We start from the raw sequence: 44,668 nt of genomic DNA, 5'->3' as shown, positions 1-44,668 counted from the left end.
GATCAAGCCATATGCAGTATCTGTGGGAGCTGGCTTGCCGGCGATGGGCTGCAGCGCAGCCCCTTGCGTTATCGGATCAGGCAGGCTGCGGCGCCTTGAGGATATTCTGCAGCAACTGCACACTTTCAACCGCGTCATGACCCAGGCTGGTCAGGTAGCCGCCATCCGGTTGATCGGTCAGCCCCTTTTCATGCAGGCGCTGCGCAGCGGCGATCAGAGCGGGGGATGCAGTGCTGGTTATCTTGATGCCTTCCTGGCTGCTGTCGTGCTTGAACAGCGCGAGTACTTCCATTTCATCGATAAGATCGGGGGTAAAAGGCATGGTAACTCCTGACTTCCAGACGAGGATTACGGCACTTTCTACGGTGCCTGATCTTCGAGTGTAGCCGGGTTATTCGTACTCGCCTTGATCCATCTCAGGTGGCAGCTCGGGCAGCGCACGCAGGGCATTTTCATACCACTCGCCGTTGAAGGAGCGGTCTTCTGCCAGCATGTTGTCAATCTCGTAGGCCAGCACATGGGCCATCCGGTTGAGAATGTCTTCACGTTCCCAACCAACCAGGGTCAGCTTGTTGAAAGTGGCCTTGGCCGCCGGCGGCTCGCCGCTTTCGATCTGGTTTTCGATGGCTTGGGTCAGCGTTGCCTCGGCGAAGGCTTCGTCGTCGTCATTGTCGAGGTCGGTGGGCTCGCTCATTGGCGGTACTCCTGTGGTGGGATGCACAGTGTGCCACGCCTGTAGCGGCAATGCCCGGGCATTGACGAGGTGCATGACGCTGGTCAGGAACAGGCTTACGGTCTATAAAAGCCGAGCCAAACCCCTTACGGCCCGGAGGCTGTTACCTCATGCTCAAGCTTCATGGATTCTCGGTCAGCAACTACTACAACATGGTCAAGCTGGCGCTGCTGGAAAAAGGCCTCCCTTTTGAAGAGGTCACCTTCTACGGCGGCCAGGCGCCAAAGGCGCTGGAAGTGAGCCCGCGGGGCAAGGTGCCGGTGCTGGAAACCGAACACGGCTTTATCAGCGAAACCAGCGTGATCCTCGACTACATCGAGCAGACTCAGGGCGGCACGGCGCTGCTGCCGGCCGACCCGTTCCAGCAGGCCAAGGTACGCGAGTTGCTCAAGGAAATTGAACTGTACATCGAGCTGCCTGCCCGTACCTGCTACGCCGAGTCCTTCTTTGGCATGGCGGTAGAGCCACTGGTCAAGGATAAGGCACGTACCGACCTGCTGGCCGGCTTCGCCACGCTCAAGCGTAACGGGCGCTTTGCGCCGTATGTAGCGGGTGAGCAGCTGACGCTGGCAGACCTGATGTTCTGCTTCTCGGTCGATCTGGCTTATGCGGTGGGCAAGAAGGTGCTGAACATCGACCTGCTGGCGGACTTTCCGCAAGCCAAGGCGTTGCTGCAACTGATGGGTGAGAACCCGCACATGGCGCGGATCGTGGCAGACAAGGAGGCAGCGATGCCGGCCTTCATGGAGATGGTTCGCAGCGGGAAACGCTGAGGCTGGTGTTGAGCCCTTCGCGGGCACGCCCGCTCCCACTGTGGGAGCGGGCGTGCCCGCGAGCGAGGGCGAAGCCCTCGCCTTGAGGCTTAGCGAGACGCCAACAGGGCTTTGCCACGAACAACGGCAGCCCGCACCTGCGCCGGCGCCGTACCACCAATATGGTCACGCGCATTCACCGACCCTTCCAGGGTCAGTACGGCAAACACATCCTGCTCGATCTGGTCGCTGAACTGGCGCAGTTCGTCCAGGCTCATCTCGGCCAGGTCCTTGCCGGTGTCCACCCCATACTTTACGGCATGGCCAACGATTTCGTGGCAGTCGCGGAACGGCAGGCCACGGCGTACCAGGTAGTCGGCCAGGTCGGTAGCCGTGGAGAAGCCACGCAGCGCCGCTTCACGCATGATTGCGTGCTTGGGCTTGATCGCCGGGATCATGTCGGCAAAGGCACGCAGCGAGTCGCGCAGGGTATCGGCAGCGTCGAACAGCGGCTCCTTGTCTTCCTGGTTGTCCTTGTTGTAGGCCAGCGGCTGGCCTTTCATCAGGGTCAGCAGGCCGGTCAAGGCGCCGAACACGCGGCCGGTCTTGCCACGTACCAGCTCGGGTACATCCGGGTTCTTTTTCTGCGGCATGATCGAGCTGCCGGTGCAGAAGCGGTCCGGCAGGTCGATGAACTGGAACTGCGCGCTGGTCCACAGCACCAGCTCTTCGGAGAAGCGCGAGAGGTGCATCATCGCCACGCTGGCTGCGGCGCAGAATTCGATGGCGAAGTCGCGGTCCGAAACGCCGTCCAGCGAGTTGCCGCCCACGGCCTCGAAGCCCAGCAGCTTGCAGGTCAGTTCGCGGTCGATCGGGTAGGTGGTACCGGCCAGTGCGGCGCTGCCCAGCGGCATGCGGTTGGTGCGCTTGCGGCAATCGACCAGGCGCTCGTAGTCGCGGCTGAGCATTTCGAACCAGGCCAGCAGGTGGTGGCCGAAGGTGACCGGCTGCGCGGTCTGCAAGTGGGTGAAGCCCGGCATGATGGTTTCGGCTTCGCGCTCGGCCTGCTCCAGCAGGCCCTGCTGCAGGCGGGTGATTTCGGCCAGGATCAGGTCGATTTCATCGCGCAGCCACAGGCGGATATCGGTTGCCACCTGGTCGTTGCGGCTACGGCCGGTGTGCAGCTTCTTGCCGGTGATGCCGATGCGGTCGGTCAGGCGTGCCTCAATGTTCATGTGCACGTCTTCAAGGTCGACGCGCCAGTCGAAGTTGCCGGCCTCGATCTCGGCCTGGATGGTTTTCAGGCCATCGATGATGGTGTCGCGCTCGGCATCACTGAGCACGCCGACTTGCGCCAGCATGCTGGCATGGGCGATCGAACCCATGATGTCGTGGCGGTACAGGCGCTTGTCGAAATCGACCGAGGCGGTGAAGCGGGCGACGAAGGCGTCGACGGGCTCACTGAAGCGGCCGCCCCAGGACTGATTGGTCTTGTCGGTGCTCATGGATTCACTCATTGCAGGCGTGAACGAAAAAGTGGCGCCGATAATAACAGGGTTGGGACGGCTGCCGCAGGGCGCCGGTCGACAGAAATGCCCGGAAAATGGCAGTGAATCATTTGAAGGAATGAACGGCAGTGTTCCACGGACCGTCTACAGTTGGACAGAAGACTGGCAGTGAATCTGCCGGCCGAGTGAATCTTTGGCCATCGCACCGGTCTAGAGCGTGACCGCAGTGTCGCTCGAACCACACCTGTCTACGCTATACCTGTGCGAGACTCATTCAGGAATCCAGCGCAATTATGAATGTCCTGATCGTTGATGACGAACCCCAATACCGTGACCGCCTTAGCCGGCTGCTCGGCGAACTGGAGGGTTACACCGTGTTGGAGCCCAGCGCTACCAATGGGGATGAGGCCCTGACCCTGATCGACAGCCTCAAGCCCGACGTGGTGCTGTTGGACATCGACATGCCAGGCCTGGACGGCTTGCAGGTTGCGGCCCGCCTGTGCGAGCGCGAGGCGCCGCCGGCGGTGGTGTTTTGCACCGAGGAAGGCCAATACGGTGCCGAGGCATTCAAGGACAGTACCCTCAGCCATGTCGCCAAACCTGTTCACCCTCAGGCGCTGCGGGATGCACTGCGCAAGGCCGATAAACCCAACCGGGCGCAACTGGCGGCGCTGACGCGGCCAGCCAATGAAGGCGGGGGGCAGCGCAGTCACATCAGCGCCCGCACCCGCAAAGGTATCGAGCTGATTCCGTTGGACAACGTGGTCTACTTCATCGCCGACCACAAGTACGTGACCTTGCGCCACGACGGTGGGGAAGTACTGCTCGACGAACCGCTCAAGGCGCTGGAAGACGAGTTTGGCGACCGCTTTGTACGTATCCACCGCAACGCCCTGGTTGCCCGGGAACGCATCGAACGCCTTCAGCGTACGCCCCTGGGGCACTTCCAGCTTTTCCTCAAAGGCCTGAACGGCGACGATGCCCTTACCGTAAGCCGGCGTCATGTGGCCGGTGTGCGCAAGATGATGCAGGCCCTCTGAAACGCTGCCTGCATGGCAAGAGCAGGGCCCTTGCGCGCCGGCAGGTCAGCCCCACTGTCAGGGTGCAGTGCCACCGGCTGTGAGGAACGTGTGGGTGCAGGGCAGCCCTGAAGGGGCCCTTAGCTGATCCACATCTGCAAGCGATACCGGCGATGCTGTTATGATCCATGGCATTTCTCTGGATCGGGGCGTTTCATGTCCACTCGCGAAATCCGCATTGCCACCCGTAAAAGTGCCTTGGCCCTGTGGCAGGCCGAATACGTCAAAGCCCGCCTCGAGCAGGCCCACCCTGGTCTGCTGGTGACCCTGGTGCCCATGGTCAGCCGCGGGGACAAGCTGCTCGACGCGCCGCTGGCAAAAATCGGTGGCAAGGGGTTGTTCGTCAAGGAGCTGGAAACCGCCCTGCTGGACAACGAGGCCGACATCGCCGTGCATTCGATGAAGGATGTGCCCATGGACTTCCCCGAGGGGCTGGGCCTGTACTGCATCTGCGAGCGGGAAGACCCGCGCGACGCCTTTGTCTCCAACCATTTTGCCAGCCTTGAAGCGCTGCCTGCCGGCAGCGTGGTGGGCACCTCCAGCCTGCGCCGCCAGGCCCAACTGCTCGCGCGTCGCCCGGACCTGCAGATCCGCTTCCTGCGCGGCAACGTCAACACCCGCCTGGCCAAGCTCGATGCCGGCGAATACGACGCCATCATCCTCGCGGCCGCCGGCTTGATCCGCCTCGGTTTCGAAGACCGTATCACCGCCACCATCAGCGTTGACGACAGCCTGCCTGCCGGTGGCCAAGGGGCGGTAGGCATCGAGTGCCGTAGCGCCGACCACGCGATTCATGCCTTGCTGGCGCCGTTGCACCACCGTGACACGGCTGACCGGGTGGTGGCCGAGCGCGCCATGAACAAACGCCTGAATGGCGGCTGTCAGGTGCCGATCGCTTGCTACGCGGTGCTGGAAGGCGACCAACTGTGGTTGCGCGGCCTGGTCGGCCAACCGAGTGGTGGCACCCTGCTGGTGGCCGATGCCCGGGCCCCCCGGGCAATCGCCGAGGCCCTTGGTATAGAGGTCGCCGAACATCTGCTGGGGCAGGGCGCTCAGGCCATCCTCAAAGAGGTCTATGGTGAGGCCGGCCATCCGTGAGCCAATGGCGCCTGTTGCTGACCCGGCCTGCCGAGGACTGTGCGGCGCTGGCGCAAAGCCTGGCGGTAGCGGGGGTGGCCAGCCACTGCCTGCCGTTGCTGGAGATCGAACCCGTGCAAATCCAGGCGGTGCAGCGCGCGTTGCTGCAGGGCCTGAGTGGCTTCCAGGCGATCATCGTGGTCAGCAAGCCAGCTGCACGGCTGTTGCTGGAACAGTTGGCCAACGCCAGCCTGCAGCCGCCCGTTCAAGGCTGGTTCACCGTAGGCGAGGCCACTGCCGCGGTGTTGCAGCAGGCGGGTCTGAGGGTGAGTTGCCCGCCACGTGGCGACGACAGCGAAGCGCTGCTGATGCTGCCGGCACTGCGCCAGGCGGTTGCCGTGCCAACAGCGCGTGTGTTGATCGTTCGCGGCGTTGGAGGTCGCGAACTGCTGGCAGAGCGTCTTGCAGAGCAAGGTGCTAGTGTCGAATATCTGGAACTGTATCGTCGCTGCCTGCCGGTTTACCCCGCAGGCACGCTGATGCGCCGCATCGAAGCGGAACGCCTCAATGGCCTGGTGGTCAGCAGTGGGCAGGGTTTGGAACATTTGCAGCAACTGGCTGGCGCCGATTGGCCACACCTGGCCCGGTTGCCGTTGTTCGTGCCGAGCCCACGGGTAGCCGGGCAGGCCAGGGCCGCCGGGGCCCAACAGGTTGTGGATTGCCGTGGCGCCAGTGCCACGGCCTTGCTGGCAGCTGTGCAGTCTTGCGCTGCACCTGCCTCTTAAGGCGCTAAGCTGAACGCGATGCGCCCCCATGCAAAGGATGGATACGTGAGCGAGACTGTCTTGTCCAATAACGATCAGCCGTCGGCGCAAACGCCGGCGGATCCCGTTACCACCCCGCCTGCCAAGCGCTCCGGCAATGGCCTTGCTGCCCTGGCCTTGCTGCTCGGCGCGGCCGGGGTGGCGGTAGGTGGCTGGGGTGCCTGGCAGGTGCGTCAACTGCAAGGCAGCGAGTTCGACCAGGGCCAGCACATCGAGGCGCTTAACCAGCGCGCCGAGGCTTTGCAACAGCGTGAGCAGCAGATCAGTGCGCAACTGGCCAGCCTGCCAGCCGCCAGCGAACTGGAAGACCGCCGGCGGCTGGTAGCGCAGTTGCAGGGCGACCAGCAGCGCCTCAGCCAGCGGCTGGAAACCGTGCTCGGCGAAAGCCGCAAGGAGTGGCGCCTGGCAGAAGCCGAGCACCTGCTGCGCCTGGCTACCCTGCGCCTGTCGGCCTTGCAGGACATCACCAGCGCCAAGGCCCTGGTCGAAGGTGCCGACGAGATCCTGCGCGAGCAGAGCGACCCAGGTGCCTTTGCCGCCCGCGAGCAACTCAACCGCAGCCTGGCCACGCTCAACAGCACCCAGCAACCAGACCGCACGGGCCTGTTCCTGAAGCTGGCTGCGCAGCGTGAGCGGGTCCAGCAACTGAGCGCGCAGTCGCCGGAGTTCGACAGCAATGCCGATGCCCTCGGCGCTTTGACCGCCGATGGCGACGGTGTCAGCCGCCTGTCGCAGTGGTGGGCGGAAATCTCCAAGTATTTCCAGGTTGACTTCAATGCCGACGAAAACGTGCGCCCATTGCTGGCCGGGCAGCAACTCAACCAATTGCGCCTGGCATTGAGCCTGACCATCGAGCAGGCCCAGTGGGCAGCGCTCAATGGCGACGCGAAGGTCTATACCCAGGCGCTGGATGATGCCCGCAGCGTGCTGCTGGCCAACTTCAATGCCGACAACCCGCAGAGCAAGGCCATGCTCGACAGCCTGAATGCCTTGGCCGAGCAGCCAGTGTCGGTGGTCACCCCTGACCTCAGTGAAAGCCTGGCAGCCGTGCAGGCCTACATTCAGCGCCGCCATCTGCCGGCTGAGGCCGAGGGGGGCAAGCCATGAAGCGAGTCTACCTGCTGGCCGTACTGGCCATCGTGGTCGCTGCTGCGCTGGGTGTCGCCGTCGCCAAGCACAGCGGTTACGTGCTGGTTTCCTACGGTGGTTTCCGTTATCAATCGGGGCTGTGGGCGGCGTTGGTTGGGCTGCTGGCGGTCGTTCTGGTGCTGTGGTTGCTGCGCTACTTGGTGGGGCTGTTGCTGACCTCCAGCGGCGTGGTCAACCCTTGGTCACGGCGCAACCGCCGCCGGCGTATTCGCTTGGCAATCGAGCAAGGGCAGCTCGACCTGGCCGAGGGGCGCTGGGCCAGCGCCCAGCGCCATTTGCACCGTGCCGCCGAGGCCGAGCGCCATCCCCTGCTGTACTACCTCGGTGCAGCGCGTGCCGCCAACGAGCAAGGTCGCAGCCAAGACAGCGACAACTTGCTGGAGCGTGCCCTGGAGCGCCAGCCACAGGCAGAACTGGCCATTGCCTTGACCCATGCCCAACTGCAGATGGACCGGGGTGAAAGCGATGGGGCGCTGGAAACCCTGCTGGCCATGCAGGAGCGCCACCCGCACAACAGCCAGGTCCTGCGGCTGTTGCAGCGCCTGTACCTGGAGCGCGGCGACTGGTCCGCCCTGATTCGCCTGTTGCCCGACCTGCGCAAGGGCAAGGTATTACCGGCCACGGAGCTTGCTGCCCTGGAGCAGCGGGCATGGGGCCAGAATCTGAGCCTGGCCACAACCCGTGGCGAGGACGCGCAAAGTGCACGGCAGGCCCTGGAGCGTGCCTGGCAGCAACTGACGGCCGCCCAGCGCCAGGAGCCGCAACTGGTCTTGGCCTACGCTGAACAGCTACGCCAGGCAGGCGCTGAGAGCGATGCCGAACAGGCATTGCGCACGGCCCTCAAGCGGAACTACGAAAGCCATCTGGCTCGCCTGTATGGCCTGATGCGTGGCGATGACCCGGTGCGCCAGTTGCAAACCGCCGAAGGCTGGCTCAAAGACCACCCGCAAGATGCCAGCTTGTTGCTCACCCTCGGCCGCCTCAGCCTGCAGAACCGTCTGTGGGGCAAGGCGCGCGATTACCTCGAAAGCAGCCTGCGCATGGAGCGCAACCCCGAGGCCTGCGCCGAACTGGCGCGCCTGCTCGCCGGCCTGGGTGAGACGGAGCGCAGCAACCAACTGTTCCAGGAGGGCCTCGGCCTGCTCGACGAACGCCTGCTGGCGTTGCCGCTGCCAGAAGGCGTGCGCGCCTGACCTACCCCAAAGCCCGCGGCAACGCGCGGGCTTTTGGGGCTGGTGATTTATCTTCTGTTGCATGCTGAATCTGCATTGCCAGTCCTCAGTCGCCTCCTATCGAATAGACGGAAATTTCTTACACGTTTCAGCGACTTGTCGTTGCTGTAGCGCCTTGAAACAAAGCCTGTCTTTCCTCTACCGTTCCAGGCCACACTCTCATCCCGGGACCTTCACCACCCATGCTGCTGGCCCGTTTGCGCACCTTGTTTCTTCCTGCTTGCCTGGCCGCACTGGCAGTGCTGGCTGCGTCCTTCCAGTTGGATAACATGCTTGGGCTGGTGCCATGCCCGTTGCGCTTGAGCCAGCGGTTGCTGCTAGCCCTGTATGCCCTGCTGAGCCTGGCCAGCGTGCTGCAGGCACCGCGTGCACGAGGCCTGCGGCGATACGCGTGGGCGACGTTGGCCTGCTCGCTGGGCGGTGCGGTGCTGGCCGCGCGGCAGGTCTGGCTGCAGGGTGCTGAAAGGGTTGTCGATGCATGCCCGCTGCCGATCGGGCGTGTGTTCGAGCAGGGTTGGGTGGAGGCGGCCCGGCAACTGCTATTCGGCGGCCCGGAGTGCAGCGCGCTGAGCTGGAGTTTTCTCGACCTGACCCTCCCCGAGTGGAGCCTGTTGGCTTTCCTGCTGCTGGCGGCGCTGCCCGCGAGTTGCCTGCTGGCGTATCGTTTCCGCACGCTGGCAGGCGCTTGACCTGGCGCAAGGTTGGTTCATCAGAATGACCAATGGCCATGTAACACGGTATTAAACACTTGTATGAAGTTTGTCCACTGCGTACCTTGAAGGGCAACACGTGGGGGAATAATCTCGCAGCACGGATACTCAAAACACAACTGCTCGATGTCGTCCTGCTGATATCACCTTTTGCGCGCCTTCGCAGCGCGAGGTGCAGCGGCATTTACCCAGAAGGGAAGAGATCGCCATGCTCGATAGTTGTCAGAACGCTCAGGAACGCTGGGGTGGGGTTCACGCCCTTATTGATCGTTGGCTGAAGGAGCGCCATAGCTTGGTGAAGTCTTTCCGCGCGTTGCGCGACTACAAGCTGGCCTTCGCCGACAAGGATAAGAACGGGGATTTCTGTGGTCTGCTCGTGGACTACTGTTCGGCGTGGCACTTCGAGGTCTGCGAGCAGCTGGTCAGGGAAGCCAAGGATTTCGATGACGAGAAGGCACTGAAGCTGGCCGAAGAGATCAACCCACGCATCAATGACATCACGCAGTTCGCGTTGGCGTTCAACGACCATTGTGCGAAAGGTGAGTGCAAGGACACAGAGCGCTTTGCCGAAAAACTGGGCAAGCTCGGTGGCCTGCTGCACGAGCGCTTCGAACTGGAAGACTGCCTGATCGAAGTGCTGCACAACGCGCACAAGGAAGAGGGCGCGGTTCAGGCCTGAAGGTTGGCGTCAGTCGCCAACCCCCAGCAGTTCGATTTCGAACACCAAGGGGGTATAGGGTGGAATCAAGTCGCCTGCGCCCTCGGCCCCATAGGCTTGAGCGGATGGAATCACAAGGCGCCACTTGGCGCCAACGTGCATCTGCGGCAATGCTACCTGCCACCCTTCGATCACCGAACCCAGGCTGAACCACTGTGGCGTCTGGTTCTGGTCGAACACCGAACCATCTGGCAACCTGCCCACGTAGCGTACCTGCACTTTGCCGCCGGCTTTCGGCTGCGCGCCACTTCCTGCCTGCAGCTCGTTGTAAAGCACGCCCTCCGGCAATTCATGCACGCCAAAACGCCCCCGCTCATTGGCCATGAAGCGTTTTTCCGCGGCTTGCTGCTTCTGCGCCTGGTCATCGCTTTCCTGTGCATCATGCTGTTGCAGCACGGCCTGCATGCGTGCCTTGTCGAGCTTGAGCGGCTGCCCTTGGTAGGCTTGGCGCAAGCCATCGACCAAGGCATCCAGTTGCAGGCCAGGCATGTCCTGGCGCAGCCGCTCGCCCAGGCTGGCCCCAAGGCTGTAGGCGAGATCGTGTTCATCACTGTCGGCCAGGGCGAGGGGCGCCAGCAGGCATAAACCTAAAACAAGAAATCGAGGCATGGTCAGTTCCTGCGCCAATGAGCGTGGAAGTATGCCAGTGTTGAATATGTGTATTGGCTTTTTCGCGGCTTTGCGTGGGCGTGGCTTTGAGTCGCAACAGGGCAGCGGCGCGGCAAGGCTTTATCCAGCATCTACACTTACCCGCAGCTGCAAGCTTACAACGTTGCCCAGGCATGCAACGCGGCGTAACTATTACGGTCAACATGCCCTAGCGGCGGTAGCAGCAGAAGCATAGTATGAGCCGCACTCTCGTCAGCCAGGAGGTAAACCATGTCGGCCAAAAAGAAGCCAGTAAGTACGCCGTTACACCTGCTCCAGCAACTTTCGGGTAGCTTGCTCGAACATTTGGAAGAAGCCTGCTCGCAAGCGCTGGCTGATGCGGAAAAACTGTTGGCAAAGTTGGAAAAGCAGCGTGGCAAAGCGCAGGAAAAACTGCACAACGCTCGCTTGAAACTGCAAGGTGCAGCCAAGGCCGGTAAAGCCAAGGCACAGACCAAAGCGCAAAAAGCCAGCGCTGAACTTGAAGAACTGCTGGACTCCCTCAAGGAACGTCAAACCCAGACGCGCGCCTACATTCAGCAACTCAAACGCGATGCCCAAGACAGCATCAAGTTGGCCCAAGGTGTAGGCAAAGTGCGTGAAGCCGCGACCAAGGCCCTTGATCAGCGTGCAGCCAAAACGGCCAAGCCAGCAGCTAAAGCCTCCGCCGCCGCAAAACCTGCGTCCAAGCCAGCCGCCAAGGCCTCCGCCGCCGCAAAACCTGCGTCCAAGCCAGCCGCCAAGGCCACGGCCGCCGCAAAACCTGCGGCCAAGCCAGCTGCCAAGGCCACTGCCGCCGCAAAACCTGCGGCCAAGCCAGCCGCCAAGGCCACTGCCTCCGCAAAACCCGCAGCCAAGCCAGCCGCCAAGGCCACTGCCGCCGCAAAACCTGCGGCCAGGCCAGCCGCCAAGGCCACCGCCGCCGCAAAACCCGCAGCCAAGCCAGCCGCCAAAGCAACAGCCGCCGCTAAACCTGCGGCCAAGCCAGCAGCCAGAGCATCTGCTTCCACCAAACCTGCTACCAAGCCAGCTGCAGCCAAGTTGCCAGCACGTACCGCAGCGAAACCGGCTGCCAAGCCTGCCGCCAGCAAGCCAGCCGCTGCCAAACCGGCTACACCTGCCCCCAGCACTCCGGCCGCTGATGCCAACTCGGCCACTTCGGTAGCGCCATCGGCGCCGGCCAGCACGCCTGCTCAGGCACCGTCTTCGGCGTCCTGAAACGCTGCAGCTGCGGCACGTAGCTGCAGCAACGCGTCATGTTGTCGGCCCTGGTCCGGCACTAGCCGGGCCAGCCAGTCGCCCGTGGGCTCAGCAGAGTCCGCGGGCCACTGCTGGGCACGTTCTTGCAAGCGTTCCAGCAACGCGCTTTCTGCCTGTAATTCCAACTCTTTCACTTGCTCGCGCACAAGCGCCAGCCGGCTATCCAGCTGTGCTGCCGCGCGCCATTGCTGGCGCAGGTCGCGTAGCGGGGTGACCACTGTCCGTTGCCAGGGCTCGGCAATGTCTTGCAATGCCTGCACGCGCTGGTCCGTCACGGCAACCCCACGCGCCTGCAACCACGTGCCACACAGCAGCAGGCAGACATCGCCACCCAGTGTTTGCAGTTCAAGGCAGGCGGCTTCTACGCCAGGCCTGGCGTACAGGGCCAGGGCGTGATTCCACAGGTCGGTGTGCATGGTTCCACTCGCGCTATGGGCCGAGGAAGCTGGTAGACTCCGCGACCATCATGATCAGACTATCCAACCTCACTTTACAGCGTGGTCCGCAGCGCTTGCTAGAAGGCGCCGAGATGACCCTGCACGCCGGTCACAAGGCCGGTCTTATCGGCGCCAACGGTGCCGGCAAATCCAGCCTGTTCGCCTTGCTACGCGGTGAGCTGTCGCCCGATGCCGGCGACTGCCAGCTACCCGGCGACTGGCGCATTGCCCACATGCGCCAGGAGGTCGATACCCTCGATCGCATGGCCGTGGACTATGTGCTCGACGGTGACGTGCGCCTGCGCAAGGTCCAGGCCGAATTGGCAGCTGCCGAGCAAGCGCACGATGGCACCGCCCTGGCGCGCCTGCACAGTGAGCTGGAAAGCGCTGACGGCTACACCGCCGACGCTCGCGCCCGCAAGCTGCTGGCCGGCCTTGGCTTTACCAACGAGCAGATGGACCGCCGTGTCGGTGACTTCTCTGGCGGCTGGCGTATGCGCCTCAACCTGGCCCAGGCCCTGATGTGCCCGTCCGACCTGCTGCTGCTCGACGAGCCCACCAACCACCTGGACCTCGACGCCATTCTGTGGCTGGAAGACTGGCTCAAGGGCTACCCCGGTACGCTGCTGCTGATTTCCCACGATCGTGACTTCCTCGATGCTGTGGTCGACCATGTGCTGCATGTAGAGCAGCGCAAGCTGAACCTCTACAAGGGCGGCTATACCGCCTTCGAGCGCACCCGTGCCGAACGCCTGGCGCAACAGCAACAGGCCTACGAGAAGCAGCAGGCGCAGCGCGCGCACATGGAAAAGTACATCGCCCGCTTCAAGGCCCAGGCCACCAAGGCGCGCCAGGCGCAGAGCCGGATCAAGGCCCTGGAGCGCATGGAGGAGCTGTCGGCGGCGCACGTCGATTCGCCATTTGACTTCGTCTTCCGCGAGTCGCAGAAAATTTCCAGCCCGCTGTTGAGCATGTCCGAAGGCCGCCTGGGGTATGGCGACAAAGCCATCCTCGACAAGGTCAAGCTGCAACTCACCCCGGGCGCGCGTATCGGCCTGCTCGGCCCGAATGGCGCAGGCAAGTCGACGCTGATCAAGAACCTTGCCGGTGAGCTGGAGCCGTTGTCCGGCCGGCTGGTCCGCGGCGAGAACCTGGCCGTGGGTTATTTTGCCCAGCACCAGCTGGACTCGCTGGACGACAAGGCCAGCCCGCTGCTGCACTTGCAGCGCATTGCCCCCGCCGAACGCGAGCAGACCCTGCGCGACTTCCTGGGTGGCTTCGATTTCCATGGCGCCCGGTGCGATGAGCCGGTGGTGAACTTCTCCGGTGGCGAGAAGGCCCGGCTGGCACTGGCGCTGATCGCCTGGGAACGGCCGAACCTGCTGCTGCTCGACGAACCCACCAACCACCTCGACCTGGAAATGCGCCTGGCGCTGACCATGGCCTTGCAGGAGTTCGCCGGCGCCGTGGTAGTGGTATCCCACGACCGTCACCTGCTCAAGAGCACCACCGACGACTTCCTGCTGGTCGCTGACGGCAAGGTCGACACCTTCGACGGTGACCTGGACGACTACAGCCGTTGGCTGGTCGAGTATCGCCAGCGCAGCGCGCCGGCCAGTACTGCGCCGGTCAACCCGGACAAGACCGACAAGAAAGCCCAGCGCCAAGCCGCCGCGGCCTTGCGCCAGCAATTGGCCCCGCACAAGAAGGCCGCTGACAAGCTGGAAGCCGAGCTCAATCAGGTGCACGCGCAGTTGGCCGAAATCGAGACGGCGCTGGGCGACGCTGGGCTTTACGATGCGGCGCGCAAGGACCAATTGCGTGACCTGCTGGCGCGCCAGACCAAGCTCAAGCAACGCGAAGGGGAGCTGGAAGAGGGCTGGATGGAGGCACTGGAAACCCTCGAAAGCATGCAAGCCGAGCTTGAGGCGCTGTCCTGATGGAGGAGCTGCGTGGGTTGCTGCCTGGGCAGTGGATGGACACCTTCTGGCTGGGCTTGCAGATCCTCCTTATCCTGGCGGTGGCTTTTGTCTTGCAGCGCATCGTGGCCCGTGGCCTGAGCCGCCTGGGCCAGCGCTACCCCTTGCCACCGGAACTGCTCGTGCCCGTGCGCGGTGGCCTGCGCTGGTTGATCATGGGCAGCGCGCTGCTGTTCGTGCTGGAGCGCCTGGGGGTTTCGGCAACGGTGCTGTGGACGGCCCTGTCCGGTTTCGTGGCGGTGGCGGCGGTGGCGTTCTTCGCCATGTGGAGCGTACTGTCCAACCTGCTGTGCGCGGTGCTGATCTTCACCGTCGGGCCGTTTCGTATTGGTGATGTGGTCGAGCTGGTCGACACCCTCGACAAACCGGGCGTAAAGGGGCGGGTAATCGCCATCAACCTGCTGTTCACTACCCTGCTGGAAGTGCCCGAGGCAGGCGGGGCATTGGTGCAGGTGCCGAACAGCCAGTTCTTCCAGAAGTCGGTGCGGCGCTGGCGCGGGGCCGAAGTGCAGGCCATGCACAAGGACGTGTTGCTCGAGGCGGACTGACACAGCCCGCACAAGCACGCTGAATTCTGCAAAATGTGCTGGTCATATTTTCACCAACACCTTAGCTTAATCTTTTGCAACATTAGTGCGAGCGAGGTGTGTGATGTCGATGGAAGTATGGTTGGGCTTTTTTGCCGCCTGCTGGGTGATCAGCCTTTCCCCTGGCGCCGGGGCGATTGCCTCGATGTCCAGTGGCCTGCAATACGGCTTCTGGCGCGGTTACTGGAATGCCCTGGGCCTGCAGCTGGGCCTGATTTTGCAGATCGCCATTATCGCCGCCGGCGTGGGCGCCGTGTTGGCCGCCTCGGCCACGGCGTTCCAGTTCATCAAGTGGTTTGGCGTCGCTTACCTCGTTTACCTGGCGTACAAGCAATGGCGAGCGCTGCCGATGGACATGACCGATGAGTCGGGCGTTCGCCCCATCGGCAGGCCGTTGAGCCTGATGTTCCGCGGTTTTCTGGTCAACGTCAGCAACCCCAAGGCGCTGGTGTTCATGCTTGCGGTGCTGCCGCAGTTCATCAACCCGCATGCACCGCTGCTGCCGCAGTATGTGGCAATCACCCTGACCATGGTCAGTGTCGACCTGTTGGTAATGGCGGGCTACACCGGTTTGGCCGCGCGGGTATTGCGCCTGCTGCGTACGCCCAAGCAGCAGAAGCGCTTGAACCGCACGTTTGCCGGGTTGTTCATTGGTGCAGCGACGTTCCTGGCAACCTTGCGCCGTGCACCCATCTGACAGGCGCGCTGGGATAAATGCAGGTTCGATCGAGTCTTGTCCGTCGGGGTGCTGTCTATCAGGGGGCGGATGATCACAATCATCTGGTTCACATGAGCATGGAGCAAAACCTGCAGCTGGTGCTCTCAACCCATGCCGGGCCGGCATCTTCCATGCGCGCCCCGGCACCGAGGAGGAAATATGGACAAGCCGATTCATCCTTTGTCGGAGATCTTCAAACAGTTGGGGCTGTCTGACGACCCGGTCGAAATCGACCGCTTCATCACGACACACTCACCGCTCGCGGACGGTGTGAAACTGGTCGATGCGCCTTTCTGGAGCGATTCGCAGCGCGCGTTCCTGAAAGAAAAGTACATCGCCGATGACGACTGGATCCCGATGATCGACCAACTCAACGAGGCGCTTCACCCCCAGAAAAAATAAAGCGCCGAGCGGCACCTGACGAGTGAATGGCCGTTGCTATGCTCAGGAAAACAATCGGGGGATAGCGCGATGAAAGATCCCTACGTATCAGGTTTCTGGTGCTCCGTTTCCATCCTGGGCATTCTGACGGCCAGTTACTTCTACGGCATCAGGCAGGCGCATCAACTGAACCAAGCGGTGCAGTTCCTCTACGCCGCCGCCGCGGTCACCGTGGCGGTCGCCGTGGTAGCGCTGGCCTGGATCGCCTGGCAACAGTTGCATCTGAACAAGCGCGAGGTGATCCAGGGGCGCACGTTGCTGACCATCTGGAACACCAAAGTTGCGCTACGCCGCGTGGAAACGGTCTTCGATCGTTATTTCTGGGGCAGCTACTGGCATTCGGGTCGTACTTTCGAAGAGGTCATGGGCGAACTCAAAGGGACCCCGCTGGAGCAAAGCCTTGATGCGCTGAAGCGCCAGTGCCGGGTGCTCGACCGCGAGATCCACGACCACCATCATCATTGGCTGGCCAACGCCCGCGACCTGTCCAGCGTGGCCCAGGCCATGGCCCGGGAGCGCTACCAGCTGGACCTGGGCGAACCCACGCAAAGCGGCCATGGCAATACCGCTGTGCTCAATCGCGACCTCGAAGTGCTGGTCTACACCTGGTCGGCGCGCCTGCGCAGTTTTGACCACCAACTGGACGAACTGGAGCGCGGCTACCACTGAAAGCGCTTATTCGCCGCGTATGTATTGCTCCAGCTGCTTGATCAGGCTGGCTTGCTCGGCAATGGTTTCCTTCACCAGGTCGCCGATCGACAACAGCCCTAGCAGCTCGCCATTGCTCACGACCGGCAAGTGGCGCAGGTGGCGGTCGGTCATCAGGTTCATGCAGTACTCGAGGTTCTGCCTGGGCTCGACCGTGACCACCGGCGCACTCATGATTTCCCGTACCGGGGTGGCGGCAGAAGAGCGGCCCTTGAGCACCAGTTTGCGTGCATAGTCGCGCTCACTGACGATACCCACCACCTGCTTGCCCTCGACTACCGGCAGTGCACCGATGTTTTTCTCCGCCAGCATTTTCAGGGCGTCGAGCACCGAGTCATCCGGGCCGATGGTGTACACGGTCTGGTGCTGGGACTTGGTCTTGAGGATTTGTTCGACGGTCTTCATACGGGCCTCTGCGGGTGGAAAAGCGCTGTCTCGGTGTAACTAAAGCATCCGGTACGGCGCTCTGCACGGCAATGCAGGAAACGGCATGGAGTCGATTGAAAAACGTCATCGGTGTTCGCCTTTGCGGGCCTCTTCGCGGCTAAAGCCGCTCCCACAGGTGTGTCATTGGCCTCAGAGCCTGTGATGCACCCTATGGGAGCGGCTTTACCGGTGCAGCCGATCAAAGCTTCGGCATTTGCCCGATCCGCGCGACCATTTCGCTGACGATCTGCAGGTCCAGCATGAACTGCTCTACCGTCTTGAACTCGTTGTCGTTGTGCCCGGTGTACTTCACGTCTGGCATGGCCAGGCCGAACTGCACGCCGTTGGGCAGGTCGTGTACCGACGTGGCACCCGCCGAGGTGCCGAACTCATGCTTCATGCCCAGGTTCTCGCTGGCCACCGCGAGCAGAGCCTTCACCCACTCGCCCTCGGGGTTGCGATACATCGGTTCGTCCAGGCTATAGTCGAAGGCCACCGAGGTGCGGCTCTGCCGGGTCCATTTGTCCAGTCTGGTGGCCAGTTCGTCCTTGATCGTGGCAAGCGGCTTGCCCTTGGGAATGCGCAGGTTCACCGCCAGTTTCAAGCCTTTGTCGTCCACCCCTACGTAGGTCAACGACGCGGTCAGCGGGCCCATGAACGGGTCTTTGAAGGCCACGCCCAGCTTGTTGCCCAGGTAGTCCAGGCCCCAGTTGTCCGCAGCGTAGCGGGCGGCGTCGGTGAATTGGTTGTGCTTGAGCGGTACCTGCTGGGCCAGGCCAGCAAGGAAGTCGAGCATGCGCGCAACCGGGTTTACCCCGGACTCCGGCTCCGAGGAATGCGCGGAAACCCCGGTTACTGTCAGCACCACCTGCTTGCCGTCGGCCTTGGCGTCGATGCTGAAGTCACCACCGTGCTGCTTTACATACGCGCCGCCGGCCTGCTGCAGTTGTTGGGCGAGTGCTGCCGGGTTGTCGGTGGCCAGGGTTGCGACCGAGGTGGTGGGGATCTGGTTGGTGGCCAGCCCGCCGGTCAGGTTGATGACCTCAGCACCTTCACCCGTGGCCGGGCGCTTGCTGAAGCTGGCCATGATCGTACCGTAGCCTTTTTCGGCAATGACCACCGGGTAGCCGCCATCCAGCGCCAGGTTGTAATCAGGCGTGGGGTTGCGCTCGAAGTAATAGGGGATCGCATCCCCACTGGTTTCTTCCGTCGTGTCGATCAGCAGCTTGAATTGGCGGGCCAGTGGCAGGTTCTCGTCCTTCGCCACTTTCAGTGCGTACATCGCGACAACGATACCGTTTTTGTCGTCTTCGGTGCCGCGGCCATACATGCGGTCGCCAACCAGGGTGACCTTGAACGGGTCCAGGCGGGTGCCGTCGGCCAGCTTCCAGTTGTCCGGATTGACCGGCACCACATCGGCGTGGGCATGGATGCCGATCACTTCCTTGCCGCTGCCGAGCGAAATTTCGTAAACCCGGTTATCGATGTTGCGGAACGCCAGGCCGAAACTGTCGGCCAGTGCTTTGACCTTGTCGGCGATTTTCAGGAACGCCGGGTTTTCGTACTGCGGCGTACCTTCGACGTTGTAGGTTGGAATAGCCACCAGTTCGCGCAGGGTTTCAGTGGCTGCCTTGCCGTACTTGATGCGGGTATACAGGCCAAGCAGGCGGTTGATCTCGTCCTGTTGCCCGGCGGCCAGCGGTTTGCCGGCCAGGTAGGCCTGCAGTGTCGCCTCAAGGTTATCGGCCTTGGCCAGGTCACTGCCTTTGAGCTTGCCGAGGAACTGCTTGAAGTCACGCGGGTCGCTGCCGTCGAAGGTTTTGACGATTGCCGCGGCCTGTTGCTGAGTGAGGTTGGCCTGGGCCGGTTGGGTGAACAGGCCGATGCTGGCCAGCAGCAGGGTAGTGGCGGTGAGTTTTTTCAGGTGCATGGTTGCGCGCATTCCTTCGCCATGGATTGTTATGGGGCACCCGTTCGAGGCAACGGGAGGACGCCCACGCTAACACCAATGGCCAGTGGCACGGGAGTGCCAGAAACGCGACATGTCGCACAAATGAAAAAGCCCCGGGCACAGGCCCAGGGCTTTTCGATATGGCGCACTCGGCGGGATTCGAACCCACGACCCCTGCCTTCGGAGGGCAGTACTCTATCCAGCTGAGCTACGAGTGCAACGCGCACGCATGATACCCATCTGCGCCGGTCGCGTCCATCGCCTTGATCTGTAGCCTTTTTTCCCGGTGGCCTGTCCGGCCGGTTCGCTGCTGATATCAGTGGGGACCTTGTGGGAGCGGGCGTGCCCGCGAAAGGGCCGGTTGCCAGTACGTAAATGATGAATTTTCCGCCCGGCTGTTCAACCATTCGTTCTTTTTTTCGAACAGCCTATTGTCCAACACCCCAGCAGCCGCTTAGCATTCGTTTGAGATTTCAAACGCTCGATGCCCTGCCTTGGGCGCTTTTCAACAATCAACAATTCGGGAAGCCGACATGCAGCTCAAAGACGCTCAGTTGTTCCGCCAGCAAGCCTACATCAACGGTGAGTGGCTGGATGCGGACAATGGCCAGACCATCAAGGTGACCAACCCGGCCACCGGTGAAGTCATCGGTACCGTGCCTAAGATGGGCACCGCGGAAACCCGCCGCGCCATCGAAGCTGCCGACAAGGCCCTGCCGGCCTGGCGTGCCCTGACCGCCAAAGAGCGCTCGACCAAGCTGCGTCGCTGGTTCGAACTGATGATCGAGAACCAGGACGACCTGGCTCGCCTGATGACCACCGAACAAGGCAAGCCGCTGGCGGAAGCCAAGGGCGAGATCGCCTATGCCGCCTCGTTCATCGAGTGGTTCGCCGAAGAAGCCAAGCGTGTTTATGGCGACACTATTCCTGGCCACCAGCCAGACAAGCGTCTGATCGTCATCAAACAGCCAATCGGCGTAACTGCGGCGATCACCCCGTGGAACTTCCCGGCTGCCATGATCACCCGTAAAGCCGGCCCGGCCCTGGCCGCTGGCTGCACCATGGTGCTCAAGCCTGCTTCGCAAACCCCGTACTCCGCCCTGGCCCTGGTCGAACTGGCCCACCGTGCCGGTATCCCGGCTGGCGTGCTGAGCGTGGTTACTGGCAGCGCTGGTGAAGTTGGCGGCGAACTGACCGGCAACTCCCTGGTACGCAAGCTGTCCTTCACCGGCTCGACCGAAATCGGTCGCCAGCTGATGGAAGAATGCGCCAAGGACATCAAGAAGGTTTCCCTGGAGCTGGGTGGCAACGCCCCGTTCATCGTGTTCGACGACGCCGACCTGGACAAGGCGGTCGAGGGCGCGATCATCTCCAAGTACCGTAACAACGGCCAGACCTGTGTCTGCGCCAACCGTATCTACGTGCAGGACGGCGTCTACGACGCGTTCGCCGAGAAGCTGGCGGCTGCGGTGGCCAAGCTGAAGATCGGTAACGGTCTGGAAGATGGCACCACCACTGGCCCGCTGATCGACGGCAAGGCTGTCGCCAAGGTTCAGGAGCACATCGAAGACGCCGTTTCCAAAGGCGCCAAGGTACTGTCCGGCGGCAAGCTGATCGAAGGCAACTTCTTCGAGCCGACCATCCTGGTTGATGTACCGAAAACTGCTGCTGTCGCCAAGGAAGAGACCTTCGGCCCACTGGCGCCGCTGTTCCGCTTCCAGGACGAAGCCGAAGTCATCGCCATGTCCAACGACACCGAATTCGGCTTGGCTTCGTACTTCTACGCCCGCGACATGAGCCGTGTGTTCCGAGTTGCCGAAGCCCTGGAGTACGGCATGGTGGGTATTAACACCGGCCTGATTTCCAACGAAGTGGCGCCATTCGGTGGCATCAAGGCTTCTGGCCTGGGCCGCGAAGGTTCCAAGTACGGTATCGAGGACTACCTCGAAATCAAATACCTGTGCATCAGCGTTTGATCGCACGGTAACGGCTTTACCTCTGCCAGCGGGGCGCGAGAGCGACGTCTCGCTGGCCTTTTTTACATTGCAGTACCTGGTGGCCAGGGCGCTTGTGGCAGTCGATCAACGAATACTGTTCGGGAGCACTCCCAGCCACCCCCGAATAAAAGCGCCATTACTGTCGGCGCAATGAGGGCATTATGAGCAAGACCAACGAATCCTTGATGCAACGTCGTGTAGCTGCCGTCCCGCGTGGCGTTGGCCAGATTCACCCGATCTTCGTCGACAGCGCGAAGAACTCGACCGTGATCGACGTTGAAGGCCGCGAACTGATCGACTTCGCCGGCGGCATCGCAGTGCTGAACACCGGCCACCTGCACCCGAAAGTGGTTGCAGCCGTGCAAGAGCAGCTGACCAAGGTCAGCCACACCTGCTTCCAGGTGCTGGCCTACGAGCCATACGTCGAGCTGTGCGAAAAGATCAACAAGCTGGTCCCAGGCGACTTCGACAAGAAGACCCTGCTGGTCACCACCGGCTCCGAAGCCGTTGAAAACGCCGTGAAGATCGCCCGTGCCGCCACTGGCCGTGCCGGCGTTATCGCCTTCACCGGCGGCTACCACGGCCGCACCATGATGACCCTGGGCCTGACCGGCAAGGTCGTGCCGTACTCCGCAGGCATGGGCCTGATGCCAGGCGGCATCTTCCGCGCCCTGTTCCCGAGCGAGCTGCACGGTGTGAGCGTTGACGACGCCATCGCCTCGGTCGAGCGCATCTTCAAGAACGACGCCGAGCCACGCGACATCGCTGCAATCATCCTGGAGCCTGTACAAGGCGAAGGCGGCTTCCTGCCAGCGCCTAAAGAGCTGATGAAGCGCCTGCGCGCCCTGTGCGACCAGCACGGTATCCTGCTGATCGCCGACGAAGTTCAGACCGGCGCTGGCCGCACCGGCACCTTCTTCGCCATGGAGCAGATGGGCGTTGCGCCTGACCTGACCACCTTTGCCAAGTCCATCGCCGGCGGCTTCCCGCTGGCCGGTGTATGCGGCAAGGCCGAGTACATGGACGCTATCGCTCCGGGCGGCCTGGGCGGCACCTACGCCGGCTCGCCGATCGCTTGCGCCGCAGCCCTGGCCGTGATCGAAGTGTTCGAAGAAGAGAAACTGCTGGACCGCAGCAAGGCAGTGGGTGAGCGCCTGACCACCGGCCTGCGTGAAATCCAGAAGAAGCACCCGATCATCGGCGACGTTCGTGGTCTGGGTTCGATGATTGCCGTCGAAGTCTTCCAGAAAGGCACCCACACCCCTGACGCTGCGGCTGTTGGCCAGGTTGTGGCCAAAGCCCGCGAAAAAGGCCTGATCCTGCTGTCTTGCGGCACCTACGGCAACGTTCTGCGGATCCTGGTTCCGCTGACCGCTGAAGACGCGCTGCTGGACAAAGGCCTGGCCATCATCGAAGAGTGCTTCGCTGAACTTGCCTGATGTGATGCGCTTCAGAAAAAACCCGCCTCGGCGGGTTTTTTTATGCCCGGTGATGCGTCGGCAGCTATGGTTGTTGGATGATGCGCCCAGCACGTTGTAAAAGGCTGAGGCAAGGTTTTACAGGAGTAGTTGGATGAACGCTGCAGAGCCCACCCCACCGAGCGTACTGATCGTCGAAGGCGACCCATGGGTACGCGACATGCTCAGTGAGATGCTGCTGAGCGTTCGCTGCGATGCCCGCCTTCAGGTCTGCGCCGACGGCTCGCAAGCGCTCAGCGCCCTGGCCGCCAAGCCGGACCTGATCATTGCAGCACGTGAGCTGGCTGGCATCGACGGCCTCGACCTGCTGCGCAAGGTACGCGCCAAAGGGTCGGGGTTGCCGTTCATCCTCATGAGCAACCGCAGCGACAGTGCGAGTGTGCGTGAAGCCCTGCCGCTGCACCCCACGGCGTACCTGAGCAAGCCCCTGAACCTGGGTAACCTGCGCAAGCGCCTGGAACAATTGCTGCTGGGCGTGGGCGAAGAAGTTGCCTGCCCGGTGCCGCCCTTGCAGGCCGGTGCCAGCCTGCGCGCTTACCTCGAACAGCGCCGGGCTACTGCCGATGGCGGGCCGCTGCTGGCCGATTTGCAGGTGGCGATCAAGCGAGCACTGAACCCTGAGGGCCTTAACCTGAAGGTGCTGGAGGAAGAGGTCTGCCGTGACCCGCAGGTGACGGCGGTGCTGATAGCGGCCGCCAACAGCGCGGCGCTGCACCGTGAAGCACCGGTGCAAACCCTGCTGCAAGCCTTGAACAAGCTGGGCAGCACACAAAGCATGAACCTGATTCTGGGCATGACCCTCAAGCGCAGCGCCCGCCTCAGCGAGCCCTTGCTGGCGCAGCATGCGGCGCATTACTGGGCGTTGTCCCTGCACACCGCTGAATATGGCCGTACGCTGGCGCGCCTGCTGGCGCTGGACGAAGGGCTTTGCTATTGCGCAGGGTTGCTGCATTGCCTGGGCGACCTGGCGGTGCTGCGCTGCCTGCAGGAATGGCGACTGGCAGGTGGCGAGCTGGACGAGGACAAGGTCCAGTTGTCGCTCAACGAGTTCGGTGCCGCATTTGGCTCGGCCCTGCGCACCCGTTGGCGCTTGCCGTTGGCTTTACGCGAGCTGATCGCGGCGATCTACCAACTTGGTGGCGGGGTGTATTCGCGCGAAATTCTGGCCATGAACCTGGCCGGGCAGTTGGCACGGCTACCGGCTGAGCAGGGGCTGGCGAAGATTGCCAGTGGCAAGACAGCGCGTTTGCTGAAGATGGGCTTGCCGGAGCTGAGCCGGTTGCGCAAGGTGGAGCACCCCGAACCCAGTTCGCAGCCCGCGGCTGAAGGCCCGATACAAGCCGACAATGTGCCTTGAGCCGGGCAGGCTTCAGGGGGATCAACCGCGCACGATCTGGTTCTTGCCCTGCCGCTTGGCCTGGTACATCGCCGCATCGGCGCGGGCATACAGGCTGTCCAGGGCCACATCTTCATCGGTCAACCCGGTAAGCCCCTGGCTCACCGTTACCCCGTAAGTCTGCGCCCCATGGCTGAAGCTCAAACGCTGAATCTGCCGCTGCAGCCGCTCGGCAATCTGCCCGGCCAGCTCGGCACTGCACCCTGGGAACACCGCCGCGAACTCTTCGCCGCCAATACGCCCAAACAGGTCGCCACGGCGCAGCACGGCCTTGCCGCTGTCAGCGATGTGCTGCAGCACCTGGTCGCCTTCCTGGTGGCCATAGCTGTCGTTGATCTGTTTGAAGTCGTCGATGTCCAGTAGCAGGAAGGCCAATGGCGTGCCGTTTTCCCGGGCGCTGTCAAATGCCGCCTGGGCGCATTCGAAGAAGTGCCGGCGGTTGCTGCTTTGGGTCAGCACGTCGGTGGTGGCCAGGCGCTGTAACTCGCCTTCCAGCTGCTTTTTCTCGGTGATGTCTTCGGCAATGCCGACGATGATCACGCGGTCGCCGTCATGCTGCTGGTTGATGTAGCACTTGTCGCTCAACCAGCGCACTTGCCCGTCGGCATTGATGATACGGTACTCGCGGTCCTCGACCGCGCCTTTGAGCAGCACCTGGGCCAGGCTGCGCTCGGCGTATTCCAGGTCGTCGGGGTAGATGCTGTCGCGCCACTCGTTGAAGTCGGCCAGTACCAGGCTGGCCGGGCGGCCGAAGATGCGCTCGTAGGCGGGGCTTACGTACAGCACTTCGCGTGTTTCCCAATCGAAGGCCCAGAGCACCGCGTTGACACTTTCGAGCAACGAGCTGAACAGCTGTTCGCGTTCGCTCAGGCGGGCGACTTCACCTTGCGCATGAAGGAGCGCCAGTAAAGTGCGGGCGGCTCCCGGTGGTACCGGGCCTGGCGATGTCATTGGAATATTCTTGGCCATGTGCACGTAGCGAGTCTCGACGTGAAAGCGTGCGGCCAGCATCCTGCCCGCCACGCGGGCGATGTGCGGGGTTTGAGTGGGGGCGAGGTGGGGAAGTTCCAGCTGGCACGCCCCATGCTGGGGCGTGCCGATCAACGGCGATCAGGCGCCGATCGGGCGCAGGGAATAGGTTTTCAGCTGTGCCGCGAAGTCGCGCAGGGCTTGAATACCACTGGTTTCGGCTTCGTGTACCCAGTCCTTGATGGCGGCCAGCATGTCATGGCCGTTGGCGCTGGTGCGGGCCCAGATCTGCTGCAAGGCCAGGCGCTTTTCGTAGATGGTCTTCAGGGCCTGGCTGTGCGCAAGCATCGATTCGATGCGCACATGATGGCGGTCTTCGAGCAGGCTGGTTTCACGGGATAGCAGGCGCTTGGCACGGCGGAAGTGGTGGCGCACCGAGGCGTCGACACGCGCCAGTTCCAGCTTTACCAGTGGGGCGATCACCAATTTGCGGTACTGGGCCATGATCTGGAAGCGGTTGTTGAGGATCGCCATGGCGGTGTCCATGTCCAGGCTACCTTTGCCTTCCACCCGATGGGCAATCGGCGCCACACGCTGCACCTTGGCCAGGCGCAGCAGGCAGAACAGACGGATCCACGCCCAGCCCATGTCGAACTCCCAGCGCTTGACCGACAGCTTGGCCGAATTGGGGTAGGTGTGGTGATTGTTGTGCAGCTCTTCACCGCCGATCACGATGCCCCACGGCACCAGGTTGGTGGCCGCGTCACGGCATTCGAAGTTGCGGTAGCCGAACGCGTGGCCCAGGCCGTTGACGACACCGGCAGCCCAGAACGGGATCCACATCATCTGGACCGCCCAGATGGTGATACCGAGGGTGCCGAACAGCAGCAGGTCGATCACGGCCATCAACGCGATGCCGCCCAGTTTGTAACGCGAGTAAAGGTTGCGCTCGATCCAGTCATCAGGGCAGTTCTTGCCGTAGATGCGCAGGGTGTCTGGGTTGCGGGCCTCTTCACGATACAGCTCGGCGCCTTTGCGCAACACCGTGCTCAGGCCTTTGTGCACGGGGCTGTGCGGGTCGTCGGGTGTTTCGCACTTGGCGTGGTGCTTACGGTGGACCGCCGTCCACTCTCGGGTGTTCTGCGCCGTGGTCAGCCACAGCCAGAAACGGAAGAAATGCTTGAGCGCGCCGTTGAGCTCAAGGGCTCGGTGCGCAGAGTAGCGATGCAGGTAGACCGTGACGCTGACAATGGTCACGTGGGTCATCAACAGGGTGATGCCGACCAGTTGCCAGGCCGACAAGTCGAGCAGGCCGTTGTACCACATAGATGTAAATGCCCTCGAAATGCGGGGGGAAGGGTCGATTATCCCTTGGTGGGGAAATAAAACCAGTCAACTGTTCAGACAGGAGGTCACGACATGTTTCAGCCTTTATAATGCCCCTTTCTTTTCAATGGGCTACCCCACCCGACATGTCTGTTTCCGTTCGCGACGCCTTGCGCATGGCCGCGCTTTATGTGGTGCTCTCGATCCTCTGGCTGGTGCTGGCCGAGGTAATGCTGCAGAGCATGACCGACGACCCCCTGGCATCGACCGTGGGGCGGCAGATCAACGTGGTGGTCTGGGTGCTGTGCAGTGCCTTGCTGATTTATGTGTCGCGGGTGCGCCTGCTCAATTTCATCGGCCATGGCGCGCGGTTGCGCTGCGAAGACCGAGAACGTCTGCGCATGGCCGCCGCCGTCTTCGACAGTACCCTCGAAGGGGTACTGGTGACGGACCGCCAGGGCTTGATCGTGCACGTCAACCGCGCCTTCATGCGCATTACCGGTTACCAGCAGCACGAGGTCATCGGCCAGCGCCCGAGCAAATTCAAGTCGGGCCGCCATGGCCAGGCCTTCTACCAGCAGGTTTACGCCACCCTGGCTGAAAAGGGCGAGTGGAGCGGCGAAATCTGGAACCGGCGCAAAAGCGGCGAAATCTACCCGCAGTGGCAGACCATCTCCGCTATCCGCGATGATGAGGGGGAGCTGAGCCATTACGTGGCCGTGTTCAGTGACATCAGCGCGATCAAGCATTCGGAGCAGGAGTTGGCCTACCTGGCCCACCACGACCCGCTGACCGGCCTGCCCAACCGCTTGCTGTTCAACGACCGCGTCGAGCAGGCCCTGGCCGCAGCGCAGGCCAACAAGCGTGGGTGCGCCCTGCTGCTGCTGGACCTGGACCACTTCCAGAGCATCAACGATGGCCTTGGCCACACCATCGGTGACCAGTTGCTGAGGCTGGTGGGGGAGCGCCTGGGCAAGATACTGGGCAGCGGTGTGACTTTGGCTCGCCTGGGCGGCGACGAGTTCGGCGTGCTCGCCGAAGGCTGCCAGCAAGTCGGCCAGGCAGGCAAACTGGCGCAGGGCATCATCGAGCGCATGCGCGAGCCGTTCCTGTTCGATGGCCATCGGCTGTTCATCAGTGTCAGTGCCGGTATCAGCCTGTTCCCCAGCGATGCCTTGTGTGCCGAGCAGTTGCTGCGCAACGCCGATTCGGCGTTGTACAAGGCCAAGGGTAATGGGCGTGCGTGTTATGCGCTATACACCGAAGAGCTGACGGCCCACGCCCAGCACCGGGTCGAGACGGCCGGCGAGTTGCGTCGGGCGCTGGAGCATGACGAACTGCGGGTGTTCTTCCAGCCGGTACAGGACCTGGCGACCGGCAGCCTGGTCGGGGTCGAGGCGTTGGTGCGCTGGCAGCATCCGCAGCGCGGCCTGGTGCCGCCGATCGAGTTCATCCCGATCGCCGAGCGTACTGGCCTGATTGCCGAGATCGACGCCTGGGTGCTGCGCCAGGCCTGCTGGCAAATGGTCCAGTGGCAAGCGCAAGGCCGGCAATTGGCGTTCGTGGCGGTGAACATCTCCAGCCGGCTGTTTGGCCAGCACGAGTTGTACCGCCAAGTGGCCGACGTCCTGCACGACACCGGCCTGGCCCCCGCCTTGCTGGAGCTGGAAGTGACCGAAAGCGCTGTGATGGAAGACCCGGAGGTGGCGCTGGAGCAACTTCACCGCTTGCGTGAGCTTGGCGTGACCCTGGCCATTGATGACTTCGGCACCGGCTACTCTTCGCTGCTGCGGCTCAAGCGTTTGCCCGTTCAGAAGCTGAAAATCGACCAGGGCTTCGTTGCTGGCTTGCCGCTGGATGAGGATGACATCGCGATCGTGCGGGTGATTATCGCCCTGGCCCGCAGCATGGGCATGCAGGTGCATGCCGAGGGTATCGAGCAGGCAGAGCAGGCCGCCTTCCTGCTGCAGGAGCAGTGCCAGCTGGGGCAGGGGTACTGGTTCGGGCGGCCGGTGCCGGCTGCGGATTTGCGCTGGGGTTAAGGGCCTCTTCGCGGGTTGAGCCGCGAAGAACTCAACGCTTGTTCAAGCCTTTCGCCAATCGGTCGCCACCCAGCTGGATCAACGCCACCAGCGCCACAAGCATGGCGATCACGGTCAGCATGATCTGGCTGTCGAAGCGCTGGTAGCCATACCGGTAGGCGATGTCGCCTAGCCCTCCGGCACCGATCGCCCCGGCCATGGCCGAGGAGTTGATCAGGGTCACCAAGGTGATGGTGAAACCGCCGACAATGCCTGGCAACGCTTCGGGCAACAACACATGCCAGACAATGTGCCAGCGCCGGCAACCCATGGCCTGCGCGGCTTCCACCAAGCCATGGTCGACTTCGCGCAGGCTGACCTCGGCGATCCGGGCAAAGAACGGCGTGGCGGCGATGGTCAGCGGGACAACCGCAGCCCACACACCATAGGTCGTACCCACCACCAGCCGGGTGAACGGGATCAGCGCGACCATCAGGATCAGGAACGGGATCGAGCGGAACAGGTTGACGAAGGCGCCCAGTACCCGGTTCAGCAAAGCTGCCTCGAATATGCCGCCCTTGCCGCTGGTGACCAGCAGCAGCGCTAGGGGTACCCCCAGCAGCAGGGCGATAAGCGACGACACGCCAACCATCAGCAGGGTATCGAGCAAGCCTTCCAGCAGACGATCAAACCACATGGCCCAGCACCTCCACGTTGTCCGCCCAACGGCGGGCGCGTTGCAGCAATTGTTGGGTATCGTGCGGTGCATGCTGCACCGACAGTATCAACTGGCCCAAGGCGTGCTCGCCAATGGTCGCCACGCCGCCCTGCAGCAGGCGCACGCGACCGCCCAGGTCGTGGAACAGGGCAGACAGTTCAGGCTCGCCAAGCATACTCAGTTGCAATACCACGGCGCAGTCACGGCTTGTGGGGTGGGGCTGCAGGCTGGCTTGCAGCGCCGCAGGCAGCCGCGCCTGCAGCGGCGCAAGCAGGGTTCGGGTGACCTCGTGGTGAGGGGCGCCGAAGACACGCCAGACTTCGCCCTGCTCGACCACCTCGCCGCGGTCCAGCACCACCACCCGGTGGCAGATATCACGGATGACCGCCATCTCGTGGGTAATCAGCACGATGGTCAGGCCCAGGCGCCGGTTGATATCGCGCAGCAGTTCCAGGATCGAGGCCGTGGTCTCCGGGTCCAGCGCGGAGGTGGCTTCGTCGCACAGCAGGATCTCGGGGTCATGCACCAGTGCCCGGGCAATGCCCACGCGCTGTTTCTGCCCGCCTGACAACTGCGCTGGGTACACGTGGTGTTTCTCCTGCAGGCCGACCAGCGCCAGCAGCTCCCGGACCTTGCGCTGGCGCTCGCCCTTGGCCACGCCCGCCACCTTCAAGGGCAGCTCGACGTTCTGCCACACCGTCTTCGCCGACAGCAGGTTGAAATGCTGGAATATCATGCCGATACGCCGGCGCAGCGCCACCAGCTGGTCGTCATCGAACGCCGCGATGTCGACCTGGTCGATCAGTACCCGGCCGTGACTAGGGCGTTCCAGGCGGTTGATGGTGCGTAGCAACGAAGATTTGCCGGCGCCGCTGCGGCCGATGATGCCGAACACTTCGCCCTGGCGAATGTTCAGGTCAATGCCGTGCAAGGCGGGTTGCGCCTGCCCAGGGTAGGTCTTGCCCAGGCCGATGAAGCGTACATGGGCTTGATTGATTTCCGGGTGCAGGGCGTGCTCCCTGGCCGTTGACGCTAGTGGTTGGGGGGTGGGCGCCTTGAATGCGCTGGCCTGGCTCATGTCAGCCTTCCCAACCGGCCTGGTACAGCTTGCCGTGAGCCTTGTCCAACGCTGCGCGTACGGCAGGCGAATGTTGGTAGATGTCGACGAACTGTGCCAGGCGTGGGTCGTTTTTGCTCTGCGGGCGAATCACGAATTGAATCACGTACTCCTTGTTTTCCAGGCCGTCGAACAGTAGCGCTGAACTGGCATCGAAGCTGTTGGCCAGGCGAATGTATGCCGGGTACCCCTGCACCAGGTCGGCGTCGTCATAGGCACGCACCAACTGCACGGCTTCGACCTGCAGGATCTTCAGCTTTTTCGGGTTGGCGACAATGTCGTCCTCGGTGGCTTTGTAGCCAACCCCAGGCTTGAGCGTGATCAACCCGGCCTTGGCCAGCAGTTGCAGGCCGCGGCCACTGTTGATCGGGTCGTTGGCGATGGCCACGCTCGCCCCCTCAGGCAGGTCGGCGAAGCTTTTGTACTTTTTCGCGTACAACCCCACGTTGTTGATGATCCCCGGTGCATAGGGCACCAGGTCGAAGCCCGCAGCCGCCTTGGCATTCTCCAGGAACGGGATGTGCTGGAAGTAGTTTACGTCGATGTCGCCGCTGTTGAGGCTGACATTGGGCGCGATCCAGTCGCTGAACTCGATCAGCTTCACCTCCAGGCCTTGCTTGTGGGCTTCTTCCACGGCGGCTTCCAGCGGGATCGCAAAGGCCGAGGTAGTGCCGATCTTCAGGGGTTCGGCGGCCTGGGCAGCGGCGCACAGGCCGAGGGACAGGGCGATGGCCACGACGGGCCGGAACAGTTTTTCAAGCATGGTGCAGGGCTCCAGTCGGTGCAGGGGTAGGAGTGCGGGTAAAGCGGTAAGCCGAACCAGGGTGGTCGGCGGGCAAGTGCGGGTGGTCGGCCTGGAACAGTTTCTGGCGCAGGGTGCCCTCGGCGTACGCGGTCTTGTAGCGGCCGCGTTGTTGCAGTCGAGGAACGACCAGGTCGATGAAGTCCTCAAAGCTCTCCGGGGTGACGGTGCGGGTCAGGTTGAAGCCGTCCAGGCCGGTCTCGTCGAGCCAGGCGATCAACTGTTCGGCGACCTGCTCGGGGTCGCCGACCACCTTCACGTAGCGCCCGCCCAGCGCGTGCTGTTGCAACAGGCGCCGGCGGGTCCAGGCGTTGCCCTGCAACTGGCGCGTGGCTGACTGAATGGCGTTGCCCTGGCTGAAGGGGATCGGCTCGTCCAGTGCATAGGCCGCGAAGTCAATGCCGGTCGAGGCCGCAAAATGTGCGACTCCGGCCTCGGCGCTGGCGTGCTGCAGATACTCGGCATGCTTGGCCTGGGCCTGTTGCTCGGTCGCCGCGACGATCACCGTGATGCCCATGAAGACCTTGACCGCCTGCGGGTCGCGCCCGGCAGCCGAGGCAGCCGCGCGTACCTGCTCGACCTGGGCGCGGGCCGCGGTCTTGTCCTGAGCGCTGATGAACACACATTCGGCATGTTGCCCGGCGAAGCCCAGGCCGCGTTGCGAACTGCCTGCCTGGAACAGTACCGGGGTGCGTTGCGGCGAGGGTTCGCACAGGTGGTAGCCCTCGACCTTGTAGAACTCGCCCTGGTGCTGCACCTTGCGCACCTTGTCGGGGCGGGCATAAATGCGCTGCTCGCGGTCAGCGACCACCGCGTCGTCGGCCCAGCTGCCCTCCAGCAGCTTGTACAGCACCTGCAGGTACTCGTCAGCCTGGTCGTAGCGGCGGTCATGTTCGGGTTGCTGTGCCAGGCCCATGGCCCGGGCGGCACTGTCGAGGTAACCGGTGACGATGTTCCAGCCAACCCGGCCCTGGCTCAGGTGGTCCAGGGTGGATAGGCGCCGGGCGAACAGGTACGGCGCCTCGTAGGTCAGGTTGGCGGTAAGGCCGAAACCCAGGTGGCGAGTGACGGCGGCCATGGCCGAAACCAGCAGCAAGGGGTCATTGACCGGCAACTGGATGGCCTCCTTGAGGGTGACGTCCAGCGATTGCCCATAGATATCGTAGGTGCCGACGATATCAGCGATGAACAGCCCATCGAACAGGCCGCGCTCCAGCAGGCGTGCGAGCTGGGTCCAGTACTCCAGGCTGGTGTACTGGGTCGAAGTGTCCCGTGGGTGGGTCCACAGGCCGTGGTTGATGTGCCCTACGCAGTTCATGTTGAAGGCATTGAGCAGGATTTGCTTGGCCATCAGAGGGTCCCCCGGCGTGGCGGGTTGACGTCGTTGAGGTAGTAATTGCCGATGGCGTGGTATTTCCAGCGGACCGGGTCGTGCAAGGTGTGCACGCGGGCGTTGCGCCAATGGCGGTCGAGGTTGTGCTCGGCCAGCGTCGCTTGGCTCCCACTCAGTTCGAACAGGGCAGTGCCGGCGGCAAGCGCGATTTCCGTGCTGATGGCACGCGCTTCGGCCACGGCGATAGACGCTGCGGCGACGGTGTCGGCGGTGCTGTCGTTGCGGGCGCGGTCGAGGTATTCGCCAGCGCGTTCCAGCAGGGCTTCGGCCGCGTGCAGGCGGATTGCCAGGTGGCCGAAGCTTTTCAACGTCAGTGGGTCAGCGCTTGCCTTGTCCAGGCCTGCGTCGACCCATGGTCGGCTGCGGGTGCGCACGAAGTGCAGGGCATCCTCGTAGGCGGCGCGGGCGATGCCGGTGTCGATGGCGGCGTGAAGAAGCTGCGCCAGCGGGCCGACCGGGGTGGGGCGCTCGAAGGCGCTCTGGAAAGGCACCACGTCCGCTGCGCTGACAAAAACGTTGTCCAACAGGACCGAGCCGCTGCCGGTGGTGCGTTGTCCGAAGCCGCTCCAGTCGTCGATCACCTGTACGCCCTGGCTATCGGCTGGCACGAACACCAGGTGCTGCACGCCCTGTTCATCGACCACCGACGTAGGGATACGCTGGGCGTAGATGGCGCCAGTCGCGTAGAACTTGCGGCCGTTGATGCGAAAGCCGTCCCCGTCACGGCTCAGGCGGGTGGTGCGTTCGTTGGCGGTCTTGGTACCCAGCTCGGCCAGGGCATTGCCGAAACGGCGGCCGGCCAGCACTTCGCCATACAGCCGCTTCTGTTGTTCGGGGCTGCCGTTTACCCGCAGTACTTCCAGGCTGTAGAAATGATTCTGTGGGATCTGCCCCAGCGAGCCGTCGGCCTGGGCGATGCGGGCGATGACCTTGGCCAGGGTGACGTTGGACACGCCAGCGCCGCCGAAGGCCTTGGGCACACTGATGGCCCACAGGCCGGAGCGGGTGAACAGGTCCAGTTCGCTGTGCGGCAGCCGGCGTTCGCGGTCGCGCAGGGCGCTGTCGCGGCGCAGTTGTTGGGCGATTTCGTCGGCGACATGCAGGGCTTGGGTGTCGCTGGTGATGATTCTGATGGTCATGGGTTTCTCCGGGCCTTGGGAGCGCAATGCGGCCCATCGCGACACAGGGCCGCTCCTGCAGGGATACGCGGTTCCATGCCGGTCCGCGCCACGGGTAGGAGCGGCCTTGTGTCGCGATGGGCTGCAAAGCAGCCCCCAAGGCCATTGAATTCAGATCCAGGAATGCCGCGCGGGCAAGGTCCCGTTAAGGTGGTAAGCCCCAACCGCGTGGTACTTCCAGCGCACCGGGTCATGCAGCGTGTGCACCCGGGCATTGCGCCAGTGGCGGTCGAGGTTGAATTCGGCAAGGGTGGCGCGGCTGCCAGCCAGCTCGAACAGCTTTTCGCTGGCCTGCAAGGCAATTTCAGTGGTCAGCACCTTGGCTTCGGCCACCGCAATGGACGCGCGCGCAGCGCTCGCGGCATCGACTGGCGCGGCGCTGACCTCGTCAAGCACCTGCGCGGCCTTGCGTAGCAACGCTTGCGCCGCATGCAGTTCAAGCTTCAGGTGCCCGACGTCAGCGATCACGTAAAGATCGTCGCTGGCGCGCTCGACATTGGCGTCGACCCAAGGCCGCGACTTCTCGCGAACGAACTTGATCGCATCTTCGATGGCCGCTTCAGCGATACCTGCATCGATTGCTGCCTGGATCAACTGCGAGACCGCGCCCTGGGTATTGGGTATATCGCGCTGGCGCCAGTTGTCGATCACCAGCGCCGCCTCCACCGGCACCTGGTCCAGCAGCACCGTGCCGCTGGCGGTGGTGCGCTGGCCAAACCCGGACCAGTCATCGACGATGCGCAGCCCCGGGCTGCCTCTACGTACGAACGCCAGGCGCTGACGGCCGTCGTCGTCCAAGGCTTTGACCGCCACCCAATGGGCGAACAGGGCGCCGGTGGAATAGAACTTCTCGCCACTGATGCGATAACCGTCGCCGTTGCGGGTGATACGCGCGGTGAGCGTGAGGGTGTCCTTGGTGCCGCGCTCGGGCCCGGCATTGCCGATGCGCCAGCCTTCGAGCACGCTGCGGAAAACAAACGCCTGTTGCGCTTCGCTTGCCGTCAGGCGCAGCAGTTGCAAGATGCCGAACTGGTTCTGCGGGATCTGCCCCAGGGCCGGGTCGGCGGCGCTGATCAGGCGGAACACTTCGGCGATGGTGGCGAACGAAACATCGGGGCCACCGTGGGCCTTGGGCACGCTGATGCTACCCAGCCCGCTGCGGGTGAACAGCTCGACCTCGGCCCATGGCAGCTTGCGTTGCTGGTCGCGGCGGGCGGCATGCTCGCGGGCGACCTCGGCCAGTTCGCGTGCCGCTTGCAAGGCTTCGGCGTCGTTGCGCAACACCTTGGCTGGCAGCAACGGGGGAGCGCTGTCGAGATCGCTGTGTAATAGGGTGTTGGGTTGGCTGGACATCAGTACCGCTCCTTGGCTGTACTCAATGCCCTGGCGTTACGCACTGGGGAAATTGTGATGCTGACCATTCCTGACCTCGCGAAAAGTAAAGCCGCTACAGCTGGTCGCGGCGAACGTGTGCTGGTCCGGTGGTCCGGTTGATATACCCTAAAGCTTTATAAAAATTTAATGAACTAACACTTTGGAATATATATAGAAGAAGAGATTTCGCTGGCTACGCCGACCTCTTCGCGGATGAACCCGCTCCTGCACGGCCATCGTTAACCCTGTGGGAGCGGGCGAGCCCGCGAAGGGCCCAGAGCAGGCCTACTCGGAAGCAGCAGTCCCAAGGAACTTGCGCAAGAACTGCCGGGTACGCTCTTCCTTCGGCGCCGCAAACAGCGCTTTGGCCTCGCCTTGCTCCACGATCACGCCTTTGTCGAAGAAGATCACCCGGTTAGCCACGTCCCGGGCAAAGCTCATTTCGTGCGTGACGATGACCATGGTGCGCCTTTCTTCGGCCAGGCCGCGAATGGTCGCCAGCACTTCACCCACCAGTTCCGGGTCCAGCGCCGAGGTCGGCTCGTCGAACAGAATCACCTCGGGCTCCATGGCCAAGGCGCGGGCAATGGCCACCCGCTGCTGCTGGCCACCGGACAGGCGCCGCGGGTAGGCATCTTCCTTGCCCGCCAGGCCAACCTTGGCCAGCAAGCGGCGGCCCAGTTCGACAGCCTGTTCGCGCGGGGTCTTCTTGACGATCACCGGCCCTTCGATCACGTTTTCCAAGGCTGTGCGGTGCGGAAACAGGTTGAAATTCTGGAACACAAACCCCGCCTGCTGGCGCAACCGGCGGATTGCACTTTGCTGCCCCCCCAGCGGGCGGTTGGCATCGATGCTGATGGCGCCGATCTGGATCTGCCCGGCGTCGGGCGTTTCCAGCAGGTTAAGGCAGCGCAGGAAGGTGGTCTTGCCCGAGCCGCTGGGGCCGATGATGGCCACCACCTCGCCGGGCTGTACGGTCAGGTCAATGCCGTTGAGCACGGTCTGGCCCTTGAACCGCTTGGTCAGGCCTTTGACTTCAATCATGCTCAATGCTCCTGGTCATGCTGGTTGACCCGCGCTTCCATACGGTTCTGGAAGTGCGCGAGGATGCTGCACAGCACCCAGTAGATAACCGCCACCGCCACGTACATGGTGAACACTTCAAAGGTGCGCGCAGTAATCAGCTGGGCCTGGCGGAACAGCTCGGGTACCTGGATGGTGGCTGCCAGGGCGGTGTCCTTGACCAGCGAAATGAAACTGTTGCCCAGCGGTGGCAGGGCGGTGCGCAGGGCCTGGGGCAAGATCGCCCGGCGCATGGCCTGCACCCGGGTCATGCCGATGCTGGCCGCGGCTTCCCATTGGCCACGGTCAATCGATGAAATCGCCGCGCGCAGGATTTCGCAGATATAAGCCGCCATGTTCAGCGACAGGCCAATCAGCGAGGCCGGAATCGGGTCGAGTTCGATCCCGATCTGCGGCATGCCGAAATAGATTACGAACAGTTGCACCAGCAGCGGCGTGCCGCGAAAGAACGACACATAGATCCGGGCCAGCCAGTTGAGCGGCAATACCTTCGACAGCCGCATCAGCGCCAGGGCAAAGCCCAGCACCAGGCCGAAGAACATGCCGCCCACGCTGAGCAGTACGGTGTAACCCGCGCCCTTGAGCAGGAAGGGCGCGGAGTCGGCGACGAGTTGCAGGCTTTCGGCGATCATTTAGTGACATCGGCACCAAAATATTTTTCCGACAGCTTGGCCAGCGTGCCGTCAGCCTTGAGCTTGTCGATGGCCTTGTTGATGGCCGCCAACAGTTCAGGCTCGCCCTTGCGTAGGGCCACGCCGCTTTCCAGGCGCGAGAAGGCAGGGCCGGCCAGTTCGGTGTCCTTGGCTTTTTGCGCGTATTCCAGCGCCGCCAGGCGGTCGATCAGGATGGCGTCGATGCGGCCGTTGCGCAGGTCGGCGAATTTGCTTGGGTCGTCTTCATAAGTGCGCACGTCCGCTTTCGGTACGTCCTGCTTCACCCACTGCTCGTAGTTGGTGCCCAGACCCACGCCGACCTTCTTGCCGGCCAGATCCTGCGCACTGTTGATATTCAGCTGCTCGGCCTTCTTCTTGAGGATCAGCGCCTGGATGCCGGAGATGGTGTAAGGCTCGGAGAAGTCATACTTCTTCTTGCGTTCTTCCGAGATGGTCACCTGGTTGACCACGATGTCCAGCCGTTTGGACTCCAGCGCGGCCAGAATACCGTCCCACTTGGTTGGCTGGATCTTGGCCTTGACCCCCAGCTCTTTGGCCAGCAGTTCGGAGAGCTCGACTTCGAAACCGGTCAGCTTGCCGTTTTCATCCTGAAAGCTGAACGGCGGGTAGGTGCCTTCGAGGCCGACGTTGATCACGCCTTTTTCCTGAATGGTTTTCAGCTCTTCGCCGGCGAAGGCCTGGCCGAGCAGACCAGCACCCAGCAGAAGGGCCAGGCTGGCATTGAGTAGCGGTTTGGCGAACTTCGACATGGCAGAGCCCCGCGCTTGTTGTGTAGTGAGAGGGTGGCGACTATAGGGTTGGCTTTTTAGGCCTGGAAATAATAAAAAATTATGTTGTTATTTCCATTTTGTTTAGTGTCAGAGCGTGATTGCTTTGAGGGTAGGCGAGGTTGCCTGCGCCGTCACCGCAGGGTGTGTCCGACATGGCGAAGGATGGAATAAAGCGTAGTTTTTTCCAAGCGGCGGATTTGCCGTAGAGTGGATTGCACGCAGGTACGCCCGGCCCTTTCGCGGGCATGGCGAAACAACCCGATGGCCTATACGGCAGGAGAAAAACCGTGAGCGAACAACCATCATCCGGGCGCTGGCAGTTGCAGAGCATCGTAACCGGCCTGCGCGGCGCGCGTGAGCAGTGGCGCACCCGCAATGGCCGCAGCAGCGGCGAGCAGGGTGGCCGCGAGCTGCCGTCGCGCGAGGCGATGCGGCAGATTCTCGAGCAACTCTGTGGTGCGCTGTTCCCTATGCGCCTGGGCCCGGTCGACCTGCGCGAAGAAAGTGAAGATTTCTACGTGGGCCACACCCTCGATGCTGCCCTGACCGCCTTGCTGGCCCAGGCCCGCCTGGAGCTGCGTTACGCCGCCCGGCAAAGCAAGGCCGAACTGGCCGGTGTGGATGCTCACGCGCTGGGCCTGGTACAGGATTTCGCGGCAGCCTTGCCAGCGCTGCGGGTGTTGCTCGACACCGATGTGCTGGCTGCCTACCACGGCGACCCGGCGGCCCGTAGCGTCGATGAGGTACTGCTGTGCTACCCGGGCATCCTGGCGATCATCCACCACCGCCTGGCGCACCATCTGTACCGGGCAGGCCTGCCACTGCTGGCGCGCATCAGTTCGGAACTGGCGCATTCAGCCACTGGTATCGACATTCACCCTGGCGCGCAGATCGGGCCGAGTTTTTTCATCGACCACGGTACGGGGGTGGTCATCGGCGAAACTGCGATCATCGGCGAGCGCGTGCGTATCTACCAGGCTGTGACTCTTGGCGCCAAGCGTTTCCCAAGCGACGAGTCGGGCACCTTGCACAAAGGCCTGCCACGCCACCCAATCGTCGAAGACGATGTGGTGATCTATGCCGGCGCCACGGTACTGGGGCGCATCACCATCGGTAAGGGCTCGACCATTGGCGGCAACGTGTGGCTGACCCGCAGTGTGCCAGCCGACAGCAACATCACCCAGGCCAACTTGCAGCTGGATTGCCAGGACAAGCATTGACCTGAAATTTGCCTGGCGTGCACCGGCACTTTTCAAGGTGAAACGGGCTCCTACAAGGACCGCACAGCGAGCGACCGATGTGCGCGCCAGGCGCGGGTTCACCCGCGAAAAGGCCGGGCCAGAAGCGCGCCAGTCGGCGCCCCAATTCGCATTGAACACCGATCCATGTTTAACTTGAACGCTTGTTCAATGAAAAACGCTGGTCCGCTGCCGGTGTTCAACAGGAGGATTCCTTTGCTGAACCCGTTCATTCCGAACCTCACGTCTTTTGACGAGGTGCCTGCCCCATGAGTGCACCGACCCCATCCCTTTCCAACAGCAAGATCCGCATGAACCCGCCGGTGTTCTACTTTGCGGCAAGCTTCATCCTTATCTTCGGCCTGGTGGTCATCTCCAACCCGCAAACCGCAGGCGACTGGTTGCTGGCGGCGCAGAACTGGGCGGCCAATACGGTCGGCTGGTACTACATGTTGGCAATGACGCTGTACCTGGTCTTCGTGGTGGTCACCGCCTTGTCCGGCTACGGCAAGATCAAGCTCGGTGCCGACCACGACGAGCCCGAGTTCAGTTACCTGTCATGGGCCGGCATGCTGTTTGCGGCTGGCATCAGCATTACGTTGTTCTTCTTCTGTGTGTCCGAACCGCTGACCCATATGCTGCAGCCGCCCCAAGGCGAAGCGGGCACTGCCGAGGCCGGGCGCCAGGCCATGCAGATCCTGTTCCTGCACTGGGGGTTGCATGGTTGGGGCGTGTTCGCCTTCGTCGGCATGGCGCTGGCCTACTTCGCCTACCGCCATAACCTGCCGTTGGCGTTGCGTTCGGCGCTGTACCCGCTGATCGGCAAGCGCATCAACGGGCCGATCGGTTATGCGGTGGACGGCTTCGGTATCATCGCCACCGTGTTCGGCCTGGGCGCCGACATGGGCTTTGGCGTGCTGCACCTGAACGCCGGCCTGGATTACCTGTTCGGCATCAGCCACAGCCAGTGGGTGCAGGTGATCCTCATCACCCTGATGATGGGCGCGGCAGTGGCCGTAGCCGTTGCCGGGGTAGAGAAGGGCGTGCGGGTAATGAGCGACATCAACCTGTTCCTGGCCTGCGCACTGCTGCTGTTCGTGCTGTTCGCCGGGCCTACCCAGCACCTGTTCAACACCCTCATCCAGAACCTTGGCGATTACCTGGGCGCCTTGCCGCGCAAGAGTTTCGACGTGTATGCCTACGGTGAGAACCGCGACTGGCTGGGTGGCTGGACAGTGTTCTACTGGGCCTGGTGGATTGCCTGGGCGCCGTTCGTGGGCTTGTTCATTGCGCGCATTTCCCGCGGCCGTACCATCCGCGAGTTCGTCTTTGGCGTGCTGCTGATTCCGCTGGGCTTCACCCTGGCGTGGATGTCGATCTTCGGCAACAGTGCCCTGGACCAGGTCATTAACCACGGCATGACCGCGCTGGGCCAGTCGGCTTTGGACAACCCGTCCATGAGCCTGTACCTGCTGCTGGAAACCTACCCCTGGAGCAAGGTGGTGATCGCCACCACGGTGTTCATCAGTTTCGTGTTCTTCGTCACCTCGGCCGACTCTGGCACCGTGGTGCTGTCGACCTTGTCGGCCACCGGTGGGGATGCCGATGAGGACGGGCCGAACTGGCTGCGCATTTTCTGGGGCGCGATGACCGCGCTGGTCACCAGTGCGCTGCTGTTCGCGGGCAGCATCGATTCGCTGAAGTCGGCGGTGGTACTGACCTCGCTGCCCTTCTCGTTGATCTTGCTGTGCATGATGTGGGGGTTGCACAAGGCCTTCTACCTGGAGTCGCAACGGCAGATCGCGCAAATGCACTCGCTGGCACCGTTCGCCCAGTCACGCCGCGGCCGTGGCGGCTGGCGTCAACGTTTGAGCCAGGCGGTGCACTTCCCGTCGCGTGACGAGGTGTACCGCTTCATGGACGATGTGGTGCGCCCGGCGATTGCCGATGTGCGTGAGGTGTTCGAGCAAAAAGGCCTGGTGCTGATTACCCAGGATGACCCAAGCCACGACAACGTCAGCCTGAAAGTGGGGCATGGTGAAGAACAGCCGTTCATTTACCAGGTGCAGATGCGTGGCTACTTCACGCCATCGTTCGCCCTGGGTGGGCTGGGCACGCAGGAGTTGAAGAACCGCCGCTACTACCGGGCGGAGGTGTACCTGAGCGAAGGCAGCCAGAACTACGACCTGGTTGGCTACAGCAAGGAGCAGATCATCAACGACATCCTCGACCAGTACGAGCGGCACATGCAGTTCCTGCATCTGGTCCGCTGACCAGGCGTTCCTGCTCTGGCCTCTTCGCGGGCACGCCCGCTCCCACAGGTACATCACCGGTTTCGAAACCGGTGCCGGACCTGTGGGGTCAGGCGTTCCTGCTCTGGCCTTTTCGCGGGCACGCCCGCTCCCACAGGTACATCACAGGTTTCGAAACCGGTGCCGGACCTGTGGGGTCAGGCGTTCCTGTTCTGGCCTTTTCGCGGGCACGCCCGCTCCCACAGGCACATCACAGGTTTCGAAACCGGTGCCGGACCTGTGGGAGCGGGCTTGCCCGCGAAGAGGCCGGTACAGGCAACAACTAAAAGGGCACATCCCCGAGGATCGTCGCCCGATGCATCACCCGCCGATTGGGCCGGTAGTCATCCACGGCAAAATGCTGGGTCACGCGGTTGTCCCAGAACGCCACGTCATTCTCCTGCCAGCGCCAGCGAATGCTGAACTCCGGCCGTGTGGCATGGGCGAACAGCAGCTTCAGCAACGCCTCGCTCTCCAGCTCGCTCAGCTCATTGATGCGCGTGGTAAACCCCTCATTGACGAACAACGCCTTGCGCCCGCTCACCGGATGCGTACGCACCACCGGGTGCGACAAGGGTGGATTGTTGCGCCGCGTGGCTTCCCAGCGCGCCAGGTCTTCAGCGGTGGTGCCAAAGCGTTCCAGCGGGAACGACTTGGTGAAGTCGTGAGTGGCGGTCAGCCCGTCGAGCATGCCCCGCAGCGGCGCCGACAAGGCTTCAAAGGCAGCGATGCCGCTGGCCCACAAGGTATCGCCACCGTAGGCCGGCAACTGCTTGGCACTGAGCACCGCACCCAGTGCCGGGGTTGGCAGGAAGGTCACGTCGGTGTGCCACACGGCGTTGTCGCGCACATCAGTGACCGCCGTGTCGAGCACCAGCACCTGCGGGGTGTCCGGCACATTGGGGTAGATCGGGTGAATGTGAAGGTCGCCGAAGCGGGCGGCAAAGCGCGCCTGTTGTTCCGGGTTGATCGGCTGGTCGCGGAAGAACAGCACCTGGTGCTGCAGCAGCGCCTGTTCAATGGCGTCGCGTTGTGCTGCGGTGATGTCGCGGCTGATGTCCACGCCGCTGATCTGGGCGCCGAGCGCCGGGCTGAGGGGAGTGATGGTCAGGCTCATGTCAGTCTCTTCAATCAGGCGCCAGTGTGCTGGCGTGGACAATGGGGTTCAGTGGCTTTGCCCGTGCCAGGGCACCAGCTTGCGTTGCAGGGCGCGCAGGCTCATTTCCAGTGCGAAGGCGATCAAGGCGATCAGCAGGATGCCCAGCACTACTACGTCGGTAACCAGAAACTGCGCCGCCGACTGCACCATGAAGCCCAGGCCACTGGTGGCGGCAATCAGCTCGGCGGCTACCAGCGTCGACCAGCCAACCCCCAGGCCGATGCGGATCCCGGTGAGGATGTCGGGTAGCGCGCTTGGCAGGATCACGTGCCGGATCAGCTGAGCCTTGCTTGCGCCCAGCGACTGCGCTGCACGCAACTTGGCCGGGTCGACGGTACGTACACCGGTGGCGGTGGCAATGGCGATCGGCGCAAAGATCGCCAGGAAGATCAGCAATACCTTCGACAGCTCGCCGATGCCGCACCAGATGACAATCAAGGGCAGGTAGGCCAGCGGCGGTATCGGCCGGTAAAACTCGATCAGCGGGTCGAGGATGCCGCGTGCCACGCGGTTGTAGCCGATGGCGATGCCCACCGGGATGGCGGTCAGCGCGGCGGCCAGCAGGGCCACGCCGATGCGCCCCAGGCTGGCGCCCAGGTGCTGCCACAGGCTGGCATCCATGTAACCCTGGGTCAGCAAGGTCCAGCCCTTGGCCAGGATGTCGCCGGGCGAGGGCAGGAACAGCGGCTCGACCCAGCCGGCGGCAGTCACCAGCCACCACGCCAGCAAAAGGCTGGCGAGGGTCAGGGTGCTGATCCAGCGGGTGGAACGTGGCTGGCGCAGCTTGATGGCTGGCCTGGGTTGGGCGTTGTGTTTGCCGGTTACCGGCAGGTCCAGGCTGCTCATGCGCGCTCCTGCAGGCTTTGGCGTTGGGAAAACACCCGCGCCAGTACGTGCTCGCGGGTTTCGATGAAGGCCGGGTCGGACTTGATCGCCCGGGCCGATTCGCCAGCGGCATAACGCTGGCCGAAGTCCAGTTGCAGGCGTTCCACCACGCGCCCCGGGTTGGGCGCCAGCAGTACCAGTTCGCTGGCCAGGAATACCGCTTCTTCGATGTCGTGGGTAATCAGGAACACCGGCTTGGCGGTGCGTTGCCATACCTGCAGCAGCAACGCCTGCATCTGCTCGCGGGTGAAGGCATCGAGGGCGCCGAACGGTTCGTCCATCAATAGCACCCGTGGGTCGGCTGCCAGCGCCCGGGCCAGGCCCACGCGTTGCTTCTGGCCGCCGGACAACTGCCAGATGCGCCGCTCGCCGAAGCCGGCGAGGTCGACCAGGGCCAGCATCTCGCGGGCTTTGGCTTCACGCTCGGCGCGCGGTACGCCGGCCAGCTCCAGGCCGAATGCGACGTTGCCCAGCACGTTCTGCCAGGGCAGCAGCGCGTCGTCCTGGAACACCACACCGCGCTCGGCTCCAGGCCCTTGCACCGGTACACCGTCGAGGGTGATGCGGCCGCCACTGGGGGTAACGAAGCCGGCGATCAGGTTGAGCAGCGAGGTTTTGCCGCTGCCGGATGGCCCCAGGGCCACCAGCAGTTGGCGCGGCCCCAGGCTCAGGTTGATGTCGGCCAGCACCGGGGTGGCGGCACCGGGGTACTGTGCGCTGATGCGCTCCAGTTCGAGCAAGGCCATGGCGGGCTCCGGTTCAGTTTGGAAGGAACTTGGCGCTGACGTACGGCGAGTAGTCCGGCAGTACGGCGTCAACCTTGCCTTGCTGCTTGAGGAAGTTGGCCGTGTCGGTCAGTGCCTGGGTGGTGGGTGCGCCCAGTGCGCTGGCCTGGTCGGCGGCCAGTGGGTAGACGTTGCCCTCCAGCAGCACCGGAATGTCGCTGGCCTTGGCGCCGGACAGCTTCACCAGTTTGTCCACGTTGCCTTTTTCCGCCAGCCAGGCTTGCGGGTCTTTGCGGTATTCGGCGTAGGCATCGAGGGTGACCTTGGCGAAAGCCTTGACCACGTCGGGGTGCTTCTCGGCGAAGTCCTTGCGCACGATCCAGGCATCGAAGGTGGGTGCGCCTTTTGCGGCCAGCTCGCCCGAGGTGATCAGCACCTTGCCGTTTTCCTTGGCCACGCCCAGGGCCGGGTCCCAGACGTAGGTGGCGTCGATGTCGCCGCGTTTCCAGGCGGCAATGATCGCAGGGGGCGCGAGGTTGAGTATCTGCACCTTGGAGGGGTCGATGTTCCAGGTCTTCAGGGCTGCCAGCAAGCTGTAGTGGCCAGTTGAAACGAATGGCACGGCGACTTTCTTGCCGACCAGGTCTTGTGGCGTCTTGATGCTGTCGCGGGCGACCAGAGCCTCGCCTGCGCCAATCTGCGTTGCAATCAGAAACGTCTCGACCGGCAGCTTGCGGGTGGCGGCGGCGGCCAGCGGGCTGGAGCCCAAGTAGCCGATCTGCACGTCACCGCTGGCTACTGCGGTGATCACATCGGCGCCGTTATCGAACTTGCGCCAGTCAATGCTGGCCTTGCTGGCTTTTTCGTAGTCGCCATCTACCTGCGCCACCTTGGCGGGGTCGACAGTGGTCTGGTAGGCAACGGTCAGGTCGGCCGCCTGGGCCAGCCAGCTGGCGCTGGCGAGGGTCAGGGCGGCGAACAGTCGCAGCGGGGCATGCGGGATCATGGTGAACCTCTCGTCAGGCAAACTGGGGTATGCGAGAAGGCTAAATGATCTAAAAAATTTAAAATAAATAACTTTTTCGCATTAGCTTAGGAGGTAAAGCTGTAGGAGCGGCCTTGTGTCGCGATGGGGCG

General features: G+C 63.0%; 42 protein-coding genes and 1 tRNA gene. 20 read left to right on the top strand and 23 right to left on the bottom strand.

Annotated elements, in window-relative coordinates:
• Positions 1 to 76: 76 nt before the first annotated feature.
• Both ACF8SD_RS08640 and ACF8SD_RS08635 read right to left on the bottom strand, forming a co-directional pair.
• Positions 77 to 322, bottom strand: a complete 246-nt coding sequence (locus ACF8SD_RS08640) for a TIGR02647 family protein (protein WP_003255900.1) — start codon at positions 320 to 322, stop codon at positions 77 to 79.
• Between the two features lie 69 nt (positions 323 to 391).
• Positions 392 to 694, bottom strand: coding sequence for a hypothetical protein (locus ACF8SD_RS08635; RefSeq protein WP_392484410.1), 303 nt, complete (start codon positions 692 to 694; stop codon positions 392 to 394).
• A gap of 149 nt (positions 695 to 843) precedes the next feature.
• On the opposite strand from ACF8SD_RS08635, the gene ACF8SD_RS08630 reads away from it, so the two are divergent.
• Positions 844 to 1,506, top strand: coding sequence for a glutathione S-transferase (locus tag ACF8SD_RS08630; RefSeq protein ID WP_392484411.1), 663 nt, complete (start codon positions 844 to 846; stop codon positions 1,504 to 1,506).
• An 89-nt stretch (positions 1,507 to 1,595) separates the two neighbouring features.
• Here the strand turns inward: ACF8SD_RS08630 and argH are convergent, their stop codons facing one another.
• The gene (argH, locus tag ACF8SD_RS08625) at positions 1,596 to 2,990 is read right to left on the bottom strand and encodes an argininosuccinate lyase (RefSeq protein ID WP_173887170.1); all 1,395 of its coding nucleotides are present in this window, start codon (positions 2,988 to 2,990) and stop codon (positions 1,596 to 1,598) included.
• A gap of 296 nt (positions 2,991 to 3,286) precedes the next feature.
• Between argH and ACF8SD_RS08620 the strand changes: the two genes are divergently transcribed.
• From ACF8SD_RS08620 to rsd, 7 genes are all read left to right on the top strand, one after another.
• Positions 3,287 to 4,033, top strand: a complete 747-nt coding sequence (locus ACF8SD_RS08620; RefSeq protein ID WP_173887171.1) for a LytTR family DNA-binding domain-containing protein — start codon at positions 3,287 to 3,289, stop codon at positions 4,031 to 4,033.
• A gap of 195 nt (positions 4,034 to 4,228) precedes the next feature.
• Positions 4,229 to 5,170, top strand: a complete 942-nt coding sequence (gene hemC / locus ACF8SD_RS08615) for a hydroxymethylbilane synthase (protein WP_392484412.1) — start codon at positions 4,229 to 4,231, stop codon at positions 5,168 to 5,170.
• Positions 5,167 to 5,934 carry a uroporphyrinogen-III synthase gene (locus ACF8SD_RS08610; RefSeq protein WP_392484413.1) on the top strand — a complete coding sequence of 256 codons (768 nt, stop codon included), beginning with the start codon at positions 5,167 to 5,169 and terminating at the stop codon, positions 5,932 to 5,934. The genes hemC and ACF8SD_RS08610 overlap by 4 nt, the downstream gene beginning before the upstream one ends.
• A gap of 45 nt (positions 5,935 to 5,979) precedes the next feature.
• A complete protein-coding gene (locus tag ACF8SD_RS08605; RefSeq protein WP_173887177.1) occupies positions 5,980 to 7,080 on the top strand; it encodes a uroporphyrinogen-III C-methyltransferase in 1,101 nt (366 codons plus the stop codon).
• The gene (locus ACF8SD_RS08600; RefSeq protein ID WP_392484414.1) at positions 7,077 to 8,315 is read left to right on the top strand and encodes a heme biosynthesis HemY N-terminal domain-containing protein; all 1,239 of its coding nucleotides are present in this window, start codon (positions 7,077 to 7,079) and stop codon (positions 8,313 to 8,315) included. The genes ACF8SD_RS08605 and ACF8SD_RS08600 overlap by 4 nt, the downstream gene beginning before the upstream one ends.
• A gap of 221 nt (positions 8,316 to 8,536) precedes the next feature.
• The gene (locus tag ACF8SD_RS08595) at positions 8,537 to 9,043 is read left to right on the top strand and encodes a disulfide bond formation protein B (protein WP_173887180.1); all 507 of its coding nucleotides are present in this window, start codon (positions 8,537 to 8,539) and stop codon (positions 9,041 to 9,043) included.
• Positions 9,044 to 9,272: 229 nt separating this feature from the next.
• The gene (gene rsd / locus ACF8SD_RS08590) at positions 9,273 to 9,743 is read left to right on the top strand and encodes a sigma D regulator (protein ID WP_173887181.1); all 471 of its coding nucleotides are present in this window, start codon (positions 9,273 to 9,275) and stop codon (positions 9,741 to 9,743) included.
• Between the two features lie 9 nt (positions 9,744 to 9,752).
• On the opposite strand, the gene ACF8SD_RS08585 is transcribed toward rsd, so the two are convergent.
• Positions 9,753 to 10,391, bottom strand: coding sequence for an FKBP-type peptidyl-prolyl cis-trans isomerase (locus ACF8SD_RS08585; RefSeq protein ID WP_392484415.1), 639 nt, complete (start codon positions 10,389 to 10,391; stop codon positions 9,753 to 9,755).
• Between the two features lie 270 nt (positions 10,392 to 10,661).
• Between ACF8SD_RS08585 and ACF8SD_RS08580 the strand changes: the two genes are divergently transcribed.
• Positions 10,662 to 11,648: an AlgP family protein gene (locus ACF8SD_RS08580; RefSeq protein WP_392484416.1), complete on the top strand. Its 987-nt coding sequence runs from the start codon at positions 10,662 to 10,664 to the stop codon at positions 11,646 to 11,648.
• On the opposite strand, the gene ACF8SD_RS08575 is transcribed toward ACF8SD_RS08580, so the two are convergent.
• Positions 11,624 to 12,106 carry a TIGR02444 family protein gene (locus ACF8SD_RS08575; RefSeq protein ID WP_173887186.1) on the bottom strand — a complete coding sequence of 161 codons (483 nt, stop codon included), beginning with the start codon at positions 12,104 to 12,106 and terminating at the stop codon, positions 11,624 to 11,626. The two genes, ACF8SD_RS08580 and ACF8SD_RS08575, sit on opposite strands and share 25 nt — an antisense overlap.
• Before the next feature lie 50 nt (positions 12,107 to 12,156).
• On the opposite strand from ACF8SD_RS08575, the gene ACF8SD_RS08570 reads away from it, so the two are divergent.
• From ACF8SD_RS08570 to ACF8SD_RS08550, 5 genes are all read left to right on the top strand, one after another.
• Positions 12,157 to 14,067: an ATP-binding cassette domain-containing protein gene (locus ACF8SD_RS08570; RefSeq protein WP_173887188.1), complete on the top strand. Its 1,911-nt coding sequence runs from the start codon at positions 12,157 to 12,159 to the stop codon at positions 14,065 to 14,067.
• A complete protein-coding gene (locus tag ACF8SD_RS08565) occupies positions 14,067 to 14,654 on the top strand; it encodes a mechanosensitive ion channel family protein (protein WP_182369191.1) in 588 nt (195 codons plus the stop codon). The genes ACF8SD_RS08570 and ACF8SD_RS08565 overlap by 1 nt, the downstream gene beginning before the upstream one ends.
• Before the next feature lie 103 nt (positions 14,655 to 14,757).
• Positions 14,758 to 15,390, top strand: coding sequence for a LysE family transporter (locus ACF8SD_RS08560; protein ID WP_173887192.1), 633 nt, complete (start codon positions 14,758 to 14,760; stop codon positions 15,388 to 15,390).
• Positions 15,391 to 15,570: 180 nt separating this feature from the next.
• Positions 15,571 to 15,813 carry a DUF2789 domain-containing protein gene (locus ACF8SD_RS08555; RefSeq protein ID WP_392484417.1) on the top strand — a complete coding sequence of 81 codons (243 nt, stop codon included), beginning with the start codon at positions 15,571 to 15,573 and terminating at the stop codon, positions 15,811 to 15,813.
• Between the two features lie 69 nt (positions 15,814 to 15,882).
• A complete protein-coding gene (locus tag ACF8SD_RS08550) occupies positions 15,883 to 16,521 on the top strand; it encodes an NADH:ubiquinone oxidoreductase subunit N (protein WP_173887195.1) in 639 nt (212 codons plus the stop codon).
• A 6-nt stretch (positions 16,522 to 16,527) separates the two neighbouring features.
• Here ACF8SD_RS08550 and ACF8SD_RS08545 read toward each other — a convergent pair whose 3' ends face one another.
• The 3 genes from ACF8SD_RS08545 to ACF8SD_RS08535 all read right to left on the bottom strand — a co-directional run bounded on the left by ACF8SD_RS08545 (position 16,528) and on the right by ACF8SD_RS08535 (position 19,155).
• Positions 16,528 to 16,965 carry a CBS domain-containing protein gene (locus ACF8SD_RS08545; protein WP_009682213.1) on the bottom strand — a complete coding sequence of 146 codons (438 nt, stop codon included), beginning with the start codon at positions 16,963 to 16,965 and terminating at the stop codon, positions 16,528 to 16,530.
• A gap of 220 nt (positions 16,966 to 17,185) precedes the next feature.
• Entirely contained in the window at positions 17,186 to 18,916 is a 1,731-nt protein-coding gene (locus ACF8SD_RS08540; protein ID WP_392484418.1) for a dipeptidase, read from the bottom strand.
• A 162-nt stretch (positions 18,917 to 19,078) separates the two neighbouring features.
• Positions 19,079 to 19,155: transfer RNA gene (locus ACF8SD_RS08535), tRNA-Arg, on the bottom strand.
• Between the two features lie 315 nt (positions 19,156 to 19,470).
• Between ACF8SD_RS08535 and gabD the strand changes: the two genes are divergently transcribed.
• The 3 genes from gabD (at position 19,471) to ACF8SD_RS08520 (ending at position 23,769) form a co-directional block, all read left to right on the top strand.
• Positions 19,471 to 20,913, top strand: coding sequence for an NADP-dependent succinate-semialdehyde dehydrogenase (gene gabD / locus ACF8SD_RS08530; protein ID WP_009682215.1), 1,443 nt, complete (start codon positions 19,471 to 19,473; stop codon positions 20,911 to 20,913).
• A 182-nt stretch (positions 20,914 to 21,095) separates the two neighbouring features.
• A complete protein-coding gene (gene gabT, locus ACF8SD_RS08525) occupies positions 21,096 to 22,373 on the top strand; it encodes a 4-aminobutyrate--2-oxoglutarate transaminase (protein WP_029884784.1) in 1,278 nt (425 codons plus the stop codon).
• Positions 22,374 to 22,506: 133 nt separating this feature from the next.
• On the top strand, positions 22,507 to 23,769 hold the full coding sequence (locus ACF8SD_RS08520; protein ID WP_173887221.1) for a response regulator: 1,263 nt from the start codon (positions 22,507 to 22,509) through the stop codon (positions 23,767 to 23,769).
• A 21-nt stretch (positions 23,770 to 23,790) separates the two neighbouring features.
• Here the strand turns inward: ACF8SD_RS08520 and ACF8SD_RS08515 are convergent, their stop codons facing one another.
• On the bottom strand, positions 23,791 to 24,819 hold the full coding sequence (locus ACF8SD_RS08515) for a GGDEF domain-containing protein (protein WP_392484419.1): 1,029 nt from the start codon (positions 24,817 to 24,819) through the stop codon (positions 23,791 to 23,793).
• 99 nt (positions 24,820 to 24,918) lie between these two features.
• Positions 24,919 to 26,103, bottom strand: coding sequence for a delta-9 fatty acid desaturase DesA (gene desA, locus ACF8SD_RS08510; RefSeq protein ID WP_110678935.1), 1,185 nt, complete (start codon positions 26,101 to 26,103; stop codon positions 24,919 to 24,921).
• Between the two features lie 146 nt (positions 26,104 to 26,249).
• Between desA and dibA the strand changes: the two genes are divergently transcribed.
• The gene (gene dibA / locus ACF8SD_RS08505; protein WP_392484420.1) at positions 26,250 to 28,145 is read left to right on the top strand and encodes a phosphodiesterase DibA; all 1,896 of its coding nucleotides are present in this window, start codon (positions 26,250 to 26,252) and stop codon (positions 28,143 to 28,145) included.
• 31 nt (positions 28,146 to 28,176) lie between these two features.
• Here dibA and ACF8SD_RS08500 read toward each other — a convergent pair whose 3' ends face one another.
• The 9 genes from ACF8SD_RS08500 to tcyJ all read right to left on the bottom strand — a co-directional run bounded on the left by ACF8SD_RS08500 (position 28,177) and on the right by tcyJ (position 37,212).
• The gene (locus ACF8SD_RS08500) at positions 28,177 to 28,821 is read right to left on the bottom strand and encodes a methionine ABC transporter permease (protein ID WP_274411352.1); all 645 of its coding nucleotides are present in this window, start codon (positions 28,819 to 28,821) and stop codon (positions 28,177 to 28,179) included.
• Positions 28,811 to 29,920, bottom strand: coding sequence for a methionine ABC transporter ATP-binding protein (locus ACF8SD_RS08495; RefSeq protein WP_392484421.1), 1,110 nt, complete (start codon positions 29,918 to 29,920; stop codon positions 28,811 to 28,813). Before ACF8SD_RS08495 ends, ACF8SD_RS08500 begins: the two co-directional genes overlap by 11 nt.
• Position 29,921: 1 nt before the next feature.
• A complete protein-coding gene (locus tag ACF8SD_RS08490) occupies positions 29,922 to 30,722 on the bottom strand; it encodes a MetQ/NlpA family ABC transporter substrate-binding protein (protein ID WP_173887230.1) in 801 nt (266 codons plus the stop codon).
• Positions 30,715 to 32,112 carry an LLM class flavin-dependent oxidoreductase gene (locus ACF8SD_RS08485; protein WP_173887232.1) on the bottom strand — a complete coding sequence of 466 codons (1,398 nt, stop codon included), beginning with the start codon at positions 32,110 to 32,112 and terminating at the stop codon, positions 30,715 to 30,717. The genes ACF8SD_RS08490 and ACF8SD_RS08485 overlap by 8 nt, the downstream gene beginning before the upstream one ends.
• The gene (locus ACF8SD_RS08480; RefSeq protein WP_392484422.1) at positions 32,112 to 33,293 is read right to left on the bottom strand and encodes an SfnB family sulfur acquisition oxidoreductase; all 1,182 of its coding nucleotides are present in this window, start codon (positions 33,291 to 33,293) and stop codon (positions 32,112 to 32,114) included. The genes ACF8SD_RS08485 and ACF8SD_RS08480 overlap by 1 nt, the downstream gene beginning before the upstream one ends.
• 150 nt (positions 33,294 to 33,443) lie before the next feature.
• Entirely contained in the window at positions 33,444 to 34,685 is a 1,242-nt protein-coding gene (locus ACF8SD_RS08475; protein ID WP_392484423.1) for an SfnB family sulfur acquisition oxidoreductase, read from the bottom strand.
• Between the two features lie 306 nt (positions 34,686 to 34,991).
• On the bottom strand, positions 34,992 to 35,750 hold the full coding sequence (tcyN, locus tag ACF8SD_RS08470; protein ID WP_054914111.1) for an L-cystine ABC transporter ATP-binding protein TcyN: 759 nt from the start codon (positions 35,748 to 35,750) through the stop codon (positions 34,992 to 34,994).
• A gap of 2 nt (positions 35,751 to 35,752) precedes the next feature.
• Positions 35,753 to 36,421 carry a cystine ABC transporter permease gene (tcyL, locus tag ACF8SD_RS08465; protein ID WP_009682229.1) on the bottom strand — a complete coding sequence of 223 codons (669 nt, stop codon included), beginning with the start codon at positions 36,419 to 36,421 and terminating at the stop codon, positions 35,753 to 35,755.
• Positions 36,418 to 37,212 (bottom strand): cystine ABC transporter substrate-binding protein, encoded by a 795-nt coding sequence (gene tcyJ / locus ACF8SD_RS08460; RefSeq protein WP_392484424.1) that lies wholly within the window; start codon positions 37,210 to 37,212, stop codon positions 36,418 to 36,420. The genes tcyL and tcyJ overlap by 4 nt, the downstream gene beginning before the upstream one ends.
• Before the next feature lie 266 nt (positions 37,213 to 37,478).
• Here tcyJ and epsC point away from each other — a divergent pair, with 266 nt between their 5' ends.
• A complete protein-coding gene (epsC, locus tag ACF8SD_RS08455; protein WP_392484425.1) occupies positions 37,479 to 38,453 on the top strand; it encodes a serine O-acetyltransferase EpsC in 975 nt (324 codons plus the stop codon).
• Between the two features lie 287 nt (positions 38,454 to 38,740).
• Positions 38,741 to 40,744 (top strand): choline transporter BetT, encoded by a 2,004-nt coding sequence (gene betT, locus ACF8SD_RS08450; RefSeq protein ID WP_054905731.1) that lies wholly within the window; start codon positions 38,741 to 38,743, stop codon positions 40,742 to 40,744.
• Positions 40,745 to 41,045: 301 nt separating this feature from the next.
• Here the strand turns inward: betT and tauD are convergent, their stop codons facing one another.
• From tauD to tauA, 4 genes are read right to left on the bottom strand one after another with little or no spacing between them, the layout of a single operon-like run.
• Positions 41,046 to 41,879, bottom strand: a complete 834-nt coding sequence (gene tauD / locus ACF8SD_RS08445; RefSeq protein WP_274411356.1) for a taurine dioxygenase — start codon at positions 41,877 to 41,879, stop codon at positions 41,046 to 41,048.
• Between the two features lie 48 nt (positions 41,880 to 41,927).
• On the bottom strand, positions 41,928 to 42,767 hold the full coding sequence (gene tauC / locus ACF8SD_RS08440) for a taurine ABC transporter permease TauC (RefSeq protein ID WP_274411357.1): 840 nt from the start codon (positions 42,765 to 42,767) through the stop codon (positions 41,928 to 41,930).
• Complete coding sequence (gene tauB, locus ACF8SD_RS08435; RefSeq protein ID WP_029884770.1) at positions 42,764 to 43,552, bottom strand: taurine ABC transporter ATP-binding subunit; 789 nt, start codon at positions 43,550 to 43,552, stop codon at positions 42,764 to 42,766. Before tauB ends, tauC begins: the two co-directional genes overlap by 4 nt.
• 13 nt (positions 43,553 to 43,565) lie before the next feature.
• Positions 43,566 to 44,537 (bottom strand): taurine ABC transporter substrate-binding protein, encoded by a 972-nt coding sequence (tauA, locus tag ACF8SD_RS08430; protein ID WP_274411359.1) that lies wholly within the window; start codon positions 44,535 to 44,537, stop codon positions 43,566 to 43,568.
• Positions 44,538 to 44,668 lie beyond the last annotated feature (131 nt).

The sequence above is a fragment of the Pseudomonas sp. CJQ_9 genome (assembly GCF_043106615.1).
Lineage (GTDB): Bacteria > Pseudomonadota > Gammaproteobacteria > Pseudomonadales > Pseudomonadaceae > Aquipseudomonas > Aquipseudomonas juntendi.
This window is presented reverse-complemented; position numbering and strand designations above follow the sequence as displayed.

Excerpts from the sequence above, each read along its gene's own strand:
- tauA (WP_274411359.1), bottom strand. The coding sequence starts at position 44,537 with ATGATCCCGCATGCCCCGCTGCGACTGTTCGCCGCCCTGACCCTCGCC.
- tauB (WP_029884770.1), bottom strand. The coding sequence starts at position 43,552 with ATGGCCTTGCTCGAACTGGAGCGCATCAGCGCACAGTACCCCGGTGCC.
- tcyL (WP_009682229.1), bottom strand. The coding sequence starts at position 36,421 with ATGATCGCCGAAAGCCTGCAACTCGTCGCCGACTCCGCGCCCTTCCTG.
- argH (WP_173887170.1), bottom strand. The coding sequence starts at position 2,990 with ATGAGCACCGACAAGACCAATCAGTCCTGGGGCGGCCGCTTCAGTGAG.
- tcyJ (WP_392484424.1), bottom strand. The coding sequence starts at position 37,212 with ATGTCGAAGTTCGCCAAACCGCTACTCAATGCCAGCCTGGCCCTTCTG.
- ACF8SD_RS08555 (WP_392484417.1), top strand. The coding sequence starts at position 15,571 with ATGGACAAGCCGATTCATCCTTTGTCGGAGATCTTCAAACAGTTGGGG.
- ACF8SD_RS08550 (WP_173887195.1), top strand. The coding sequence starts at position 15,883 with ATGAAAGATCCCTACGTATCAGGTTTCTGGTGCTCCGTTTCCATCCTG.
- ACF8SD_RS08475 (WP_392484423.1), bottom strand. The coding sequence starts at position 34,685 with ATGTCCAGCCAACCCAACACCCTATTACACAGCGATCTCGACAGCGCT.
- tauC (WP_274411357.1), bottom strand. The coding sequence starts at position 42,767 with ATGAGCAGCCTGGACCTGCCGGTAACCGGCAAACACAACGCCCAACCC.
- ACF8SD_RS08580 (WP_392484416.1), top strand. The coding sequence starts at position 10,662 with ATGTCGGCCAAAAAGAAGCCAGTAAGTACGCCGTTACACCTGCTCCAG.
- ACF8SD_RS08595 (WP_173887180.1), top strand. The coding sequence starts at position 8,537 with ATGCTGCTGGCCCGTTTGCGCACCTTGTTTCTTCCTGCTTGCCTGGCC.
- epsC (WP_392484425.1), top strand. The coding sequence starts at position 37,479 with ATGGCGAAACAACCCGATGGCCTATACGGCAGGAGAAAAACCGTGAGC.
- ACF8SD_RS08540 (WP_392484418.1), bottom strand. The coding sequence starts at position 18,916 with ATGCACCTGAAAAAACTCACCGCCACTACCCTGCTGCTGGCCAGCATC.
- ACF8SD_RS08585 (WP_392484415.1), bottom strand. The coding sequence starts at position 10,391 with ATGCCTCGATTTCTTGTTTTAGGTTTATGCCTGCTGGCGCCCCTCGCC.
- ACF8SD_RS08495 (WP_392484421.1), bottom strand. The coding sequence starts at position 29,920 with ATGAGCCAGGCCAGCGCATTCAAGGCGCCCACCCCCCAACCACTAGCG.
- ACF8SD_RS08575 (WP_173887186.1), bottom strand. The coding sequence starts at position 12,106 with ATGCACACCGACCTGTGGAATCACGCCCTGGCCCTGTACGCCAGGCCT.
- ACF8SD_RS08520 (WP_173887221.1), top strand. The coding sequence starts at position 22,507 with ATGAACGCTGCAGAGCCCACCCCACCGAGCGTACTGATCGTCGAAGGC.
- tauD (WP_274411356.1), bottom strand. The coding sequence starts at position 41,879 with ATGAGCCTGACCATCACTCCCCTCAGCCCGGCGCTCGGCGCCCAGATC.
- tcyN (WP_054914111.1), bottom strand. The coding sequence starts at position 35,750 with ATGATTGAAGTCAAAGGCCTGACCAAGCGGTTCAAGGGCCAGACCGTG.
- rsd (WP_173887181.1), top strand. The coding sequence starts at position 9,273 with ATGCTCGATAGTTGTCAGAACGCTCAGGAACGCTGGGGTGGGGTTCAC.
- gabT (WP_029884784.1), top strand. The coding sequence starts at position 21,096 with ATGAGCAAGACCAACGAATCCTTGATGCAACGTCGTGTAGCTGCCGTC.
- gabD (WP_009682215.1), top strand. The coding sequence starts at position 19,471 with ATGCAGCTCAAAGACGCTCAGTTGTTCCGCCAGCAAGCCTACATCAAC.
- ACF8SD_RS08490 (WP_173887230.1), bottom strand. The coding sequence starts at position 30,722 with ATGCTTGAAAAACTGTTCCGGCCCGTCGTGGCCATCGCCCTGTCCCTC.
- betT (WP_054905731.1), top strand. The coding sequence starts at position 38,741 with ATGAGTGCACCGACCCCATCCCTTTCCAACAGCAAGATCCGCATGAAC.
- ACF8SD_RS08545 (WP_009682213.1), bottom strand. The coding sequence starts at position 16,965 with ATGAAGACCGTCGAACAAATCCTCAAGACCAAGTCCCAGCACCAGACC.
- ACF8SD_RS08620 (WP_173887171.1), top strand. The coding sequence starts at position 3,287 with ATGAATGTCCTGATCGTTGATGACGAACCCCAATACCGTGACCGCCTT.
- hemC (WP_392484412.1), top strand. The coding sequence starts at position 4,229 with ATGTCCACTCGCGAAATCCGCATTGCCACCCGTAAAAGTGCCTTGGCC.
- ACF8SD_RS08570 (WP_173887188.1), top strand. The coding sequence starts at position 12,157 with ATGATCAGACTATCCAACCTCACTTTACAGCGTGGTCCGCAGCGCTTG.
- dibA (WP_392484420.1), top strand. The coding sequence starts at position 26,250 with ATGTCTGTTTCCGTTCGCGACGCCTTGCGCATGGCCGCGCTTTATGTG.
- ACF8SD_RS08560 (WP_173887192.1), top strand. The coding sequence starts at position 14,758 with ATGTCGATGGAAGTATGGTTGGGCTTTTTTGCCGCCTGCTGGGTGATC.
- ACF8SD_RS08640 (WP_003255900.1), bottom strand. The coding sequence starts at position 322 with ATGCCTTTTACCCCCGATCTTATCGATGAAATGGAAGTACTCGCGCTG.
- desA (WP_110678935.1), bottom strand. The coding sequence starts at position 26,103 with ATGTGGTACAACGGCCTGCTCGACTTGTCGGCCTGGCAACTGGTCGGC.
- ACF8SD_RS08485 (WP_173887232.1), bottom strand. The coding sequence starts at position 32,112 with ATGGCCAAGCAAATCCTGCTCAATGCCTTCAACATGAACTGCGTAGGG.
- ACF8SD_RS08630 (WP_392484411.1), top strand. The coding sequence starts at position 844 with ATGCTCAAGCTTCATGGATTCTCGGTCAGCAACTACTACAACATGGTC.
- ACF8SD_RS08515 (WP_392484419.1), bottom strand. The coding sequence starts at position 24,819 with ATGCTGGCCGCACGCTTTCACGTCGAGACTCGCTACGTGCACATGGCC.
- ACF8SD_RS08480 (WP_392484422.1), bottom strand. The coding sequence starts at position 33,293 with ATGACCATCAGAATCATCACCAGCGACACCCAAGCCCTGCATGTCGCC.
- ACF8SD_RS08565 (WP_182369191.1), top strand. The coding sequence starts at position 14,067 with ATGGAGGAGCTGCGTGGGTTGCTGCCTGGGCAGTGGATGGACACCTTC.
- ACF8SD_RS08500 (WP_274411352.1), bottom strand. The coding sequence starts at position 28,821 with ATGTGGTTTGATCGTCTGCTGGAAGGCTTGCTCGATACCCTGCTGATG.
- ACF8SD_RS08600 (WP_392484414.1), top strand. The coding sequence starts at position 7,077 with ATGAAGCGAGTCTACCTGCTGGCCGTACTGGCCATCGTGGTCGCTGCT.
- ACF8SD_RS08635 (WP_392484410.1), bottom strand. The coding sequence starts at position 694 with ATGAGCGAGCCCACCGACCTCGACAATGACGACGACGAAGCCTTCGCC.